This window comes from Bifidobacterium sp. UTBIF-68 (assembly GCF_006408855.1).
Classification (GTDB): Bacteria; Actinomycetota; Actinomycetes; order Actinomycetales; family Bifidobacteriaceae; genus Bifidobacterium; species Bifidobacterium reuteri.
Map to the genome: position 1 here is coordinate 1 of NZ_JFAN01000023.1, position 57671 is coordinate 57671.

A 57671-nucleotide genomic window follows, 5' to 3' on the forward strand; every position below is an offset into this window, starting at 1 on the left:
GGAATTCTCATCATCAGCTGCTCCTTATCACGCACTATCCGAACGGCATCCGCTTCCGTCCATCATCAGCCAAAGCCGATGACCGAACCGATGCCGTCCGATTGCCGCTCACGTCACTCATCGTGATCCATGAGGCCGTATCTCTCGCCAGCCGAACGCATAGATCCACAAGCGATCTACGATCGCTACGGCAGCGACGCATTTCGTGCCGCTGTTCGTCATGTGCAAGGCGGAGGCCAAGGACGGCAAGTACTACTACGCGGGTCACGTCGCAGCATTCGATAATCCGCGCCTGACCACTAAACCCAACGCGGACGGGACCGGCACGGTGAAGGTCACGCTGTCCACGCTGCGGTTGGCGCGGCCGCTTGACCCGGAACTGTACCGTCATCTGGCGGGGTGAGCAGGAACCGATCGACGCGGTTTCCGTGCTGGTTCCCGCATCATCGTCGGTCTCGCGCGTCGTTTCAAAGCAAATGATGCAGAAAACCGCATAGACTCCGGAGACACCGCCACATATAGCATATATGCTATAATCCGATGTATGAAGTCAATTGCCGAGTTGCGCGAGGAGCGCGTGCGCTCACACATCAGCCAGAGCGCTGCAGCACAGTCAATGGGAACCACCCAGTCGGCCCTTTCCCGTGCGGAACGCGAGGGTAATCCGACGCAGGATTTTCTACAACGCTATGAACGCGCATTAGCGGCACTGACCTCTGACAAACCTTCGCATAGCGCAACGAACGCCGACAGCGGCGATGCAGCCGATATCGAAAACCTATCGTCAGCCGGCTCCGGCAGCCCTCTGGAGATTGCGACGCTGAAGCTCATCGTGGCCCAGCTCGTAGAGCGACATCATATCGACGAAATGTATGTATACGGATCGGTGGCGCGAGGAGACGCAAGGCCCGACTCCGACGTGGACCTCATCTATCGCCTCAAACCCGGTGCCTCCTACTCGATAATGGAAAAGCAACAGCTCGTCGACGACTTGGAATCCCTGCTCAGGCGAAAAGTGTCCCTCATCTCCTACGACTCCTTGCTCCGCCACGCTAAACGAAGCCGCTCCAGCAAACGTTTTCTTGACCACATCACCCCCGACCTGATCAAGGTGGCATAATGCCGGCAGCCCACCATCACTATCACCAAGACCAAGCATTCCGCGATCGAAGCACACTGATCCGACTGTTGGAGCATCTCGAGAACGCCGTCACCGACATCAGCGGCATACCGTCACCTGCAGCACTGGACGACAACCGCATACTCTTCAATTCCGTGGCGATGGAAATGACACAAGTGCAGGAGTGCGCCCGCAACCTCTCAGACGGCTTCCGTGACACCATGCCGAGTCTACCTTGGAAAGAACTGCGCGCATTGCGCAATGTTATCGTCCACGATTATGACGAAATCGATGTCGAATCACTGTACGACACCGTAACCAGGGATGCACCACGTCTTGTCACACAATTGCGGCCATTAGTGGACGCAATTGACGACTAATCCATCAATCCAGCGCTGCATCATTTTCTGCATCATTTGTTGCATCACTATAAAGTTTTCTGCATCATTCTGACATGATATGATGCAGAAAATCGGAACATGAGGCAGAAAACACTGCAGTCCAAGGAAGGCGGCATGACACAGCATGAAGCAGTTTGATTACGCCCACACAGCGGAAGCGCTGCTTACGCCACGAACCATCAACCTGCTGACCGCAATCCACGAAGCCAAAGGACGGCAAAGCGTACAAGCGGCGATTCATCCGGAAACACTGGAATCCATGACGGCGATCGCCCGCATTCAAAGCACCAGCGCATCCAACCGCATCGAAGGCATCTCCACCAGTGACCAAAGGCTCAACGCACTGGTTACAGCGAAAACCACCCCGCGCAACCGTGACGAAGAGGAAATCGCAGGATATCGGGATGTACTGTCCACCATTCACGAGAACCACGACTACATCCCGCTCACGCCGAACGTCATTCTCCAACTGCACCGCGACCTGTTCCGGCACACGCCACTTATCTTCGGCGGCCATTTCAAAGACACGAACAACCTCATCGTCGAACGTGACGCCGCAGGCAACAGTTCCGTTCGTTTCACGCCGCCCAACGCTCTCATCACACCGGAACTGGTCGGGCAAGCGTGCGCATCCTATGCCGCCACGATTCAGGACGGACGCACCGACCCTCTGCTCGCCATCGCTTTGTTCGTGTTCGACTTCACGTGCATCCATCCGTTCAACGACGGCAACGGCCGTATGAGTCGATTGCTTACACTGCTGCTCACGTATCGCGCAGGATACAAAATCGGTAAATACATCAGCATCGAACGTCTTATCGAAAGCAGCAAAGAGACATATTACGAAGCGTTGGCCGCCAGCACGCAAGGCTGGACTGCGAACGCCAACGATTACGCGCCGTTCGTCAATTATCTGCTCGGCGTCATCCTGAGGGCATATAAGGAATTCGACGAGCGATTTGGCATACTCGGTTCGATTTCTTCTGATTCCTCAACACCGTCGACAATCCAATCAAAGCCGACCAAGCGGGCAAAACCGACCAAAGAACAACGAATCGCAGCGCTGTTCGATCAGACGCTTTCGCCACTATCGAAAGCAGAGGTCCTCGAACGACTGCCGGACATCAGCGAAACCACGGTAGAGCGGGCTTTGCGAGCGCTGGTAATCTCAGGCGCGATCATCAAAATCGGCACCGGGCGCAGTACGCGCTACATCAAGCAACGGTAACTAATGGCTTGTCTCGTAATTGATTGAGTGCTGCTGGCCTCCTCTGACGGGACGGTGCCGTGAAGCAAACAGCGGTGGTATTCTGGCCCCCTCTGACGAGGGGGCTGTCAGCGTAGCTGACTGGGGGAGAGAAAAAGCTGAATCCTTCAATTATTTACGAGACGGACTACTAGTATCCTGCGTCAGAAATTCGTAGACGAATTGACTACCCCTCAGTCCAGCTTCGCTGACAGCCCGTCCTGCAATCAGGGACGCGCTACGCGCAATAGTCAGCCGGTTCGCCAGCCTCACCGTCCACAGCCGGAATCCAGGCGCCGTAGCCCTCAGCCTCCATCTGCGAGCGCGGCACGAACCGGAGCGCGGCGGAATTCATGCAGTAGCGCAGGCCACCGCGATCGGCAGGGCCGTCCTCGAACACATGGCCCAAATGAATCTGCGTTTCGGATGTGCGCACCTCGATGCGGTCGCGGCCCGGGATGCGATGGTCCTCGTGCTCGGTGAGCAGCGAGGCCTTGAGCGGTTTCGAGAACGCCGGCCAGCCGCAGCCGGAATCGAACTTGTCGCGCGAGGAGAACAGCGGCTCACCGCTGACGATGTCCACGTAGATGCCCGGCTCGAACTCATGGTCGTACTCGTTAACGAACGGGCGTTCGGTGGCCGCGTGCTGCGTGACCGCGAACTGTTCGAGCGTCAGGTCCCAGATCCGCTCCACATACTTCTGCCGGCGCTTCACGTTCGCGATGGCGGCGATAGGCACATGGCAGTAGCCGCCGGGATTGTTGATGAGGTAGTCCTGATGGTAGTCCTCGGCTGGGTAGAAGTTGCGCAGCGGCTCGACCAGGACCGCCGGGCGCTGCGGCTGGCGGTCCACCAGCTGCTCAAGCGCCGCGATGTACACGGCCTTCTGCGCGGCTCTCTGCGCTTCGCCGGCGTCGCCGGCTGCATCGCTCGCATAGAACAATCCAGTGCGATACTGCCGTCCGCGATCCTCGCCCTGCTGATTCACGGAGAACGGGTCGATGACCTCGAGGAACAGCAGCGTCAGCGTGCGCAGGCTCACCCGAGCCGGGTCGAACGTGACCTTCACGGTCTCGGCCGCATCCGTGGCCCCGGAACAAACCTGCTCATACGTGGGGTTCTCGATATTCGACTGCGCGTAGCCGACCGTGGTGTCGATGACGCCGTCGACATTCTGGAAGTAACGTTCGAGACCCCAGAAGCAGCCGCCTGCAAAATATGCAGTCTGGGCGTTCGCATCGTTCGCATTATTCACGTTCTCATCCATATGTCTTACGCTACTACCTTCCGGTGCCCTTCACTCGAATCATGCGAATCCGTTCCGTCACCACGGACAATGGCGCGCGCGAATACCGACAACTGGCATATGCTGAACGTATGACTAAAGCATCGCAAGAACCGAAACCGGCGCGCACCTCATGGCTGAAGGTCTCAGGACGCAAACAGGCATGGGCGACCATCATCGGCACCGTCATCGTGGTGGTGCTGATTGCGCTCGCCCTCGGATTCTTCGTGAGTTGGGGGCTTGCCGCGATCGCGGTGATCATCATGGTGCCAGGAGCGATTTCTTTGGCGATTCTGGCGCGTCACCCGGAATCTACCGGCGGGCGCAGCATGTTCGGCATTTCCGACCCGGCCACGCTGCTTGACCCGTTACGCCGCCCCGGCGAGCGCCGCGGCAAATAACCGTCAGCCGGCCGACTGCATCAGACTTGGCCGCTGGCCCATCACTGTCACTGTATGCCGACGGCTTCGCCATCCCCATCCTCCTCAGACCTGTTTCACGGGAACACCAAGTGGCCGCGGCCGGTCGTGCGGCCTACTTGCGTGCAGTGACCAGATAGTTGAGCACTGAGCCGGCGGCCACCAGCAGTGCACCCACCCAGAACGGCAGCGACAGCGCCAAACCAAGCAACACCGCACTTGCAGCAGTGGACAGCACCGGCGTGGCATACGAGGCGATGGCCAGACGTTCCATCGAGCCGCGCAGGATGCCATAACCCCAGCAGGCATAGCCGCCTGCAATCACCGCCGCACAGACCACCACGAACACCCATGATTCCAAGCTTGGCATCTGCGTCGGCCAGCCCTGGCCGGATGCGAAATGGATAATCCACAATGCCACAGCCACACACGGGAAGAACAACGACGTGCCATCCACACCCTGCGACCATGCCGGTGTGAACACCGCGTACACGGACCATGCCAACGCCCCGAAGAACGCCAGCGCATACGGCAACGGATCCGCCGCAATATGCGTCACCGCCGCATTCCAGTCCAACCCGGAATTACCGCCCACGGCGAGCGCCACACCAGCCGTGGCCACGACCGCGCCCGGCAACACCCTGGCTATCGCGTGACGACGACGCGAAACACCAGCTGCGAGCAGCACCATCATCGTGGGCCATAGGTAATTGACCAGACTCACTTCCACTGCGGACGCATCAGTCGAGGCCAGCCCAAGCGACAAGGAAATCGAGGACTCGTAGAATACGAACAGCAGACCGCCGACGATCAGGTACTTGCGCGGGAATTGCTTCAATGGCGCAGGCCGGCGGAATATCAGCAGCAGCACTCCGCCAACGGTATAGATCAGCGCCGAACCAAGCGTGGCGCCGAAACCGTCGGAGACGATGCGGACCGTGCCTGCCATGAAGCTCCACAGCACAATGGCCATGAGGCCCACCGCTGTGGCACGCGCAGACACCACATGACCGCCGGCGAGGTTGTCGGATTGCTTGTCGAGCGATTTAGGAGTGTTGTCTGGATTGTTCTGCACCACCGCGGACCCTCTCCCCATGTATTGCCGGAAGTACTGCTGGAGTCACTCTACATCATCGGATGTGCACAACCGCGTGCCGCCGTACACAACCGCGCGCGCAGTCGAATTTATCCGGTTCCGGGGCCACTCTACCTGCTCCAAGATACGAAAATGCCGGGCAAGGCATTCGCCTTGTCCGGCATGTCATTGGCTCTGTTTCCCGCCGCCCATCGGCTAGTCAGCGTAGAAAACGTAGGATGGGCAGCGCAGGAAGCAGGTCATCGTTAGTCGCTATTCCATTCCATACACCCAGTCGGATGCTTCCTCGTTCAGGAGGCTGGCCCAACGGATGTATGCCGTTGGGCATCAACTCTCAGCACTGGGCTTCGGAACGAGCTTACGACTCGGAATCGAAGCAGCTAGTGGAGTCAGCCTTCAATCGCGATCTGATGCTTGGTCTCGACTTGCGGCTGAGCCTGCATCTTCGGAACCTGGATGCACAGCATGCCGTTGTTGTAGCTGGCATGAATGTCGGATTCCTTCACATCGTCGCCGACGTAGAAGCTGCGAGAGCAGGTGCCCATGTAGCGTTCGCGACGCAGCCAGCGACCGGATTCGTTCGTGCCGCATGCGCACTGCTCACTGGAATCCTTGGAAGCGGAAGCCGAGGCGTCCGCGGACTCAGGGGCCTTGTCCTCATGCTCGCTGCTGCGCGAGGCGGACACGGTCAGATAGCCGTTGTTGAGCTCGAGCTTGATATCGTCCTTCTTGAAGCCAGGCATGTCGATATCGACGTCGTAGCCCTTGGCGGTCTCACGAACATCCGTGTTCATCATGTTCGCCGGCATGGCCGCAGCCACCTGACTGTCCATGTTGCGCCAGCCCTCGAAGAACGGGTCATCGAACATATCAGAGAACATCGTGTCATTCATCAAAGCCGGAAACATTGCCATAATCGGTACTCCTTGAATAGGAGAGAACCTGCTTGGCTTGCCGCCGCACTCCCCGCGCTGGCGGGGAGGCGACAGCTATCGTGGCCGGTTCCGGAACCCTCCCGGGCTCTCAACCTTTGACCTTCACTTCATCCAATTCCCTGGGCGGGCAATCATTCCACAATTATGCTCACAGAGAAATAACGCTGGAATCCGCGGAATTCCGCCGTTTTGCATCAGCCGGCGTATTCCTGGAGATGCACTCAGTGTCCTGCGTCGGAAACTCGTTGACGAACTACCCCTCAGTCCCGCTTCGCGGGCCAGCTCCCCTGACAAGGGGAGCCGACGATAATCAACGAACTTCTGACGCGACATACTGGGAACGCGCCAGGCTCACATCTGCTGGGCGTTTTCGATCAGGGCGTTCTTGAGGTCGGCCTCGATCTGGCGCATCTTGACCTGTGCGGCCTCGCGGTTGGCCTTGCCTTCCTTCTGGATCTGCACGGTCTCCTTCAGGGTGGCGATGAGCTCGGAGTTGATCTTCTCCAACGTGTCGATCTCCACCACGGAGCGCTGGTTGGCCTTCTCGGCGTCCACCGCGCCCTTGTGCAGGGCGGCCGCGTTCTTCTGCAGCAGCTTGTTGGTCACGTCGTCCGCCTTGTTCTGCAGGTCCAACGCCTTGCGCTGGTTGGACAGACCCAGCGCGATCACCATCTGGCTCTTCCACACCGGGATGGTGGTGGAGATGGTGGTGTCGATCTTGTCCACGATGGTCTGGTCGGCGTTCTGGATGATCTTGATCTGCGGCGCGGTCTGCAGCGTCACCACGGAGATGCGGTCCAGATCGTCGAGTCGCTTCTCGAAACGGTCCAGCTTGGCCTTGAAGTCCTTGAGCAGCTGCGCCTGCATCGGGTCGCCGCTCTTCTGCGCCTCGGCCTCCAGCGCCGGCAGCTGAGTCGCGCGGAAGTCGGCGAGCGCCTTCTTGCCGGCCAGCACGGTGATCTTGAGTTCGCGGTACTGCTGGGCGTTCTGCGCGTACATCGTGTCGTACATGGAGATGTCCGCGACCAGTCGCGCCTGCGCGCGCTCGAGCTTGGTGATGATCTCGTCGATCTGCGAATCGACCTTCTGGTAGCGGCGGCGCAGCTTGTCGATGGAGACGGCCACCTGTCCGATGATCGGAATCTTGCGGAATCCGCCAAGTTCGGCCTCATCGATGGTCACGAGCATGGTGTTGAGCAGCTCGCCGGCCTCGCCGGTGTCCTTGGAGCGGGTTTCGGAGAGGATCTCGTCGGCGAAGGTGGAGGTGGCGCGCTGGGCGTCCTTGCCGTACGACGATTCGATGCCGTCGCGCGTGAAGTCGATCTGCGCGGCGAGCTGGTTGACCGACTGCTGGTCGTCGGCCGGCAGCTTGGCGATCTGCTGGTCCGGGGTCAGCGAGGCGACCGCCTCGGCTTCGGCGGCCGTGGGTACCAGAGCGCCATTCGCAGCGCCGGCGCCGGTGCCGAGCGACGGGTTGGTGACTGCCGCGGTGCCGCCTTTGGCAAGGTCCGCAAGGGTGATTGTGTTGGCCATGATGATTCCTTTCGTAACAGGTGTGACAGATGTGAGAGGTTATGGACGATGGTGTACCGCGATGATTGTCTACTGCTGCGGCTGCACGCCTTGGAGCGCGGTGATGAGCTGCTGCATGGCGTCGTTGTTGGGCAATTCGGAGACGGCCGGGATCTGGTCGAGCGTGCCGGGCACGCCGAACCGCTTGATCGGATCGGTGCCGGCGAAGTTGGCCGCGCGGAAGCCGTGACGCTCCCATGCCAGTTTCTGCACCTTCTGGCTCTTAAGCAGATCCAGAAGCTTCACTCCCTTGTCATCCAGCGCCATCAGCGTATGCGTGCTCCACACGGTCGGCGTCGGGTAGACGATCACCACGTCGTCCTTGATCTGCTTGAACGCGTCCGGCTGGTTCACCGCGAGGTCCAGCAGCTGCGATTCATAGCCGACCATCATCGGCTTCGAGCCGACGCCCAGTGTCAGGAACTGGTTGAACGAATCCTCGGAGGAGGTCTCCATCCAGCCCGACTTGGCGAAAATAGCCTTGATAGTCTCGCCGTCGCGCGCCACTGATTCGGTGGTGGCCGGCTGGCCGCCGTTCAAGACGGTGGCGATCAGCGCCGCGTATTCGTTGCCTGAGTTCGACTGCACCGGGTCGGTGGAGTCGATACGGAACTGTCCGTAGCCGGCCGCATAGCCGACGTCCGCCCAGGTCTTGCTGTTGACCATCGCGTCCACGGCCTTGGCCATGTCCATGTGGTATGCGCCGGAATCGTCTTTGGTGATCAGCCCACCGGAGACCAGCCCCTCGGCGACCGCCTTATGCGTATACAGTACGATTGGCGAGTTGAAGACGATGTCGCTCTGGGTGGCCTTCACACCTTTGGCCTTGCCATATTCCACGGCGGCGCGCGACGAGGGGAACAGGTAATCCATGCCATTGGCATCCGCGTCCATCATGGCCAGAGATCCGGCCTTGCGATAGTCGACGTTGAGCCCCTGCTCCGCTGCGAGTTCCTTGAATTTGGCGTCATCGAACAGGCCAATCTTCTCGCCGCCGAGGTAGCCGGTGACGCTGACTTTCTCGACCGGGGCCGCCGGTTTGGGCTGCGCCTGGCGCCACACGAAGGCGCCTCCCACGATCGCCACCACCGCGAGCAGGGCGATTAGGCCGATGATTTTCGATTTTGATAGGTTCATTGCTGCTTGTGCTGCCCTTCTTGATTCCGCTGATCAGCTGCCATCGGCCGAACCGCGACCGGTTGCGCCTGCTGCTTGCCGACGAGCCCCTGCGGCAATCCTGTAACCCCATGGATTCCCGCAGCGTTCGCGCCGGAAGTCAACGCCGGCGCTGACGCGGCTTCAGACGCCGCCGCAGCCGCTGTCTCAGTGTCGTATCCGTCCATGCGGGCCAGACGCTGGATGGCGTCGGAATCAGCCGCAATACCCAACGTCTTGCTGCTGACCGCACGACTGAGCTCGCCCGCTGCCGTGCGTTCGAGCACCTGCAGCGCCTCGATGGTTTCCGTGCGCGCCTTGGCGATCTGATCGTGGGCGCCGGAGCTTTCCACATCGGTGTAGGAACGCAGCAATTGCTCGGTCTGCTCGCCGTACACGGTGATGTAATGGCGCAGAGTCTGGTAGGCGGAGGTGTCGCGGGTTACGTAGTTCACCAGATCGCGCGTGGCCACGATGAAATCGTTGGCCTCGGCGCGTACATATGGATCGCGCACCTGAGCGGTCAGTGCGGAGATCGACTTCAGCCGGGCATTGGCGGCGTCAATGGTATCGGCCGCCTTCTGACCGTTGGGCAATGCGGAGGCCAGCATCTTGCCGATGCGACGCTCGGGCTCGGTCAGCGTGGACGCGGCCACATAGCCGAGTCCGGCCAACACCACAGCCACGCCGACACCGACCACGCCACCGCCGGCTACCCAGAAGCCAAGCCCCGCGAACGCGAGTCCTACGATGAATCCGCAAATCACCTGAAGCATCAGTTGAACCCCTTGACCTGACGGAACACGGACGCCAAGTCGCCGGAGCGGCCATCGAACACCTTGGCGTTGCTCAGCGTGGCGAGAGACTTCAGCTGGCTGGGGTCGGCATCGCCGAACATGATGGAGAAGACCGGCACATCGCGGCCCGAGGACTTGTAATCGCGCTCAAAGTTGGATTGATTGTCGGTCGTGGAGCGGCCGTCCGTCATCAGTACGATGGCCACCGTGTACTTGGACGCCTCGGATTCGGTCGGCAGCTGGCCGAGTGCGGATTCAAGGCCCTGATAGATGTCGGTGCCGCCGCTGGCTTCAGTGCTCTGGGCCTGGCTCAGCAGGGTGCCAGTATTGGTGCCGTTTGCCACGATGGGCGCATGCGCCTCGGATTCAAAGGGGATGAGGATGTTCACATCCTCGTCGCCGGGTTCGATGTAGGAGGCTTTGGCTTCATCCGGGCTGAGAGCGGCATTGAGTCCCTTGACCACGCCATCCTTGCCTTCTCCCGACATGGAGCCGGAGTAGTCAACCACCCAAATGGTCCAACTCGGCTTGCGCAACGCGGTCTGGTAGACGTTGAGCGCGCTGTTGATCACCGATGCGGCGGGCAGCGGGATGGTCTTCAGCGTGGAGGCATCGGTGTTGACGCCCCATTCGGAGCGGAAGGATTCCTTCACCTGACTGTCTGACGCATAGGCGAGGGCGCCGCCCAGGCCCGTACGGCGTCCAGCGCGCTCGAATTCGGTCTTCGTCTCCTTGGCGCTCAGGGCCTTGGCGAAGCTATCGAACGCGTCCTTAAGGTTCTGCCCGCGATCCACGTAGCCGAGCGGCGAATCGGAAACGGCGATGCCGTCGGACGGGTACACGGTAAGTAGCGGGTCGTGGCCGTTCTTGGTCAGGGTCTTATCGGCCTGGATGACCAGCGATTCGTAGTTGACCATCGAGTCGAATCGATCCGGATTGGCCACCACCATGTCCTTGAGCCAATCCGAGGAGCCGGAGGAGCGGTCCACGCCGGACAGCAGCTTGGCCACGGACTCCTTGAGCTGGGCGTTGTCGAGATCCTGCTCGCTCAGCGGCTGGTCGCCGCCGCGCAGGGCTGTCATGAAGGCCAGATAGGCGGATGCGCCCGAGTTCGACTGGGTGGCGGAGGTCATCGAGAACTTGAGATTGCCGTCGCTGACCGCCTTGAGAATGTCCGCGGTGGAGACCGGCTTGGTCTTGCCGGAATCGTCGGCCCATCCCAAGGAGATGGCCTTGGATTTCGCGATGCCGAACACGATTGGAGTGGTGGAGGTGCTGGCGGCGTCCTTGACGACGTGCTTGGTGTCGCCCATCGAAATCCACATGGAGGAGGCCGGCCAGACGGCGTCGTAATTCTCGCCGCCCTTCTTGAGCGCGTTCATGATGTCCAACGAGCCCATGTAATGCATGGTGATGGTCACATTGGATTGGTCGGCGGCCTTTTGGATGGCGGCGGCTACCTCTTTGTTCTCCGAACCGGACGCGATGCTCAGCGTGGCGGTGGATTTGCCGCCCGACGGCGTGAACGTCTGCGTATTGGAGTCGGAGGTCCCCGAATCGCCGTTATTTACCTTGAAGCTCGCCGAGCAGCCGGCCAGCACGAGCGCGCTGGCGCACACGATTGCCGCTACCGCTGCGGCGCGGCGACGAAGAGAAGACATTATGCCCATAATTTCATTGTTCTCCTACCGGATAAAATCGGGTGGAGATGAAGATGACACCAGAGTGAACTCTAGATGAACAGCAACATTCGGCTACGTAGTCAATGGGATAATGCCAAACTCTGGTCAGAGCCCAGCGCCAGCGCACGACACCGGATCAGTACGAGGCGCTGGCGATCATCGGATCGTCGTAGAAGCTGAGGATCTTCTCCAGATACGGCTTGTACACTGCATTCGGCATCGAGAAGATCTCATGGCGGGATTCGTTGAATCGCACCAATGTGGCTTCGTCGCCGCCGTCCTTGATCAGTTGGATGAAACGGTTCTGGGGCTTGTTGAGCACCCAGATGTCGCGCCCGGACTGGAACAGCAGCACCGGAGCCTCCACTTCGGCGCAGGCCGCAGGGCTCAGAATGGCCCTGCTGAGTTTGAGCGCCTGACGCACCCACTCAAAAGACGCGCAATAGGTCTGATATTCCGGATGCTCGCAGCGCAGCTTGAAATACCAGCGTTCGCGCGCTTCGGAAGCCCCCTCGTTGCCCTGCATCGAGAATTCGGGGGTGAAGTCGCTCTGGCCGAACACGCGCTTCTTCCCGAAGCCCAGACCGCAGATCGCCCCCACCAGTATGCGCGTCAATGGCAGCGGCATGCCGGTGGCGGGAGCGATCATCGGCGCGGACAGCACGGCCTTGTCGAACAAGGACGGGTATTGCTCAAGCACAGCCGCTCCGATGCCGCCGCCCATCGAGTGGCAGAACAGGTTGATCGGCATGCCGGCCGCGTACCGCTGGCCGATGGTCTGGGCGAACCCGGCGAGATCGGCCACATAGCGCTTCCAGTCGTCGATCCATACCATGCAGTGGTTGTCCACGTCGCGCGAGGATTTGCCGTGGCCGCGATGCTCGAGCACGCACACCGAGTAGCCGGCGAGCAGGAAGTACCAGACCAGTTCGTCGTACTTTTCGGCGAACTCGGTGAAACCGTGGCTGATGACGATGGCGCCACGGAATGTGGCCGTGGCGCCCTCCTCGCGGATGGCGTCGAACTTGCCGGCGTCATAGCACACATAGTGCAGCTGCCCGGATCGGCCGCCGGTGTCCATCAGACCTGGCAATGGCTCGAGGCCCGCCGACCGTTCGGCGGCGGACGGGTCGAACCATCCTTCTTCGCGGCATTGACGGAGCGCCGGCACCACCGTGCGCTCCATCGTCTCGGCGTATGTGCTCTCGTCGATCATCGTCACCTGCATGCCACCCATCTTAGGGCAACTGCGGCTCAGGCCAGCGCGTCCTTGAGGAAGTCGCGCTGGAGCGTGAGCAGATTCTCGGCCACGGTCTCGTCGTTGGTCATATGGGTGATGCCGGTCAACGGCAGGTATGTGTGCGGTCGGCCGGCCGCCATCAGCGCCTGGGACAGCTTGAGACTGTGGGCGATGGTGACGTTGTCGTCCGCGAATCCGTGGATGAGCATCAGCGGACGCTCCAGCTTGGGCGCGTCCTGGATGATGCCGTTGCGGTAGTAGACATCCGGGTCGAGGCCAAGGTAGCGCTCGGTATAGTGGGTGTCGTACAGCGTCCACTCGGTGGGCGGGGCGCCGGCGCAGGCTGCCTTGAACACGTTCGGGGCGTCCAGCACGGCGAGCGCGGAAAGGAATCCGCCGTACGACCAGCCGATCATGCACACCTTGTCGAGGTCGGGCGCGGGAATCGAGGCGTTCAGGCCGGCCATCGCCGCGGGCAAGGCGTTGACGGCCTCTATCTGGTCGGCGAGGGTGATGTCCTTCATGTTCTCGAAAATCGCGCGGTCCCACGCCGGTCCGCGGCCGGTGGTGCCGCGGCCGTCGGCGGTGACCACCAGGAAGCCCTGGTCGGCCCACCACTGGCCCTCCCAGTAGAAGGACTGCGCATCCACGACTTGCTGGAAGCCGGGACCGCCGTACGGCTTCATCAGTACCGACAGCTTCTCGGCATTGGCATACGGGCTTTCGGGGCTCGGCGCGACGATCGCCGTGTAGAGGCGATGCTCGCCGAGGCGCACGAAATGCAGATTCGGTGTGAAACCGGGCTCGGCGGCGTAGCTGGCGATGGCGGCGGAACCGGGCCGACCCTCAGTCGGCTGTGCCGACAGCTCCCCTCCCAGAGGGGCGCCGGCGGTTACCGCCTCGAACAGCTCATCCACGGAGTCGAACTGCGGTGCCACGACATGGGTCATCTGGACGCCGGCGTGAGCGAGGTCGCGGCCGGAGATCACACCGCCGCGCTCACCCCAGGATGCGGTCCAGACACCGGGCGTGGTAGTGATCGGAACAGGCAGGGAGGCTCCCGCAGCTCCCGCAGCATCAGCAGCACCGAAATCGAACAGCACGACGTCGAAGCTGCGGGCGTCATGCTCGCCGCCCTGCGCCTTCCATACGGCCGGAGCATCGGGCGCGAGGTCGGGCTCACGCTGCACCACCGCCACGACGCCGTCATCACTGACGTGCAGCACTTCGCGCACATTCCAACCTGCGGGCGTGAACGGGCGACCGTCCACGGTCAGACGATTGGTATCCGCCGCCATATCGTTGAGCGAGCACACCAGATGACCGTCCGGCGTGTAGGCGGGGGTGCCAGGCACCAGATCGATCCACTGGTCGTTGGCATGTTCCTCGAGCACACGGGTCGAGCCGAACGCCGGCCATGTCAGATGCGGCTCGGCGGCGGCATCATCCGCAGCGGCTGCGGCGGCACTGTCGACGTCGTCAACATCGCCAGCAAGCCCACCCTCGATTTCGGCGAAGTCCGCAGATTCCTCGGCGGCAGACACCGCCACTTCCAGCACCTGATCGGCGCTTTGACGACGGTTCTGCACCAATACCAGCGGGTCATGCTCGCCGGTCCAGCTCACGGCGGCGACATATTCATAGGCCTTGCGATCCCAGTCCACATCGGCGTTGGCGGTGATGCCGAGGTAGCGTCCATCATCGTCGAACGCCAGCGTGATCGCCGTCAGGTAGACGTCGGCGTTCTGGGTCAGCGCACGCGGATAGCGGCGGCCTTCAGCCGGATGCTCCGGGTTGGCCGGATCGCTGATGTACCACACCGGCTCATTGGCGGTATCAAAGGACTCGAACAGCACATGGCGGGAGTCGGGCGACCACCAGAAGCCGTCATACCTGTTCATCTCCTCGCCGGCCACGAATTCGGCCAGACCTATCTTCCACGTGTTCTCAGCGGGATTGCCGTCCTCGTCCTCCACGCTCACGCCATAGATGGCGGTAATGCGGTCGGCAAGCGGCTCCTCGTCCTCGAATTCGTCAGCGTCGGCGTCAGCGTCTGCGTCGCCATACAGCCCCTCGCTCAGCGCCTCCTCCACGGCGTCGGACTCCACATCGACCCCATCGGACAATTCGCCGGCCGGTTCCTCGTGCAGCACGTCCGCAGCTCCCCCGGCAACGCCCGCATCGAGCTCGGGCCAATCGCCGATATCCACCAGCATCAGATGCGTGCCCGTGGTGTACAACACATGGTTGCCGTCCGGGGAGATACGCGGGTTGAGCACCGGCGTATAGGCGGCCGGATCGCCGTCCAGCCATTCGCCGGCGAGCTCGCGGGTGTGCGCGACCGGGACATAGCCGGACGCCGATTCGACATCCTCAGCATCCGCGGTATCCGCAATGCCCTCGTCATCCTCGCCGGATGCCGCGATCCAGTCGATTTCAGTCAGATACAGGCGTCCGTTGATGGTGAACACCACGCAATCGCCGGCCTCATCCACCGAATAGCTCACGATGCCGGCACCGCCTTCGCGCGCACGTTCGCGGCGGGCGCGCTCCTCGGCCGGCACATCCTCACTGTCCGCGGCGGCACCGAGCAGTTCGCGCGGATCGGCGAGTTTCGTCTCATGATGTTCGCCGGCAGCATCGAACCAGCTCAGCCACAGCGCCGTCACCAGATCTTCGGGCCCGTCCGAGCGCAGGAACAACGCCTGCGAACCGTCGCCCACGACTTTCGCCGAGCGCGGGGCGCCACCGTTGAATCGCAGGGTACGTGCGCGCAAACGGGGAAATACCTTGATTGCTTCGTTGACATCAATGTTTTCGCTCATGCCTCTAACCTACGCCCCCATCCAGCCAGCGCAGACCCAGCCAGCACCCATCCAGCCAGCGCGGCGCACCCGCACAACACACCCCGCACAACACACCCAGTGGGGCTCCGTACCTATTTTTCCTCTGAATTTTTGGAAATTCTGCACTCATCGACGGTCAAATGGCACCTTTTTGCACTGTATTCCCCACTGCCGCGTAGGATAGGTGACGATTAGAAAGGGAGGACTATGAGCGTTCTCGACCGTTTTGAAAAAAGCGTGGAGGGTGCAGTCAACGGAGTGTTCGCCAAGTTCGGCTCCAAGGATCTGCAGCCTGTTGATCTTTCCAGCGCCCTGGAGCGCGAGATCGACGCCGAAGCCATGCCGGTGGGCCGCGACCGCACGGTGGCCCCGAATGAATACCGTTTCAAGCTCAGCACCCCGGACTTCGACCGCATCGAGGCATGGGGCAGCGAGACCCTCGCCAACGAGCTCGCCGACAACCTCACCGAATACGCCAAGAGCCAGCACTACGCCTTCGTCGGCCCAGTGGTGGTGATCTTCGAGGAGGATCTGAACCTCACCAAGGGCAATTTCAACCTCACTTCCGAATCCGTGCAGGGCAATGCGGTGCCGGTCACCACGGATGCCCAAGCCGAAGACAGCCCGGTCCTCGAGGTCAATGGCAACCAGTACCTGCTCACCAAGGAGAAGACCGTGATTGGCCGCGGCTCCGGCTGCGACATCGTGATCGATGATCCGGGCATCTCCCGCAAGCATCTGGAAATCGACATCACGCCGAACGGTGTCATCGCCCGCGACTTGGGATCGACCAACGGCACGTACGTGGAGGGCCATCAGGTGCCCGCCGCCACGCTGCTTGACGGCAATACGATCACCATCGGCCGCACGCGCATCCTGTTCTGGGCCTCCGCCCAGGCGCAGGAGTAGCCAAGGCGTCGCCACGCGCAAAGGTCCCGCGTCATGACCGAATTAACTTTTGCCCTGCTGAAGTATGGTTTTCTGGCCCTACTGTGGGTGTTCATATGGCTGGCGATACGTTCGCTGCGCCAGGACATCGAGACGTTCAGCCCACGTCCCTCGCGTTCCCGCCGCAAGCGCGAGCGTGAAGCACATAAAGTGAAGTCCGAGACTCCACAGACGCCGGCCGTGCGCAGCGCCGGCACGTCCAATGCGGCCGCGTCCGGCGGCCGCCATGCCCAGCAGCCCACGCTGCTGGTGATCATCGACGGCCCCTTGGCCGGCAGCTCGGTCCCGCTGGCCGAGTCCGAGATCACACTGGGCCGCTCGGCTTCCAACACCGTAGTGCTTGACGACGAGTTCGTCTCCTCCCATCACGCCCGCGTCTACCTCGACGCAGCCTCCGGCCAATGGGCCATCGAGGACCTTCATTCCACCAACGGAACCGTGGTGAATCAGCAGCGCATCAACCGCCCGACGATTCTGCCCGCCCGTATTCCCGTGCGCATCGGCGCCACAACCTTTGAATTGAGGTAGCCGTATGCCCAATTCCGCCGCTTCACAACCGCTGTACCTGTACTCCACCACCGTGTCCGACGTGGGCACGGTGCGCGCGAACAATCAGGATTCATCGTTCGCCGGCGAGCATCTGATCGCCATCTGCGACGGTATGGGCGGTCATGCAGGCGGCGACACGGCATCCACCATCGCCATCCGGTCCCTCGCCCACATCGAGCAGGACGATACCGGCGGCGACATCCAGGCCATCTCCAAGATGATGGAGACATCGGTGATGGCCGCGCACGACGCCATCGTGGGCAAGGCCAAGCGCGAACGCAAGCTGGCGGGCATGGGCACCACAGTCACCGCCGTGGCTCTGGTCGCCGGGTACTGGGTGCTCACGCACATCGGCGATTCGCGCGCCTATCTGCTGCGCGACGGCCACCTGAGCCGCATCACCACCGATCACAGCTATGTGCAACACCTCATCGACACCGGACGCATCACACCTGCCGAGGCGAAGAACCATCCGCAGCGCAATGTGGTGATGCGCGTGCTCGGCGACTTCGACATCGACCCGCATCCGGACATCTCCATCCGCCGTGCGCACCCGGCCGACCGCTGGCTGCTATGCTCGGACGGCCTATGCGGTGTGCTCGAGGATTCCACCATCGAAGAGACGATGATGGCGCTCTCCGATCAGGGCGAGTGCGCGCAGAATCTGGTGCAGATGGCGTTGCGCGCGGGCAGCACCGACAACGTGACCGCCGTCATCGCGGACGCCACACTGGCCTTGGACGCCAACGCGTTCGATCTGCCGCACCAGACGCCGCTGGTCGGCGGCGCGGCGAGCAACAGCCTGGAGACCATCGCCGACATCGTCAACGCGCCCGTGGCCGCCGCGCCTGCACTGCGCGCCGACAATTCCCCGGCTCAACGCGCGGCAGCGCTGATACAGCCGGCCAGCGCGCATGAGCCTGCTCCGGAATCGGACGCCACTGCGCAGCCGTCCGGAGCACGGGTCGCGCAGCCTTCCGTCGTGCGCGAGGAGACCGGCGAGCGCGCCAATCCCGATACCGGCGAGATTCCGATTGTGCAGCGTCCGGACGGCCGTATTTCCGCCGATCCTAACGATCCGGTCGTGCAGCAGGCCATCCGCGACGAGCATGTGCAGCAGACCAAGGCCACACGGGTGAGGAAGCGCAGGATTCGCTATGCACTGATTCTCACGGTGATCATCGTGGTCGCAGCGCTGTTCGGCATCGGCGGCGGCACATATCTGTGGAGCCAGTCCCGCTACTATGTCGGCAACAGCAACGGCAATGTGGCGATCTATCAGGGCGTGCCCACGAACATCTTCGGCATGGAACTCTCACATGAGGTCAGCAGCACCACGATTTCACTCGACGAGCTGCCGCAGACATGGCGCGATCAGATCAATCAGGGCATCGCCGTCGACTCGTTGGACGAGGCGCAGTCCCATGTGGGCATCATCCGCTCGGAGATGAACAAGTTCCTGGAGCAGCAGAAGAAGGACGCCGCCAAGAAGTCCGATTCCTCCAGCAACAGCTCCAACAGCAACTCGGACACCAGTTCCAACGCCGGCAATACCGACAACGCCAACGGCTCGGACGCCTCTGCCGACCAGCCGAGCATCGGCGCCGCGAACGACGCAACATCGGGAGGCACTCAATGATCGCCACCCGTCTGCGCCAGATCGGCCTGTTGCTCGTCGCCCTCGCGATCAGCGCCCTTGCGATCGTCCAGATGTTCGAGCGCACGACGAACTCCATGCCGCAGGACTATACGATGCTGTTCGGCATCGTCGCAGCACTGTTTCTGGTGCTGTGGGGGCTGACCGCGCGATTCCAGCAGTACGCGAGCCAGTCGATCATGCCTTGCGTACTGCTGCTGACGGCCATCGGCATCACGATGATCGCCCGCATCGACCAGAGCATGGACACGACGGTGGCCAAACGCCAGCTGATGTGGCTGTGTCTGGCACTGGTTCTCAGCGGTCTGATCATCGTGTTTCTGCGGGATTACCGCGTATTGCGGCGGTTCTCGTATGTGTCGATGGTCGTGGGTCTGGCGCTGCTGCTCTCCCCGATGCTGCCGGTGATCGGCCAGGAGGTGAACGGCGCGCGCATCTGGGTGAGGATTCCCGGGCTCGGACAGTTCCAGCCTGGCGAATTCGCCAAACTGTTTCTGGCGTTCTTCTTTGCCTCGTATCTGTTCGACCATCGCGATCAGCTGGCCGTGGGCGGCAAGAAGGTGCTGGGCCTGCAACTGCCGCGCATCAAGGATCTGGGACCGATCATCGTGGTGTGGGTCGCCTCGATGGGCGTGTTGGTGATGCAGCATGACCTGGGTACCTCGCTGATGTTCTTCGCCATGTTCGTGGCGATGCTGTACACGGCCACCGGACGCACCAGCTGGATCGTCATCGGTCTGATCGCGTTCGCCGTAGGCGCGGTGGCCGCCGCCAGTGTCTTCAGCCATGTGGGGCAGCGCGTGGACGCCTGGCTGCAGCCGTTCAGCAATGAGCAGTACAACAAGGAATACGGCGGCTCGTGGCAGCTGGTCACCGGCATCTTCGGCCTGGCTTCAGGCGGCATGCTGGGTACCGGGCTCGGCCAGGGGCATCCGGCGCTGACCACGTTCGCCAATTCCGATTTCATCTACACCGCGCTTGGCGAGGAACTGGGTCTCACCGGCGTGCTGGCCATTCTGATGCTGTATCTGATCATCATCGCCTCGGGATTCGTGGCCGCGATGAAGATCAAGGACGGCTTCGGCAAACTGCTGGCATCCGGTCTGGTGTTCACGATGGCGTTCCAGGTGTTCACCGTGGTGGGAGGCGTGACGCTGGTGATTCCGCTGACCGGTCTGACCCTGCCGTATATGGCGGCCGGCGGCTCAAGCCTCATCGCCAATTACATTCTTGCGGCGCTGCTCATCGTCATTTCCGGCGCCGCCAACCGGCCTGAGCCGGAGCTCACCTCCGATTCCTTCCAATATGAGGCGCTTGCGGCCCTGCGCAACAAGGAGCTGGAGGAGCGCGCCCGTGCTACGGAGCCGGTTTCCCGTCCGCGCACGGCATCAGCCCGCGTCTATGATCTCGACGACCCGGATGGCGAGATTGTGGACACCACCAAGCGCGCTCCAGTGAACGAAGTCACTGCGAACGATGGCGTTGCCGGCGACGGCATCGACTTCGACGGCGACGGCACCACCACGGGCTTCGCGGAATACACCGCGCCCACCGGCTCGCTGCCGCCGGTGCCATCCTCTGCAGCACCATCCCCCGCAATGCCACCGGCACCACAAATCCCGCCGTTCCCGGCAATCCCGGCTCCCCCGATCCCGCCGGCAGGCGGCAGCCATCAATCCCCAGCCCATCACGGACCCCGACATGGAGGTGCGCGCGCATGAACAAATATCTGCGTCAGCTGTTCACCGCAGTCGTATGCCTGTTCGTGATACTCGGGCTGTCGTCGACCATCCTTATGGCGGTGCGCGCCAATTCGCTGAACAGCGATTCGCGCAACGCCCGCTCCCTCTACCATCAGCTGGGCGCGTATCGTGGCGCGATTCTCGCTTCGGACGGCACGGTGATGGCCCAATCCGAGCCGGTCAACGACGCGTTCAAATACCAGCGCACCTATTCGAACGGCCCGCTGTATGCTCCCATCACCGGATTCTTCGCCATCAACCAGAACGCGGACCGCGGTCTTGAAGCCTCCCGCAGCATGCTGCTCAACGGCGAAGCCAACTCGCTGATCTGGCAGCGCGCCAAATCGATGCTCACCGGCAGCACCAACAAGGGCGCCTCCATCGAGACCTCCATCGACCCGAAACTGCAGCAGGTGGCCTACGACCAGATGAGCTCGCGTGATGGCGCCGCCGTGGCCATCGAGGTCAAAACCGGCCGTATCCTCGCCATGGTGAGCACGCCAAGCTACGATCCGAACCAGTTGGCCACCCACGACACCAAGGCCGCGGCCAAGGCGTACAACGATCTGGCCGCCGGAGAAAACAGCCCGCTCATCAACCGCGCCACCTCGCAGCTGTATCCGCCAGGCTCCACGTTCAAGACGATCGTGGCTTCCGCCGCCTTGGAAACCGGCGACTACCAGGCCGATACGCAGATTCCCGCAGGAGCGAGCTACACTCTGCCCGGCACAGCCACGCAGCTGCCGAACGCAGTCTGGCAGGCCAACGGCACCGACGGTAAAATCACCCTGCAGAATGCCATCGCGTATTCCTCCAACACCGCGTTCGCCCAGCTCGGCGTGGCCCTTGGCGAGGACAAAGTCAAGGAAATGGCCACCAAATACGGGTTCGGCAATACGATCACCATCGATGGCACCAGTGCCACCGGCACCCCGATGACCGCCACAGCCTCCACATTCCCGTCCGCCACCACGCCGGACAAGCTCGCGCTGGCCTCAATAGGCCAAGGCGACACCAAGGCCACGCCTCTGCAGATGGCTATGGTGGCGCAGGCCATCGCGAACGATGGCAAGATGATGCGCCCGACACTGGTCGACCGCGTGCGCGCCTCGGACCTGTCCGTCATCAGCCAGACGACGCCGGAGACCTTGGGCAAGGTCATGAGCAAGGATTCCGCCGACAAACTCACCGCCATGATGGAGCACGTCATCACCGACGCCAACCCGTCGCTGGCCATCAACGGCGTCACGATCGCCGCCAAAACCGGTACCGCGCAGATCGGCGTGGACAACACCAGCATCGATGGTTGGATCATCGGATTCGCCCCCGCCGAGGATCCGCAGATTGCAGTAGCGGTCCTGGTGCACAATACTGATTTGCTTGGTTCGCTTGCCGCGGGCCCGATTATGCGCGCGATGATTCAGGAGGCTCTGCAGCAATGAAACTGATCGAAGGACAACTCATTCACCGCCGCTACCGCCTCGACGCGCGACTGGCGCAAGGCGGCATGGGCGAGGTCTGGAAGGGCTATGACATCCAGCTTGGACGCCCAGTGGCCATCAAGGCACTGCGCTCGGATGCCACGAACGCGGAGGCCAAACTGCGTCGCCTTCGTGCCGAAGCGCATAATTCCGCGAATCTGGCGCATCCGAATATCGCGGCATTGTTCGAGTATTACGAGCATGACGGCATCGGCTTCCTCATCATGGAATACGTGCCATCGAAATCGTTGGCGGACCTGTATCACGAACAGGGCGCGATGGACCCCATCGACCTGCTGCCGATCCTCATCCAGACCGCGCGCGGCCTGTTTGTCGCCCACTCGCACGGGGTGATTCATCGCGATGTGAAGCCCGCCAATATCATGGTTTCCGATACCGGCGAGGTGAAGATCACCGACTTCGGCGTCAGCTATTCCACCGGACAGGGGCAGATCACCCAGGACGGCATGGTGGTCGGCACCGCCCAGTACATCTCCCCCGAACAGGCGCAGGGCAAGCAGGCCACGCCGCAATCGGACATCTATTCGTTGGGCGTGGTGGCCTATGAGGGCCTGTCCGGGCACCGCCCGTTCACCGGTGCCACGCCGGTCGACATCGCCGCCGCCCACGTGAACGATCCCGTGCCTCCACTGCCGGACACCGTGGACGTTCAGCTTCGTGAATTCGTCATGTCCATGCTGTCCAAGGACCCGCTCGACCGACCCAAGGATGCACTGGTGGTATCGCGCACCTTGGCGCGCATCGAACGGAGGCTTCTGGACCAGCAGACCGAACAGGCAGATCAGACCATGGTCACATCCAGCGTCCGGCCATTGCGCCGAGTCATGAGCACACCTCGTATCGTATTGGACGCTCCTGCCTCGAAATTGGGAGGGAATAAGCAATGAGCAACATGCCTAATGCACTGGCCGGTGGCCGATATCAGCTGGGCCAGCTCATCGGTCGAGGCGGTATGGCCGAGGTGCGCATCGCCCTCGATACCCGATTGGGCCGCACGGTCGCCGTGAAGATCATGCGCGCGGAGCTCGCCAACGACGATATATTCCTGGCGCGTTTCCGCCGCGAGGCCCGTTCCGTGGCCCAGATGAACAACCCGAACATCGTGAACATCTACGATTCTGGCGAGGAGACCATCACCACCGACGCCGGTGACACCGAGCGCCTGCCCTACATCGTGATGGAATACGTGAAGGGCCAGACCCTGCGCGACATCATCAAGGTGAACGGCGCATTGAGCCAGCGCGACTGCGAGCAGGTGATGCTCGGCGTGCTAAGCGCCCTCGACTATTCGCATCGCATGGGCATCATCCACCGCGACATCAAGCCCGGCAACATCATGATCTCCGAGCAGGGCGTGGTCAAGGTCATGGACTTCGGCATCGCCCGCGCTCTGGACGATTCCGCCGCCACCATGACCCAGTCCCAGGGTGTGGTGGGCACCGCACAGTACCTCTCCCCCGAGCAGGCCCGCGGCGAGACTGTGGACATGCGCTCCGACCTGTATTCCGCAGGTTGCGTGCTCTATGAGATGCTGACCGGCCGTCCGCCGTTCACCGGTGATTCCGCGGTGGCCATCGCCTACCAGCACGTGTCCGAAGTGGCCACTCCGCCGAGCGCCATCGTGCCCGGCCTGCCGAAGATGTGGGATTCCATCGTGGCGAAGGCCATGGCGAAGGACCGTCAGAACCGGTATGCCACGGCCGCGGAGTTCAAGAACGACATCCTGACCTATATGAACGGCGGCGTGCCGGTGGCGGCAGCGTTCAACCCGCTGACCGATCTGTCCGGCGTGAAGGCGCGCAAAGAGGCCGAACGCGACCAGCCGACCGTGCCGATGGGTGCCGGTCAGCCCACGCAGGCGTTCAACCCGGCCACCGGCCAGTTCGAGCAGATTCCGCCGGCGAACGCAGCCATGCAGAATGCGCTGAAGAGCCGTGCCGAACAGCGTGCGGCGGCGGCCAAGGCGAAACGGAAGAAGCAGATCATCATCGGCTCGGTGCTGGGCGTCATCGCGGTGATCGCCATCGTGGTGGGCGTGGTGTTCGGCATGGATGCAGCGAAGAAGAACGTCGTGGAAATGGTCACCGTGCCGGAGTGCACCTCCACGACGTCCAAGGACGGCTTGGAAGCCAAGCTCCAGGCGCTGGGTCTGGAGATGGTGGAGAAGCAGGATACCGATTCCACCAAGGCCGCCGGCACCTGCACCAAGATGAGCCCGGAAGCGGGTTCCAAGGTGGCCAAGGGCTCCAAGGTGACCGTGTGGTTCTCCGCAGGCCCCCAGTCCATCGCGGTGCCGGACGTCAAGGGCATGACCCAGGAGGCAGCCCGTACCAAGCTTGAGGACGCCGGTTTCGAGGTCAGCTCCACGGTGAAGACCGAGGACAGCGCCGACATCGACAAGGATGAGGTGACCCGCACCGATCCCGCCGCCGGCACGTCGACGCCCAAGGGCTCGACCATCACAATCTACGTGTCTTCGGGCATGACCGCGATGCCGAATCTGGTGGGGCAGTCCAAGGATGCGGTGTTGAGCCAATACAACGGCATGTTCAATTTCGTGGTGGAGAGCGAATCCTCCGACACCGTGGAAGCGGGCTCGATCACCCGCACCGACCCGGCCGCAGGCACCTCCATCGAACAGGGCGCGTCCATCACGATCTGGGTGTCCACCGGCAAGGAGAAGGTCACGGTGCCGTCCATCAACTCCGGCACCGACTTCGCCACCGCCAAGCTGCAGCTTGAGGCCGTGGGGCTCGTCGCGGCCGCCAACGGCCCTTCGGACAGCACCGCCGTGGTGGTGAGCATCGATCCCGCCGCCGGTACCGAGGTGGACAAGGGCTCGACCGTCACCATCACCACCAAGGCCGGCACGTCCTCAGGCACTGACACCGGCGATTCGGACAACACGGGCACCGGCGGTACCGGCGGCAACACCAGCACCGGCAACAGCAACGGACGAGCCGGCGAGTAGCCGTTCAAAGTCATCTGGTTCCGGCTCTCGCTAGTGGTCTGTCTCGTGCTGAGGGGCGTTGGCCCCCTCTGACGGGACGTTGCCGTGAAGCAAACAGCGGAGCTGTTTTGTAGGCAACGTGCGAGCCGACAGGCGAGCCAGTAGGATGCCGCGCGGAGCGCGTCCATACTTGCAGGACGGGCTGTCAGCGAAGCTGACTGGGGGAGAGACTCTAATCCAGGACTACTTGGTGACCTTCGGTTGCAAGCCTGCGGACTTGGCCACGGCGTTCGCCTGTCCGCACACGGCCAGCCAATTGGCCAGCAGACGATAACCATCCTGAGTCATCACCGATTCGGGATGGAACTGCACGGCGTACATCTTCTTGCCCTTGACCTTCAGCCCCTGCACGATGTGGTCGCCCTGCGTCCACGCGGTCACTTCCAGCGTATCAGGCACCGAATCCGGCTCGACCGCGAGCGAATGATAGCGGGTGGCGGTCATCGGATTGGCCACGCCGGCGAAGATCTCGTCATCGATATGCTCCACCTGGCTCGTCTTGCCGTGCATGATGGTGGGCGCATGGTCCACCGTGCAGCCGAACACCTCAGCGAGCGCCTGCAGTCCCAGGCATACGCCGAACATCGGCACCCCGGTCGACGCGCATAGGCGAATCATATCCTCGCTGGCACCGGACTGGGCGGGAGCGCCGGGACCGGGGGAGATCAGTACGCCGTCATAGCCGTCCAGCACACCGGGGGCGGCAGGATCGATGGCATCGTTGCGCACCACGTCCACCGTGGCACCCAGCGTCTTCAAATACCCGACGATGGTGTATACGAACGAGTCGTAGTTGTCCACCACCAGAATGCGCGCGGAATCAGTCATACTGCCTCTCCTTGGACGGGCTTGCGGGCATGCCCCGGCCCTTCGCGAACCTCACATGTACATGTATGTGAGCCATACTACTTCAGCTCAGCGGCCTTTACTCCGGTACGGCCACGAAGTTCGACATCTGCCGCAGGAACGGGATGTTCGTGGCTGCCCAGGGGAAGGTCCACTGGAACAGCGCGGCGGCGGCGGCGAACAGCAGCAGAAGCAGAAGCAGCCATCGAATGGGTAGCGCGCCCGGCTGCAGTCGCACCAACAGGCCATAGATGCTGGCGTCCGGGCGACGACGTTCGCCCAGGCGGATGGCGCGCAGTACCGGCCAGCGCCAGGCGATGGCGGCGGCGATGAACATGATCAGCCAGGCGACAAGCGCACCGTACACCACCTTGTCAAGCGAGCCGATACGCGATGCCACGGACGGGGTTTCGGAGATCGCAAACTTCACCGAGCCGGACGAGTCGGTGGTGGCCAGTTCCTGGGGCACACCGTCCGACACCTTGGCCCAGTAGGAGAGCTCGCCGTAGCTGATCCAGCGATGGGTGGGAGTGGAGTACTTCGGCTCGCAGGTGGTCAGTGTAATCATGCGTTTGGTGGGATCGACGCCGGAGTTCTCCGGGTTGGGTGCGATGACCCAGATGTCGGTGGGCAGCACGATCTGATAGCGCGTGTAATGGTAGACGTACCAGTAATCCTGCGTACGGATGATGATTGGGTCGCCTTCCTGGAGCTTGTCCACGTCACCGAGCGGCTGACCGTAGCCGTTGCGGTGACCAGCGACGGCGAAGTTGCCGATCTGGCCCGGCAACTGGGATGACTGGTAGTGGCCCAGACCGTGACGGTTGATCTGTTCAAGGGTGGTGCCCTCCACCACGTTGCGATGCCATTGACTGCCGAAGCGCGGAATATAGATCTGTGCGATCAGGTCGCCGTATTTGGGACCCTGGGGCTGCACGGGCGGATCGCCTTCCTGGGCTTTCGCGACCTTCACGTCGCCGCCATTGCCTGCCGGGTCGGACCAGTTCATGGATTTGGTGGTCTCGTTCTGGGTCTGTTCGGCCTCCACGCCGGTCCACCACATCTGCCAGACGATATACAGCGCGCAGATCGCGGCTGCGGTCAGCAACAGTTCGGCGAGGATGCCCAATGCCTGCCACAACGGGCCACGGCGTTCGGCTGCGGCGGCAGCGCGGCGGGCGCGACGGGACTGGGGCTGGGCGGCCGTTGCCGTGAAGGCTGCAGCACCGCCGTTCCCGTTGCCGTTCCCGCCGAACGGCGTGAATTGTGCGGTGCTTTCGGGGTCCGCGAAATCATTCAGATCGGTCGAAGTCTGCACATTCGCAGCACTGTGTCTGTTGTGTCTCATGACTGCCTCTACTCCTCGTCCTTGGTCTTCGGCGTATCGACGGTGGCATATTTGAACTGCTGCAGCAAAGCCGTGGTGGCCTCGAACTGAAGATTGTCTTTGTTTTCCACCTTGTAACCTATGCCGAATGCGCTGACGTATTGCTTCAGAATGGTGATGGCCTTGGAATCGTTCAGCGCCTTGCGCATCGCATCCTGGTCACCAATGGCGGAAATGGTGAACGGTGGCGCGTACTTCTTGCCGTGGATGGAGAGCACATTGCCCGAGCAGATCACCGCCGAATTGAACAGTACCCTCTGATCCATGATTTTCATGGCTTCGGCGCCACCCGCCCATAGCGCATTCACCACGGATTCCACGTCCTGCTGGTGAATCACATAATCATTGATATTCGCAGTGGTACCGTTGTCGTTCACCGCACTCTCCCACAGCGGCGAATCATCCAGCGTCACTGTGACGCCTGCGCCGGATAGTTCCGGGAGCATCAGGCTTGCATCGCCACCGTTATTGGCGGCGTCGGTATTGGTATCAGTACTGGCATTGGAATCATCGGAACTCGACGAACTGCCGGAGCCCAGCGCCTCGGTAAGGTTGTTCACCTGCTTCTGCAGATCGTTGACATCGGTCTGCAGCTGGGAGACCTCGGCCACGCTGTTCTCCACGAGGTCGGCGGTATCGGTGTTCACCGTAGCGGTGCGATTGACACGGACGTTGGTGCTCAGCAGAAAGCCGGTCAGCGCGACCACCACAACCGCAGCGATCCCGCTGGGCACGGAGCGACGTGCGCTATGCCTTCCCTGATGTCTGGCCATACCAATCCCGTCTTTGTCACCGGTGTGTTCACCTTTTCACACGGCGTGTTCACCAGTTTCGAGTGTAGCCACTATTATGACTTCTAGCCTATTGAATGGAGAATACGCTGATGGCTGACGAAGAGCTGCACGAAAACGACTCGAAGGACCAGAAGGACTGGCCGGACGAGGGCGTGAATGACGACAAGTCCGCGGACACCGCCGCCGACACCGCCACTGACAAGGTCGCCGACGAAGACGAGACCTATGGTGTCGATATGGATCAGGTGCAGGCGGTGCTGAACGCCACTGCCGACAAGGCCACGCTGACCCCTCAGATGCAGCGCATGATGAACCGTCAGGCCGAGAACACGAAGCGTGTCGAGGAGACCATCAAGGGCACCAAGTCGAACCCGCGCTGGTTCGTGCCGGTGTTCTGCGCGTTCATGATCATCGGTCTGATCTGGTGCGTGGTGTATTACCTCTCCCCGTCCGGCGCTTGGCCGATTCCGAACATCGGCGCATGGAATCTGGCGATCGGCTTCGCGCTGATCATGATCGGATTCCTGATGACGATGGGTTGGCGCTGAACCTTAGTTCCCCTGTGAGCCGCTGGCGCTTTTCTGCGACAGCGGCTCGCTGTGTATTATCAGTGGTTATCAGTGGCTCACCTGACAGCGAAGCCGAGATTCTCGATTATCACTGAGACGAACCACTGGCATGCCGTGTCAATACTGCGTTATCGGCATGACTGCCCTCAGGCGGGCTTCTCAGGCGGGCTTCTCAGGCGGGCTTGCCTGTAATTCGCATCCCCATGCACAACATATGGCGCTACAGTTCCAAACGCGCAAAACGTGACAACCGCGTTATCACAGTTGAGAAAAACGTGACATAAAGCATGCTATTGTGCGCGGCCTCGATGGGCAACGTCCAGTTCGCGCTCCTACAGGGCGAGCTCGATGTCAATCTCGGATTAATCGCGGAGAACGTGGTGGCCCAGGAACTAACCGCGCATGGATACGCCGCGCATTACTTCGACGCCAAGAAATACGGCGAAGTCGACTTCGTCGTTCAGTCGGGCACCCGGGTCACGCCGGTAGAGGTGAAATCCGGCAACGATTGGACCAAGCACAAGGCATTGGACAACGTGCTCGCCGTGGACGAATGGGACATCGACCATGCCTGGGTGCTATGCAGGGGAAACGTAAGCCAGGATGGAGCCATCACCTATCTGCCGCTGTACATGACCATGTTCCTCGAGCCCGAACGGCTGCCCGCCTCGATGCCATTCACGGTGGATCTGAGCGCGCTGGATACGACGGGCGAGCCAGCTGAATACCGCGCGTAGCGCGACCGTGCGATACCGACTGGCCATTGACTGGCCGTCTGACTTCGCTGGGAGGCTACGTGCGATGCAGGCTGGCCAGTATATGGCCCTCTGGCGTCGCTGGGGTGTTGTGTGCGACGTCAGCCGGCCAGCATGTGGCCGTCTGACGTCACTGTCGGACGCTCAGTGAAGTCAGACGGCCAGTTCTCGTCCAGCGACTTCGCTGAGGGCCTGCTCAGTGAAGCCACCATGACATGTACTGGCCTTCCCCCATCGCTCGAGCCGCTCAGTGAAGTCGGTTGGGCACTTGGTGGCCGTTTGGCTTCGCTGCATGTCGCCGAGCGAAGCCATCAGGGCACGATGCGGCCGTTCCGCTTCGCCGAGGGCGAGCAAGGTGTGGTGCGGATGCTTGTCGCGTGTCACGGCGCTGCAATCGCGTGCCACGCCGCTGTAATATCGCCCGTATTGCACTGGCGTGGCACACGGGCGGTCCCACGCGCGTCCTGCGCCACGCCAGCGTCCTGCGCGGAATCATCGGAGATTGCCAGCACGAGGACGCACCCGGTTCTCGAACACGACCCGGGACAGATAGGACCATCGACGACGCGGACGTCCCGATGACCATGCCTTTCACGTTGAGAAGACGCCTGAACAAGCTGCCCATCAGGAGCTTTTCGGCCGTTGTTCTTCGTGGTTGATGAACATCCAACCCAAAAACGCTTCTCTCTCTTACCGGCTCAACGGCCCAACCACGAACCGCCGTCCACGAAAACAGCAACAGCGCCAGTCGGGAAGGCAATCCACAGGGGTTATACCCAGCTATCCACATGTTATCCACTAGTTATCCACATGGTTATCCACACGATGTGGATGAATTACATATCTGTAGTTTTCCACCGAATGTGGAAAACTCTGTGGATAAGTAGTGGATAAGTAGTGGATAAGTAGTGGATAAGCACCATTCGACGGTGCATAACACGTGGATAACTGCGAAATACCTCGAATACAACCGCTGTGGATATGTCCGCGGCCGAAGTCTCCCATGAGTTATCCACATTTGTTGTTGATGGACTTGTACACATCCCCACATCACAGGAGCTCCCCTCCTCACATCACGGAAGCTCCCTCAGACACATATCCACAAGTTATCCACCGTCTTATCCACAATTGTGCACAACTATCCACTGTTAACCTAACCATTACCTGCCAGTCACCATCCCCAGCACATAACGCTGCGCCAATCGCCGGGGAACCGGAACGCCAACGACGAAATACCCACGCGACAGCCCTAGCGGTATGCCTCGTAATTGGTTGAGTGGTGCTGGCTCCCTCTGATGGACGTTGCCGTGAAGCAAACAGCGGAGCTGTTTGTAGGCAACGTGCGAGCCGACAGGCGAGCCAACAGAACACGCGCACAGCGCGTCCATAATTGCAGGACCGTTGCCGTGAAGCAAACAGCGGAGCTGTTTGTAGGCAACGTGCGAGCCGACAGGCGAGCTGGCAAACCGCGCGCAGAGCGCGTCCCTGATTGCAGGACGGGCTGTCAGCGAAGCTGACTGAGGGAGAGAAAAGCTGAATCCCTCAATTATTTACGAGACAGGACACTAGTAGGAATATGGGTTTGCGAGGGCGCATAGCACTATTACGACGACCACCAGCGCCGTCACCGGCCACCCGTAGACCTGCATACGCCATGCCAGGCTTTTGCCGCGCCAGGCAGGCACGCCGCTGGTCAGCAGCCATGTCAGGGCGCCACCAATCAGGAATCCGCCCACATGCGCCTGCCATGCCACGCCGCCGACTACGAACGGCAACGCGAAGTTGATTGCCATCCACACCATCATCGAGCGCATATCCGCACCGATACGCCGATACACCACCAGAATCGCCGCGAACAGCCCGAAAATCGCGCCTGAGGCACCATACGCGGCCATGCGCCACCCCTGACCATCGGGAGCGAACACACCCCACAGCATCAGCCCCATGGCGCCGCCAAGACCGGAAATCATATACAAACCGAGGAAGCGCCAGTGACCCATCAGACGCTCCAGCACAGCGCCCACCGAATACAGCGCGATCATGTTGAACAGAATGTGCATTATCGTATTGGGCGCGTGAAGGAACATCGACGTCACCACAGTCCACGGGCGTTGCATCACGGAGGCGGGCGAGAACATGCCCCCGAGGAGGAGCAGCGACTGCAGGTACGGCGAAAGGAACCCCGCTATCACCTCAATCATCCAGATCACGGTGCAGATGGCGATCAACGCCCATGTGACGACCGGACCGCCACGTTCCCATTGCTGACGTATTTCCTGTTTGGTAGGCATATGCATGGGGCCAACTGTATCCGATGTATCAGAGCTTGGGAGCGAATTCCCTTGCCGGAGAAGCTGTCCGGAAAAGCTGCCCGGCAAAGCTGATCATTATCCTGCCCCAGCAATCCGCAGACGACATAACTACCCCGCTGTCGGCTTCGCCGGCCGCGGCGGCTAATCTCCCGGCGATTCAATCCACCCAATCGTCACAATCATCGGCCTAGAATAGGGAGCAGAGTCGGTCTTGGATGGACATGCCGACCAGACGATCCCTGAAGGAAAGGAGCCGTCATGGAGAACAACTCTTCTTCTAACGGTTGGAAGTTCTTCGCGCTGCTGTTTGGCGCAGCGCTGGCCGCGCTTGTTGGCCTGTACATCTACAAGCAGCAGAACCCGGATTACGATCCGTGGGAGGAGCCGTGGGAGAACAGCTCTTCGCCGGTCGATCTGGGCCTGAACAAGGCCGAGGACAAGGGCGACGAGGCTGAGGGTGAAGCCGCAACAGCCCCTGCCGAGGCCTGATTCGGCAGCGTTAACGCAGGAAGCCCCGCAACCATTCGATGTGGTTGCGGGGCTTCTTTCGTGTGATTATTGCCGGTGATTCACAACCGATCGGGGAGGGGCGGGGAGTGCATCTCGACACACTCCCCGCCCCTCCATTTCCGATTTCAGCTGTCAATCATTCGACAGTCGTGAGGCAGGAACCCGCGCGCAGCTGGCGCGCCGGTTCCTAGCCGTCAGGCCAGAGGACCGGTGTGCCAGATACGCTCGAGGTAATCCTCCATCGAGCGATCGGAGCTGAAGTAACCGGAGTTGGCGACGTTGAGCAGGGCCTTGCGGTTCCACTCGAGCGGGTCGCGGTAGAGCTTCTCGATCTGGGCCTGGATGTCGGCGTAGGAGGAGAAGTCGGCGAGGGCCATGAACCAGTCCTTGGTCAGCCAGTCTGCGACCAGCGGGGCGTAGGTGTTACGGTCACCGTTGGAGAAGGTGCCGTTGGCGACGAGGTCGATGGCGTGCTTCAGACGAGGATCGGCTTCGTAGTACTTGGCCGGATCGTAATCCTCAGCGTAGAGCTTCTCGACCTCATCAACGGTCATGCCGAAGAGGAAGAAGTTCTCAGCGCCGACCTTCTCACGGATCTCGACGTTGGCGCCATCGAGGGTGCCGACGGTGAGCGCGCCGTTGAGGGCGAACTTCATGTTACCGGTGCCGGAAGCTTCCTTGCCGGCCTGGGAGATCTGCTCGTCGAGCTCGGTGGCCGGGATGAGGTTCTGGGCCATCTCGATGTTGTAGTTCGGGAGCATGTGGACGGCGAGCTTGCCCTTGACGTCCGGGTCGTTGTTGATGACCTTGGAGACGTTGTTGATCAGCTCGATGGTCAGCTTGGCCAGGTAGTAGCCCGGAGCGGCCTTGGCGCCGAAGAACACGGTGCGCGGCAGGATCTCCTCGGCGGAGACCTCACCCTTCTTGAGGGCGGCGTACTGGGAGATGACCAGCAGGATCTTCAGGCTCTGGCGCTTGTACTCGTGCAGACGCTTGACCATGGTGTTGAACAGGGTGTTCTCGTCCACGTCGATGCCGTAGTGCTGCTTGGCGAAGCCCACGAAGGCGTGCTTGTTGGCCTGCTTGACGGCGGCGAACTTCTTGACGAACTCGTCGTCCTGGGCCAGCGGGACCAGACCCTGGAGCAGGTCGAGGTCGGACAGCCACTTGTCGGTGCCCAGACCCTCGGTGATGAGGTCGGACAGGCCGGGGTTGGCGAGCTTGATGAAGCGACGAGGAGTGACGCCGTTGGTCACGTTGGTGAACTTGTCCGGGTAGGCGTCGGAGAAGTTCTTCAGGGTGACGTCCTTGAGCAGCTGGGAGTGAAGCTCGGCCACGCCGTTGACGTGGGAGCCGCCGTAGGTGGCGAGGTAGGCCATGCGGACGGCGTCACCGGTGTAGATGCGCATGTCTTCGATGGTCTTGTCGTCGATGCCATTGTCCTTGAGCTCGTCCTCGAACTGCTCGTTGATCTTCTCGATGATCTCGAGGTGACGCGGCAGCAGCTCGCCGATCAGGCTGGCCGGCCAGACCTCGAGGGCCTCCGGCAGCAGGGTGTGGCAGGTGTAGTTGAAGGTCTTCTGGGTGATGCCCCAGGCGGTGTCCCAGTCGTAGTCGTACTCATCGATGAGGATGCGCATGAGCTCCGGGATACCGATCACCGGGTGGGTGTCGTTGAGCTGGAAGGTGATCTTGTTCGGGAAGGTGGTCAGATCCGGCTTGTCCTGGCCCGGGTAGAAGACGCGGATGGCGTCATGCAGGGAGGCGGACACGAAGAAGTACTGCTGCTCAAGACGCAGCTCCTTGCCAACCTTGGTGGAGTCTTCCGGGTACAGGATCTTGGAGATGTTCTCGGCCTTGACCTGCGGCTTAACGGCGTCGAGGTACTCGCTCTTGTTGAAGGCGAGCAGGTCGAACTCGTCGTAGGACTTGGCGGTCCACAGGCGCAGGGTGTTCACACGGCCGGAGGCGTAACCGGGGACCAGGTAATCCACCGGCACAGCGCGGACGGACCAGGCCGGCTTCCAGACCTTCTTGCCGTTCTCTTCGACGACTTCGCCGCCGAAGGAGACCTTCTGGTCGCGGTTGTAGTCGACGTGACCCCACGGCTCTTCGTTGGTCAGCCAGTAATCAGGGGTTTCGACCTGCTTGCCGTTCTCGTCGAAGGTCTGCTTGAAGATGCCGTACTTGTACTGGATGCCGTAGCCGAACGCCGGCACGCCCAGGGAGGCGAGGGAGTCGATGAAGCAGGCGGCGAGACGGCCGAGGCCGCCGTTGCCGAGACCCGGCTCGTATTCGGCGTCGACGATGTCCTTCGGCTGGAAGCCCAGCGCTTCGACGGCGGCGTCGAACTGCTCGGTCAGACCGGCGTTGAGCAGCGCGTTCTCCAGCTGCTTGCCCATGAGGAACTCAGCGGAAAGGTAGCCAACAGCCTTGGTGTTGCCGTTGACGGTGTCGGCCTGGGTCTTGAACCAGGAATCGGCGAGGTGGTTGCGCACGGCCTTGGCAGCGGCAACGTAGACGTCAGCGGCAGTTGCCTGCTCGGGGGTGACGTTCTGGGTGTACTTGAGTTGTTCACGAATCTCGTCGGCGAACTGCTCTGCCGTGACGGGAGACTTGGGTGCGGTGATTTCGGTCATTATGACTTTCCTTCCGGGATAATTGCCCGTATTCATTATGCCGCGCAATAGGTAGCGCGATATGAACGTACGTATGAACTCTCCGTAACGGCATCGGCAAAGATCGTTATGCATACGTTCGCATAACAGAGCCTAGCATGACTACGTAGTTTGTGCATCTTTCATGCCTGTCATCGTTTGCAGACACAGGACAAACCATGCCTCGGCAACGCCACCTCGCCAAGGCCACCATGCCGCGACACGGCCGAGCGCCGTCCCGTGCGAAGATGGACGCATGGCTGTCATTTTGGAAAAAGACCTGAAACGAGGGGCCGAGGCGCTGCACCAGTGGAGCGACGCAGCCCATGAAGCCTCACTCGCCGCAGGCGCGACCAGCGTCGCGGACCGTCTCGCCATCGCCCCCACGCTGCCGCGACCGGCATGGGCCATGGCCGTGCGATACTCCTTATTCCTTTTGGAGCGCAAGGTGCCCGGCCCCGGCGTGGAAGTACGCGTGGCGCCGTGGGGTGCAGTCAAGATACTGGACGGCCCGGCATCGGATCCGCATAATCTCACACCGCCCGATGTCATCGAACTCGAACCGGACGTATGGCTGCGTCTGGCCTGCGGCATCACGACATGGGCGGAGGAAAAGGACGCCGGCCACATCAGCGCGGTCGGCGAACGCGACGACCTGAGCGACCTGCTGCCGCTGGCTCGCTGATTCTATTCCGGCTCTCCTTGTCAGGACAGCACCGTAAAGCAAACAGCGGAGCTGTTTGTAGGTGCTGTGCGAGCCGACAGGCGAGCTGGCAAACCGCGCGCGAAGCGCGTCCACAATTGCAGGACCAGCACCGTAAAGCAAACAGCGGAGCTGTTTGTAGGTGCTGTGCGAGCCGACAGGCGAGCTGGCAAACCGCGCGCGAAGCGCGTCCATAATTGCGGGACCAGCACCACTCAACCAATTACAACCGAATCAATGGCTCTTCAGTCATACTTAACAATCCACAAACAAACCCGAATGAATAAAGGCACCCACTACCGGGTGCCTTTATTCGTTACTGCGCTTTCGATACTGGATTCTCAGTACCGACTACCGTCACTGCTTCGGCTTGAGCGCGCTCGGAATCGGGCGCGGCTTCGGCATCGGAATCGGCTTGTGAGGAGCTACCGGCTTGGCGGCCGTCGTCTTCGGGAATTCACCGCTGGTGGCCTTGGCCGCAGCCTCAGCCGCCCACTTGGCGTACTCGTCCAAATCATCGTCCGCAACGGGAGCGGCATGCTTGCTGTTGGCGGAATCATCGGATTTCACATCGGTGTCCGCATATTGGTCTTCAACGTCGGCGAACGGGTCAACAGAACCTGTTCCCGGCTCTTGCTCACTCAGCTCTTTTGCCAGCTCATCGTAATCGGTGTCGGTAGTCAGATACTTCAGCTTACGGGCTATTTTCTGCTGTTTTGCCTTCTGACGTCCGCGGCCCATCTGACCCCCTGAAATTACTATGCTGTTCGATTCATCAACTTAAGAGAGTACCACCTAAAATGTCCATGTTCGTTGTCGGCTCACACTTTTACCATAAAAGCGTTTATTTCCAAGGCACTTTCAAAGGAATCCGCATGACCGACGAGCAGCAACTGACAGCGGCAGGCAATGAAATGAGCGCGAGCTTCCTCGCAGCGAAGAAGCGTTCCGACGAGACGCTTGCCAAGCTCGAGGCCGAGCCCGGCAAGTTCACGATGCTCACCGGCGACCGCCCCACCGGGCGTCTGCACCTGGGCCACTACTTCGGCTCCATCAAGGAGCGCGTGGCCATGCAGAACAAGGGCGTGCATTCGAACATCATCATCGCGGACTACCAGGTGATCACCGACCGCGACACCACCGAGCACATCCAGGAGAACGTGCTCAACTTGGTGCTTGACTACATGGCCGCCGGCATCGACCCGAAGAAGACCATGATCTACGCGCACTCCGCCGTGCCGGCCGAGAACCAGCTGCTGCTGCCGTTCCTCTCCCTGGTCACCGAGGCTGAGCTGCACCGCAACCCCACCGTGAAGTCCGAGATGGAGGCGTCCGGCCACGCGCTGACCGGCCTGCTGCTCACCTATCCGGTGCATCAGGCATGCGACATCCTCTTCTGCAAGGCCAACGTGGTGCCGATCGGCAAGGACAACCTGCCGCACATCGAGATCACCCGCACCATCGCCCGTCGTTTCAACGAACGCTACGCCAAGAAGCACCCGGTGTTCCCGGAGCCGGCCGCCATCCTGTCCGACGCGCCTGAAATCCCGGGCCTCGACGGCCGCAAGATGAGCAAGTCGTACGGCAACTCCATCATGCTGGGCGCCACGGCCGAGGAGACCGCCAAGCTCATCAAGAAGAGCCCCACCGACTCCGAGCGCCGCATCACCTTCGACCCGATCGCCCGCCCGCAGGTCTCGGCGCTGCTGACCACCGCTGGCCTGGTGACCGGCCGCGACCCGAAGGACATCGCCGAGGAGATCGGTGACGCCGGCGCAGGCGCGCTCAAGGCGTATGTGATCGAATCCGTGAACAGCTTCCTGGCCCCGCACCGCGAGCGCCGGGCGGAGCTCGCCAAGGACATGGACTACATCCGCGACGTGCTCGAAGACGGCAACAAGCGCGCCAACGCCATCGCCGAGGAGACCCTCGACCAGGTGCGCGAGGCCATGGGCATGAAGTACTGACCGGCTCCGACCGGTTCGGGGCCTCCGCCAAATCCATCATCCGAATCCCGCTCATTGCAATGACTACGGTCGTGCAATGAGCGGGATTTGCTGTATCTCATCGGCAACACGCCGCGATGCGTTTCAAACTGTCGCAAAAAGCAGGTGCAGCAACGGGCGCGCGCAATAAGACAGCCGCGAAAATCGACATCACCGGATTAAATCATGCTGATCATGCCTCGGCAACATGCCTCGGCAACAGCTATCTGCTTTCAATGAGGTACTTTTACGACTTTGCGGAAAGCTATCTGCCTTCAATGAGGTATCGAAAACAGGAAACCGAGAGTATGTCTGGCGTTATTGCAGTGCTTGTACTCGCAATATCCCGTTATAGGCACCACACTGAAGGCAGATAGCTTTCCGCAAAGCCCCGGATGTACCTCATTGAACGGAGATACAAGAAAATAGAGGAGCGCACGTCCACATCTCCGAGGCATGGCGCAGTATTCCACGGAAACCCTTGTCCACAACAACGTCATTCCCGACGAAGCAACACCATCATGGGACTCATCATGGCCCGTCACCTCGATGAAACACGTACCACCCACATCACGTACCTCAGAACCCATGGATGAGCAGCAATCAGAGACGTTCCCCACTCACAGTAGTGATACGCGAGCAACATACGACGTATCTATGCGACGGCATCTAACTCATCCGAGGCAGCACCAAAAACAGCACCATCACCATTGCCGGCATGCAACAATGGCGTGAAATGGAGCTTCTCATGCATCGGCTTGCGACGCAAACCCCGACCATCGCAAACCTGCAATATGGTCTTGCGAGCAGTCAGCTCGACATGCTGCCCGACTACCTCCTCTATCCTCCTCGCCACCCTTCTCGCCAAGGCTTCTTCGCTCTCATCGTCTCCGAGGTCGAGTTTGGTGACCTGCACGTATTGCCATCCTTCATCTTCAATCGCCTGCCGTCTTCTCGTGTCATTCAGCCATTGTCCGGCATGATGAGAACCATCGTATTCAATGCAGACCTTGAATTCCGGATACGCCAAATCAAGGTACACGGGCTTGCGATTCCTTCCTGCGACAATCGGGTAATTCACCTGCGGGCAGTCCAAACCATATTTCAGCATCACCAACCGCGTTCGACTCTCCATCGAAGAGTCCGTGCCGCTTCTCGCCAACAGCAATGCCCGTTTGCAATTCTCATAACCCGGGAACAGTCTGGCCCGCTTTCCTTCGCCTTGCATGGTTCGAACCTGCGATTCCGCCGCATGCACATATGCGGCGAGTTCGTCCAATGTCGTTCGGCACAACCTCCCGTTCCTGCGCATCATCGAATCGGCCAGCACTATGAGTTCCTCCAAATCCAGATAGGCTGCGAACATCGCCCATGTGCAAGCTGGGGACGTGCACGGGAATTGACGTTCGACCATGACCTCGTCCAAAGGAAACGACCAGACGACCGGCGTGACACCATAAATACGGTATCGTTGGCTCGCATGCGAGACGGCGACTACGGCAGTGTTCTTCAGCCGTCGGCATTTACTGGACAGTCGGGGCAGCTCAATCGCCTGAAGCTCCAAAGCGGTCATCAGGGCATAAGGAGGACGCCACCCGCTACGCTGCTGAATCTCTGCGCACGCTTTCATGCGCTGGTACTTGAGTTCCGTCAGTTCCGACAATGTGTCCGCCCCGCCCATGATGATCACTCCTTTGTGACATACAGCACGGGTATTGGGAACCCGCATAATCGCAAGTCTAAAGACCGACGCCACCGCTTGTCCATCGTCCTGTTTTTCTGGTGGATAAATGTGGATAACACGGTGGATAACCCGGTGGATAACTCCGCATATGGCACAGGGTAGCCCGAGTTGTTCCCGGAACCGCAGCCAGCATTCACACAGGCGTGGCATGATGTCGGTATGAGCAGCTTGGTGCATATCGTCAATGCAGGTATTCCCGGAACGCGGGGACACGTGGACGTGGTGCTTCGCAATGGGAGCGTCGCGTCCGTCAGCCCGACCCCGACAGCGGAGAACGGTGGCGCTATGACGCGCAGCGGAGGCTCGCCGTCCGGCGAATCCACAACCGATGGGGGCGCAACCACAACCACCATCGACGCTGATGGGCTGTGGGTCATTCCCGGTCTGTGGGACTGCCACACGCATTTCACGCAATGGGCCAAGACACTGGGGCGTCTCGATCTCATCAATGCGCATTCGGCGGCCGAGGCGATGGATATGCTGCGCGCGCATCTGGATGAACGACGCGCGGCCGGGACCCTCAACCCTGATGCGTTCGTAGTGGGCATGCGTTTCCGTCATTCGCTGTGGGCCGACGACGAGCAGCCCACGCTGGCTGCCATCGACGCCGCGTCCGGCGAGCAGCCGGTGGCGCTTTCCAGTGCGGACATGCACTGTGGTTGGGTCAATTCCGCGGCGGCGCGCCGGCTCGGGGTCCACGTGGACGGCAAGACCGGCCTCGTGGGCGAGCTCGAGTGGTTCAACGCGTACACGCAATTCGATTCGGTTCCGGGAGCCGCCGAGGAGACCGACCGGTTGTTGCGCGAGGCGGAGAAGGACGCTGCCGGCAAGGGCATCGTCGGCATCCGAGACTACGAAATGGCCGAGAACATCAACACATGGATCGCTCGTTTCTCGGCCGGCATCAACGGCCTGCGGGTGGATACCGGCGTCTATCCCGAACGTCTGCGGGAGGCTATCGACGCAGGCTGGCATACCGGCGACCCGTTGCCCGGCAGCCATGGCCTGGGGCGCGTCGGCGCCATGAAGCTCATCGCGGACGGCTCGCTCAACACACGTTCCGCGTATTGCTCCACGCCGTATTCCGGCATCGAACCCCCAACCTACGGCACCCTGAGCTACACGCCGCAGCAGATTGAGGATTACATGCGTCTGGCCACCGAACATGGCTTCGACATCGCCTGCCACGCCATTGGAGATGAGGCAAACACCATTGTTCTGAACGCGGCGGAGGCCACCCATGCCCACGGCTCGATCGAGCATGCCCAGATGCTCAAGCCCCGGGATATTCCACGCCTGGCGGCGTTGGGCCTTGATGCGAGCATCCAGCCCCAGCATGCGATGGACGACCGAGACGTCATAGCTCGATTCTGGGCCCATCCCGCCGGCATCCCCTACCCGTTCCGCGCTCTCGCCGATACCATGGCTGTGGCTGCCGAAGATGCGCGCACGCGCGGAATCACGGGCATTCCCGGCAGCGGCCGATACGGACAAGCGCGGTTGCGCATGGGGTCCGACGCGCCGGTTGCGCCGCTCGATCCATGGTTGGCCATTTCCGCCGCCGTGTTCGAGACCGAAAGCTCGGATCGCGAGCCATTCCAGCCGGAGCAGCGTTTGAGCATTCGCACCGCATTGTCCGCGTCGACGGCCTTGGGACGCGAGTCCGTTCAACCAGGAGACCCGGCTGACCTCGCGCTACTTGACGTTGACCCATACTCCATTGACACGCCTGAGGACATGCGTGCTTTGTCCACGCACGTGGCGATGACATTCCTAGACGGCATGCGCACGCATTAGCGTCATGGTCCCGCGAATAATGTTTTCTTCATCCGCATACACGGTTAGCCTGATCATGCCTCGGCAACAGCTATCTGCCTTCAATGAGGTACTTTTACGACTTTGCGGAAAGCTATCTGCCTTCAATGAGGTATCGAAAACAGGAAACCGAGAGTATGTCTGGCGTTATTGCAGTGCTTGTACTCGCAATATCCCGTTATAGGCACCACACTGAAGGCAGATAGCTTTCCGCAAAGCCCCGGATGTACCTCATTGAAGGCAGATAGCCGTTCACACGCCGCGGACCTCGGACTCCATGACCTTCATCGGCTCATCCACCAACACGGAACCGTTGGGCAGGGTGCCGGGCAACGGGTCGTCCATGTAGTGGTCGAATTCATAGAGCATCTGGTCGCTCGGCGCCTTGGTCACGAGCGACACCACCACAATGAACAACAGCGAGACGATGAATGCCGGCAACAGCTCGTAGATGGCGAACACCCCGCCCATCGGCTTGATGAGGTTATGCCAGATCAGCACGGTCGCGGTGCCGGAAAGCATGCCGGCCACCGCCCCGGCCCGGTTGGTGCGCCTCCAATACAGCGCGCACAGCATCAGCGGCCCGAACGAGGCGCCCAGACCTGCCCACGCATAGGAAACCACCTGGAAGATCGAGGAATTCTGGTCGAACGCCACGAGAACACCGAACAGGAACATCACGACAAGCGTCAATCGGGCCACGATCATGACCTGCCTGTCGGTGGCCTTCTTGTGGAACAGCCCACGGAAGATGTTCTCGCCCATGGCGGAGGCGCCGATAATCATGTACGACGAGCTGGAGCTCATGGAAGCCGCGAAAATGCCGGACACCACCACGCCACACACAAAGCTCGGCAGTAGGGCCTGCGCCAACACGATGAAAATGGTTTCAGCGGATGCCGCAGTGAGCAGGTGGGTGGGCATCATCGCGCGTCCCACAAGTCCGATGCACACGGCGCTGGCCAATGACAGCACGCACCATCCCGTCGCGATGATTCGGGACTTGCGCACTTCCTCGACGCTGCGAATCGACAGGAACCTCACCAGCACCTGCGGCATGCCGAAGTACCCGAGGCCCCACGCCAGCATCGAAACAATGGTGATGACGCCGTAGTCGGTCGGCGCGCCGAAGAGCGCACGCCCCGCTTCGACGATCTGCTCCCCGCTCACCGGGTCAAGCTGAGGAGCCGCTACTTGGGTGCCGGAAAGGAATCCGGGGATGGACTGCAGAAACGCCACGGTATTGCCGATGCCGCCCGCAGACGCCACTGTGCCGATGAACACCACAGCGAGCGCGAAGAACATTAGCAGGCCTTGGATGAAGTCGGTCATCACGACCGAAAGATAACCGCCGACGATGGTGTAGACGAACACCACTGCCGCGCCGACGATCATCATCACGTGGTAGTCAAAGCCGAAGAGCGCGTGGAACAGCTTGCCGACCGTGACGAAGCAGCTGCCCACATACACGCAGAAGAACACCAGAATGATGACGGCGGCGATCGTGGAGATCACGCCACGACGGTCGTGGAAGCGCTTGGCGAAGAAATCCGGGATGGTGATGGCGTCGCCGGCCACCACCGAGTAGCGGCGCAGGCGCCGAGCCACGAGCTTCCAGTTGAGATAAGTGCCGAGCGCCAGTCCGATGGAGGTCCACATCGGGTCGGCCGCACCGGTGAAGTAGGCCAGGCCCGGCAGGCCCATGAGCAGCCAGCCGGACATGTCGGAGGCCTCGGCGCTCAGCGCGGTGAGCCATGGCCCCACGCCACGCCCGCCCGCGAAGTATTCCTTGGAGGAGGAGTTGGACCGTTTGGAGTAGATGAATCCGATGGACAGCATGGCTGCGAAATACAGCACCATGGCCAGCAAAATCCAGAAATCGTTTGCCAACTGCGTTCCTCTCTATGCCCTATTGGCCTTATTGGCTCTCTTGCGCGCTGTACTTTTCGATTGAGCGATGCCGGCGCTTGCCGCTATCCGCCCGATAGTAGCGGATAGCGGCTCCCCATGCCCAGTCATCGTCGAGATGCTGAGACTCGGGTGCCGGCTAGTAGTCCGTCCCGTAATCGGTTGAGCGCTGACTGGGGAAGAGAAAAGGCTGAATCCCTAATTATTTATGAGACGAACCACTAGATGTCGTATCGCCAGGATTTGTCGGTGATGACGCGGGCCATCGCCAGGCCGATCGGCAGGCAGATGATCACCATGAACGCGCGGAACGCCCAATCCAGCGCATTCAACGTGTCGAAACTGCCGAGGTACCACATGGCACGGTACATGTACAGACCCGGAACCATGATCACGATCGACGGCACGGTCAGGCAGATACGCGGATAACCGAGGTGCGGGGGCAGCCAGCCCTTGCGCACCGACGAACGCCATGCGGAGGCGAGCAGGCCAGCCAGCAGCGCGCCGATGAACGCGCCGGCTTCGGGCGGCACGTTCAGCAGCTCGACGATCTCCAGCCGCAACGTGTCGGTGATGGCGCCAATCAGCGCGGCGACCAGGCACATGCGTTGCGGCGAATTGAACATGATGGAGAAGCCCCACACCCCGAGGAACGCGAACACAAAGCGCAGCGCGCCATTCACCCAGACATTGAGTCCCAACGGCTCGAATCCGGTGGGGTTCAGATGCACGATGGTGGCGACCATCCAGCCTGCGAGCGTGGCCATCAGCACGATGCACAGGAAGTACATCAGGCGCTGGATGCCTGACGGGAAGTCGATTTTGGCCATGTCGAGACCGCTGGTGATCAGCGGGAATCCGGGGATGACGAACAGCATGGCACCGATGTATGCGGTGTCGTGCTGCAACGCAACCGGGTCGAACAAGCCGATGAGTCGCAGGGTACCGGTGCAGGCGAGCGCCGCGACGGCCACGCATACGAACGTGACGAAGAACTGGTTGAGATGGTGCTTGAACAGTCGGCGCCGCAGCCAGTGGCCAAGGCCGGCGCCGACGAACGCGCCGATCATGTCGTAGGGGCCGCCGCCGAGCAGGAACACGAAGGATGCGCAGGCGATGGCCGAGGCGAGCCCCGCGAAGGCCGGCGAGTACAACGGCTTGCGACGCTCGATCATGTCGAGGCGCTGGTGTGCCTGCCGCACGGTGATGCCAGGGCGCCCCTTCACCGGCTGCTGGCCGACATGGTCGAAGTGGGCGGCGTACTCGCCCTTCGGCGGTTTGCGCGGATTCCCATGCCGATCGGTCGTCGCGGCGGAGACGAAGCCGTCGTCCGGCGCGGCACCGTGGCGGCCTGCATGGCCTTGCCCGCCGTGCACGTCGTGGACATGGTGCATTTGATCACGCAGGTCACGGAATTCCTGGGCCTCATCATGGGCTTCATGGCTCGCGTCTGCGGCAGCGCCAGCGACACCGGCAGCGTCAGCATTACCCACAGTGCCATCATTACCCACAGCGCCATCTTCTGCGGCCGGCGATTTCGCCGCACCGGCTGCATCGGCCGCCGCACCAGCCGCACTCGTCGCACCGGCGGAATCACTCATATTGTCGACGAATTCCGCGAACTCGACGCCCATCACTTCGGCATCCGCCTGCCCGTCCTCATCGCCATTACGGTGGCGATGGGCAAGGCGCCGGCGTTCCTCCTGCTCGGCGACGGCCGCCCTCGCAGCCAGCGATTCGGTCATCGCGGACTGCGACCAGTCCGTCTCGTGCACGTTGAGCTGTTCGGCCAGCGGCTGGCCCGGATCGGTGTGTCGGCTGGCCTCCTCGAGCGCGTCGAGCACGGCGTCCTGACCTTCCCGCGCATCCGCGCCGACCTGCTCATGCTGCACTTCGGCTTCCTGAGCCTCCGCCTGACGCTCCTTCTTCTCCTCGCGAATCCGCTTGGAAAGATCCGCCGATATCTGCGAGGCGTCCTTCTCGTCGAGATGCTGCATCAGCCCGGAAGACACCTCGGAGGTCTTGTGATACATCGACTCCTCGCCAAGGTTCACGCTGAACCAGTCGGCGAAATGCTCGAGCAGCCAGATGCGCTCGGTATTGACGCCGGTAGTAGGCAGATCGATGACTTCGGTGATGCGGTCCTTGCCGTCCGTGCAGGCGGCTTCGATGTCCGTGAGGTTGACGTCGGCGCGCACGTGCACGCCGAGCGGGTAGGCGATGCGGTGCATCATCTCGCGCACACGGAACGATCCGGTGCCGGCTGAGAGGTCGAGCAGGCCCACGCGCACGATCACGCTGGCTTTGGCTGCGATGCCGGCTTCGGTGATCGGCTTGTCCCAGTCGCGCTCGATGTCCTCCATGTCCAAAGGAATGGAGTGGGTGTGGAAATGCTGCACGGCGATGGCACCGTGTTCGTCGGGTTTGCGGTGTTCCTGATGCGTCTGCGGGTGCTCGATGTGATTCGTCTGCTGCTGCATGCGATTCCCCACTTCCCTAACTTATTCTCTCGACTCTCGACTGTTGTGTCAGTGTTCCCGCTGCGTTCCTGCTGCATTACCGCTTCCGCGGCGGATTGCACAGTGTCTGCACTGCCGCGAATGGCTGGACGTATCACCGGGATGGATTCGCGGCCAGTGTCTGCCGAGTGGCGTCACGCGCGGGTTTACCGATGCATCCGCAGATGCGTCTCGTCCTAGAACACTCACGGCCCACCAGCAACTCAACGTACCCCGCGCCCTTCCCCGTGCGCACAGTCCCCCAGCTTGCGGTTTCATTTTTTGGACGTTTTCTATTCGATATGTGGAATCAAGAGAAGTGACACCACAGGAAGCGCCATTGCCGTCGCGCACACCGGGGCAGCGAATCCGGCATATGGTACCCACACAGTGGACTTCGTAACGTAAATGGCGATTATGCGGCGATACACTGTTGCCCACACGACAACCACGTTGAATACGGGCTGTGGGCTCGCAACGACTGGCCTCAACAACCGCGGAGGAGCCGCGGACGACCAGCAGACCGAGCAACCTGATATTCGGCAAAGGAGGTTAATTTGGCATCAGAAGAAGAACAGATCACTCCCGCTGACGCCGCCATCGTCACCACCGGAACCGGCAAAAAGGGTCCGGAGGAGCATGATCTTCCCGAAAACCTGAAGTACGACATGGATCTGTGCCTGCGGATTCTGCGCGACGTACTGGGCGAATACAATCCCGAACTGCTCTCCACCTTCGACACCGTGCGCAATTACGCGGTCGAAGCCAGCGCCGAGCACTTCGGCGGCTTGGTAGACCCGAACCCCGGCCACGATGGCTTGAAGGCCGCCGTCGAGGTCATCGACAACATGACCCTGCACGACGCCCAGCTGCTCGCACGCGCGTTCGCCACCTACTTCCATCTTGCCAACCTTTCCGAGGAGAACTACCGCGTCTCCGTGCTGCGCCAGCGCGAGAACGACGTCACCGACGACCAGGCCTATGACCCGGTCAACGAGATGACGTCCGCCTACCACCAGCTCATCAACGAGATGGGCCCGGCCAAGGCCAAGGAGCTGCTCGACCGTCTGGAGTTCCACCCGGTCTTCACCGCGCACCCCACCGAGGCCCGCCGCAAGGCCGTGGAAGGCAAGATCCGCCGTATCTCCGAGCTGCTCGAGGAGCACAAGGTCCTTGGCGGGTCGGACAAGAAGGAGAACCTGCGCCGCCTCTACAACGAGATCGACGCTCTGTTCCGCACCTCCCCGATCGCGCTGAAGAAGCCGACCCCAGTCGAGGAAGCGGACACGATTCTCGACATCTTCGACAATACGCTGTTCCACACCATTCCCAAGGTCTACCGCCGCTTCGACGACTGGGTCCTGGGTTCCAAGGCCGGCCTCGTGCCGCCGGTGTGCCCCGCGTTCTTCCACCCGGGCAGCTGGATCGGCTCCGACCGCGACGGCAACCCGAACGTCACCGCCAAGGTCAGCCGTCAGGTGGCCCGCAAGTTCTCCGACCACGTGCTCGCCGCCCTCGAGGAGGCCACACGCACTGTGGGCAAGAACCTCACGATGGAGGCCGAGACCACGCCGCCGAGCTCCGCTCTGCGTATCCTGTGGAGCCACCAGAAGGAGATGAGCGAGCGTCTGACCGACAAGGCCGCCCTGATCTCCACCAAGGAGCTGCACCGCGCCGTGATGCTGGTGATCGCCGATCGCCTGCATTACACCATCGAGCGCGACGCCGACCTCATGTACCACACCTGCGATGACTTCATCGCCGACCTCAAGACCGTCCAGCAGTCGCTGGCCGACGCGGGTGCCAAGCGCTCCGCCTACGGCCCGCTGCAGGACCTCATCTGGCAGGCCGAAACCTTCGGCTTCCACATGGTCGAAATGGAGTTCCGTCAGCATTCCGTGGTGCATTCACGCGCCCTCGCGGACATCCGCGAGCACGGCCTGCACGGCGAACGCGGCGAACTGCAGCCGATGACCCACGAGGTGCTCGACACCTTCCGCGCCCTCGGCTCCATCCAGAAGCGCAACGGTCTGAAAGCCGCACGCCGCTACATCATCTCCTTCACCAAGAGTGCCCAGAACATCAAGGATGTCTACGAGCTCAACCGTCTGGCGTTCGCACACCCCGAGGATGTGCCGACCATCGACGTGATCCCGCTGTTCGAACAGCTTGAGGATCTGCAGAACTCGGTGGACGTGCTCGAGGAAATGATCAAGATCCCCGAGGTGCAGGCTCGTCTGAAGGCCACCGGCAACAAGCTCGAGGTCATGCTCGGCTACTCCGATTCCTCGAAGGACGCCGGCCCGACCTCCGCCACACTGGCCCTGCACTCCGCCCAGGAGCGCATCGCCAAGTGGGCCGAATCGCATGACATCGACCTGACCCTGTTCCATGGCCGCGGCGGCGCCGTCGGTCGTGGCGGCGGCCCGGCCAACCGTGCGGTGCTCGCCCAGCCGGTCGGCTCCGTGAAGTGCCGCTTCAAGCTCACCGAGCAGGGCGAGGTCATCTTCGCCCGCTACGGCAACCCGGTGCTGGCCATCCGCCACGTCGAATCCGTGGCCGCGGCGACCCTGCTGCAGTCCGCCCCGAGCGTGGAGAAGCGCAACACCGACATGACCGAGAAGTATGCCGACATGGCCGCTCAGCTCGACGAGGCCGCGCACAACCGCTTCCTCGACCTGTTGAACACCGACGGCTTTGCCCCGTGGTTCTCGATCGTTACGCCGCTGACCGAAATCGGCCTGCTGCCGATCGGCTCCCGCCCGGCCAAGCGTGGCCTCGGCGCCAAGTCGCTCGACGACCTGCGCACGATTCCGTGGATCTTCTCCTGGGCTCAGGCCCGCATCAACCTGGCCGCCTGGTACGGTCTCGGCACCGCATGCGAGAAGTTCGGCGATCTGGAGACCATGCGTCAGGCTTACGAGGAATGGCCGCTGTTCTCCACCTTCATCGACAACATCGAGATGTCCATCGCCAAGACGGATGAGCGCATCGCCAGGATGTACCTTGCCCTCGGCGACCGCGAGGACCTCAATGAGAAGGTGCTCAACGAGATGGAGCTCACCCGCAAGTGGGTTCTGGCCATCGTGGGCGACAAGTGGCCGCTGCAGCACCGCCACGTGCTCGGCCAGGCCATCCGCATCCGCTCCCCGTACGTGGACGCGCTGTCCGTCACCCAGGTGCTCGCCCTCAGGTCGCTGCGCAAGAAGGTGGACAAGGAAGAGCTCTCGCAAAGCCAGCAGGCAGGATTCATCTACCTCATCCTGTGCACCGTCTCCGGCGTCGCTGCCGGCCTGCAGAACACGGGCTGATTTTCTGCATCGACACCTATCATCGGGAAGCCCCGCTCTGGTGAGCGGGGCTTCCCTGTTTTTGAGGTTATGAATCCGATGATCAAGGCGCGCGGCAGGCGCAATGTGCAGGCGCAATGTGCAAGAGGATGTTCCCAAAACAGCACTCTGGCCCCTTGTCCACTTGCCGGTTTTATATCTTTTTATAATATTTTATAATCTTTTATAATGTTTTATAATCTTTATATTTTCTGCCTTGTGACACAATACAGTGGAGGTATCCATGACTAGGCAACGGCACAGTAACCCTTTCAAACCCACAGCTGGCCGTATGCCGCCACTACTCATCGGTCGCGACAACATCATCAATGACTTCGAGGAAGGACTTGATGACGGGCCCGGTGCACCTGGACGCCTGATGCGTGTAACCGGAGCGCGAGGAGTCGGCAAAACCGTGATACTAACGGAATTTGGCCGCATAGCCAAAAACCGAAAATGGGAAGTAATCGACGAAACGGCCTCCAATGGTCTTGCGCAGCGGCTGCTCGACCGCTTGTCCCCATCCAACACGGCATTCAATGTCTCGCTTAAGCCATCACTATCGGTCACCGGGATGGGCAGTCTGAACCTTGGCGAAGCCAATATCTCGTCACAGCAGATGCCGCTAACGCTTCGGGAGGCACTGAGCCGCAAATTGGACTCGCTTGAGCGCAAGCATGCTGGGCTCCTTGTCACCATTGACGAAGCTCAAGCTGCAGAGCGTGCTGACATGGTCGCCATAGCCACCGCTGTACAGCATCTGATTCGCGAGGAACGTGACGTTGCGTTCATCTTCGCCGGTTTGCCCACCATCGCGTCCAAATGGCTCAACGACGAAGTATTGACGTTCCTGCGCCGCGCCCAAGCGGAACAGTTGGGCGATATTCCATTGCAGGATGTCAAAGACGCCTTTGAAGACACGTTCCACGATTCCGGCATCACCATTGATGGGGAAGCCCTCGACATGGCAGCGGACGCTACTGAAGGCTATCCGTTTATGATTCAATTGGTCGGCTATCATATTTGGCGCATAACCTATCGGCGGCACCAGAACGAAGATCGCACAAGCGACAGCGGCATTATCGTCTCCGAGAAGGACGCCGCCCAAGGTATCGCCAATGCTTTAAACCGGCTCGGCGACGCTGTGCATGGTCCCGAACTGGACGGCCTGTCTCCCATCGACAAGACTTATCTGCTGGCCATGGCCCAAGATAATGGCCCCTCATCGACTTCGGTGGTCGCCGAGCGTATGGGCAAAGACGTCAACTATGCCAACATCTACCGGACAAGATTGATTGATGCTCAAGTCATCAGGGACGCCGGTTACGGAAAGGTGGATTTCGCAATCCCCTATCTCAGGCAATACTTGAGAGAACATGCAGCCTATATCCGCATGAGCAGCGCTCGGTAACGTGCGGCTCCTCAACCAGCAACGATTCTGCCATGGCCGGCTTGGGCTGGCGCTATTACGCCAATCCCGCCCTGGCCATGGCAGAATCGTTGCTGCTGAAGTTATGGATCCGTCAAGCACCGACGAGCTCGAGCATCTGGGGGATGCTCTTCTTGCCGAACTCGACTTTCTGCTCGACCGTCTGCTCGGTCTCGCCACCTTCGCCCTCAGCGCCGGCACCGGAGCCGCGGTTGATGACGATGCAGGGCACGCTCATCGCACCGTACTGGTCCTTGAGCTCCGGGAAGTGCGAGACGTCGTAGGCTTCGGCACGCACCAGCGGGTTCAGGGAGGCGATGCGCTGGGCGGACAGTACGGTCTCTGGGCACATCGTGCAGGTCAGCGACACGAGGATCATGATGTCGGTCGGCTCCGTGATCTCTGCCGCACGGGCCTTGAGATCGTCGCCGAGCGGCTGGCCGGGGCCGGCCGCATTGTACAGGCCCAGCACGAACGAGTTGAACTCATGGCCGGACGGCACACCGTGGAAGGCGAGGCCGGTGAAGGTCAGACGATTCGACGTTTCCGCATCGGCGACGCACAGACGCACGGCCGGGCGGGCCAGCGGCAGCACGCCGGCCGGGTCGAACGTGGCGCGGCCGGAGTCGTCCAATGAACCGTACAGCGGCAGCGACGCAGTGGCGCTACCATCGCCGGCGCCCGCTGCAGAGCCAGCACCCGTCTCAGAGTCGGCACCCGGCAGCACGACCTCCAACGGTTCGCCGACCACCAGACCGGCCGGCGCCGATGCGCCATCCACCGCAGTAATAAGCCCCGCGGCATCCACAGACACCGAGTTCAGCTTATCGCCGGACAAAGCCACCATCTCCCCCACGAATCCTTGCAATTCCGAGGAAAGCGGAGTGTCATCCAGCTCAAGGACCAGCGTGACCGGGCGGGTCATACGCCCGAAGACCACGCCCAGCTGCTGCTTGATGGCGGCGGAGAACAGCTCGCCGGGCTTCTTCGCCGTCTGCGCGGCGGCGGCAGCGGCATCAGCACTGCGCTTGGCGGGCGCAGGGGCCGGCGAGGTGCCGGGGGCCGCTGCAGCACCGGACGCGGCGGCCGAGGCTTCGGCCTGCTCGTATGCGGAGGCGGTGGGGCGCGGCGGCACCAGGCCGGTCTTCTCGCTCATGGACTTGGCGTATCGCTCCAGCTCGACGGCCGCGATCGCGCCATCGGCGGTGGCGGTGACCACCTGACGCAGGTTCTTGACGCGCAGGTCGCCGGCCGCGTACACGCCCGGCACGGAGGTCTCCAGATAGTCATGGGTGACTACGTAGCCGTGGTCGTCGAGCTCGACCACGCCGCGCACAAGCTGGGTAGCGGGCACGTATCCGGCGAACACGAACACGCCGAACGTACCGCCATCGGCGGGCTTCCAGGTCTCGGTTTCGCCCGTGGCGCGGTCAAGAATGGTCGCCTCGCGCAGACCGCCCTGACCTGCGGTGACACCCTTGAGCTCCACGTTGTAGCGCACGTCGATCTTCGGATTGTTCTTGGCTTCGGCGGCAACAGCGGCGTCGCAGGTGAAGTCGGGTTCGCGAACGAGCACGGTGACCTTGGACGCGTACTTGGTGAGGAACACGGATTCCTCGGCAGCCGCGAATCCGCCGCCGACCACGAGCACCTCCTTGCCGGTGAAGAACTCGCCGTCGCAGGTGGCGCAGTAGGCCACGCCGCGGCCGGCGTACTCCGCCTCGCCCTCGAAGCCGAGCTTGCGCGGGGAGGCTCCGGTGGCGATGAGGATGCCGAAGGTCTTCAGGTCGCCGCGCGACGTGTGCACGGTCTTGATATCGCCGTCGACGTCCAGTCCGGTGGCCTCGGCGGAGAGGAATTCCGCTCCGAAGTCCTGCGCCTGCTGGCGCATGGTCTGGGTGAGCGCGCGGCCGGTGGTGCGGCCGACGCCCGGATAGTTCACGACTTCGTTGGTAATGGTGATCTGCCCGCCGAAATCGTCCTTTTCGAGGATGAGCACACGGTAGCGGGCGCGGGCGAGGTACAGGCCCGCAGTCAGGCCGGCCGGGCCGCCACCGATGACGACGACGTCATAGAGATTGTCCTGGGTTTCGGTCATGAAAAGCTCCTTATATGATAGGCCCCTCTGACGAGACGTTGCCGTGAAGCAAACAGCAGAGCTGTTTGTAGGCAACGTGCGAGCCGACAGGCGAGCCAGCAGGCTGCGCGCGTAGCGCGTCCGCGATCGCGCAGCGGACTGGGGGAGAGACAGCCGGAAAGATTCACGTCCTGTTTCTCTCCCCCACCCGGCTCCGCCGGGAGCCCCCTCGTCAGAGGGGGCCGAGATTGCGGCTGTTTGCGTTCCCTGCGACGCTCGCAACGCTACCGCTGCTCGCTGCTACAAACAGCCCACAGGGCTGTTTGTCACAGCTGGCCGACGAGGTCGAGGCTGGGCTCGATGGTCTCTTCGCCCGGGGTCCAGTTGGCGGGGCAGACCTGGTCGCCGTGCGCGTAGACGAACTGGGAGGCCTGCACGCGGCGCAGCAGCTCTTCGGCGTTGCGGCCGACGTTGGAGGAGATGACCTCATAGGCCACGACCTTGCCCTCAGGGTTCACGATGAAGTCGCCACGCTCGGCCATGCCGTCGGCCTCGTTGTAGGTGTCGAGGTCCTTGGCCAGCACGGCGGTCGGGTCGGCGAGCATCGGGTACTGGATCTTGGCGATCTTCTCGTTGGCGTCATGCCAGGCCTTGTGTACGAAGTGGGTGTCGGTGGACACGGAGTACACCTCGCAGCCGATCTCCTTGAACTTGTCGTAGTTCGCGGCGAGGTCCTCGAGCTCGGTCGGGCACACGAAGGTGAAGTCGGCGGGGTAGAAGAAGAACAGGGACCAGTGGCCCAGCACATCTTCCTTGGTCACCTCGTGGAATTCGTTGTTCTGGAAGGCGTTCACCTTGAAGTCAGTGAGTTCATGCTGCAGCAGCGTCATTACAGGTCCTTTCGACTGTGGCATTGCCATTCGCCTTGCACCAGGCAAGTCGGACGGCGGATGGCGCCGACGGAACAATCCGCCGCCGCAATCGCCTTTCCGCCCCGGCCATACGGCCGGAACCTGCGCAAAGCATTACCGATTCCATCGTAATGTGCCGCGGCGGCACACGCTCGAATAATCCTTATGAGCATTCTCACAGCCGAACATGTCCATATCCGTCATCCATATCCATCCATGCACACCCCTGCGTCACCGGACAGCCGCCAACCGACCACGACACGACGGACAGGCAGCCGCCAACCGAACCACAGACAGACAGGCACTCGCCCACCAGAACGGCCCTTGCCAACCAGACCGCCAACGAGCCCTCCCCCGCTTCACCGGCCAGCCCGGCACAACCTCGTCACCTTTTCTGCCGATATCGCCAACTATGATGAAGCTAACAGCAAGCCCAAGCATGGAGGTTTCATGGCATCAATGTCGGCAGCAGACTTCGGGCAGTTCGCTCAAGGATCTCAGGAATCATCAGAAGAATCACAGACTTCACCCTCCCCCTTCCCCAGCAGCATGCACGAGTCCACCGCGAACGCCACCTGGAGCCGCATGCTCCAAGGCAATAAGCGTTTCGCTGAGGGCAAGGCCGAGCACCCGTGGCAGGACAAGGAAACGCGCAACATGCTCACCGACGGCCAGAAGCCGGACGCCGCCGTGCTCGCCTGCGCGGATTCGCGCGTACCCCCGGAGATCATCTTCGACCAAGGCCTCGGCGACCTGTTCACCGTGCGCACCGCCGGTCAGATGATCGACGACGCGGTCATCGCATCCCTCGAATACGCGGTCAAAAAGCTCCATGTGAGCCTGCTGTGCGTGCTCGGCCACGGCCGTTGCGGCGCATTGCAGATGGCGGAGCGCGAACTGAACGACCTGATCCACGCCATCACCGCCGAGGCGGATGATTCGCTGGAGACCGCTGATCTGATGGACAGTCTGGACGAGCGACTGGCCCAGTCCGATTCCATCGTGCTGCGTCAGGCCGGCATCTCCGTGTGGCAGGCGCGTCAGGCCGAGGCGGATTGCCTGGACGACATCGAGCGCGTGCATGTGGCCCACACCATCGAGATGCTGGTGGAGCGCTCCGAGATTATCCGGCAGGCGTTGGCCTCCGAACAGCTCATGATCGTGGGCGCGCGCTACCAGCTCGACACCGGCCGCGTCGAGGTGCTGAGCTTCTGAGGCTCTTAGAGCTAACTTGGGGAACGGTTCGGCCTACCCGGCTTCGTCCGTCACATACCAAACTGCCGGCTCGGCTCGGTAAGCCGAGCCGGCTCCCTGTATTCATGTGGAGCTACAACGACTGCAAATACTGCCCCAAATGCGGCACCGCAAATTCCAGCTGCCCATGACCCGCCGGGCGAATAAGTTTGTCCTTGATGAGAATCGCTCGGTATTTGCTCACCCAGCTGCGGCTTCTGCGCGTACGATCCGTGATATCGCCGACCTGCGTGGTGTTTGGCGAATCTTTGGCCATCGCCATAAGGAACAGCCGCTCCGCGCCAGTGATGCCGTCCAGCGCCGGAGCGCACACGGCATCATCGAAGGCGAGCAACGCATCGGAAACACCGGTCGACACGTCGTCCGCGGTAATGACATTCGAGCCTCGACGCTGCGCGGATTGCCACATGTAATAGCCGATGAGCTGCACCATATACGGATATCCTTCGGACCGGCGAGCGGCCTCCAGCGCGTCTTCCTCGCTGATGGTCTTACCAGAATCCGCAACCGTCTCCAAGAACGCATTCTTGACGTCTGGAAGCGGCACATTATCCAACTCGCGGCGTAGCGCACGGCGCAAAAAAGTGGTTACCTCGTTATCCAGCAAATCATTGATCATATACGGCAAGCCGGCGAATACGATGGCGACGCCCTTCTTATCCGCATCAGGGGTATCGCTTTCATCTGCATCCGTAATGACGTGCTGCACTGCGGTGGCAATAGCGACCAGATCATCATGCGAGGCCGCTTGCGTCTCATCGATGGTGATGAGAATACCCTTCCCCTTACCGAGCTTCTTACTGCCCAACTGCTTATTCAACGCGTTGCGCAACGTCAGTGGATTGGATTCCGCAGAAAAGTGCGCTTGCCCGAGACTTGCCGTGGCAATGCCGGAAATTCCAATGGAAGGACTGATGTTGGCCTGATCCAGGCGCAATCCCGAAGGCGATAATGCCGCTATGAGTCTCGTGACCAGCCCCGCGGACGCCGTCTCTCCAATGACTTCCCAATGCTGCGCTTTGGCGATACGCCGAAATTCGGTGAGCATAACCGTCTTTCCAAAGCCGCGCTGCCCGGTGACCAGCATAATGCGCCCAGGAGCCCCTACTCCGTTGGTCAACGCCTCGGAAAAATCCTCGATAATGGACTGCCTGCCAATAAGAATCGGCGGCATTTTACCGGCGGTTGGTTTGAAGGGATTGATTGCCACGACCATACTCCTGCCCACAACACGTACCATCTGCCACGATTGCGTACCGTATTACATGATTACGCACTAAATTACATGAAATTATACCATGTAACACGATTGCGTACCATCTCACACCGTCACACACGCCAACGCGCATCACGCCTCACATAGACAGCGCAGCCAGCAAACCCCGCGCAGCCAGCAAACCCTGCCGAGCCGGCAAACCCCGTATTTGACTCCCCGCTCCCCTAGAGTTGGGCGTATGTCACTTGGTTTGAATGTGCTCCTGATCTTTATCTTCCTGCTCCTCGGCTCGGTGTTCTCCGGCACCGAGCTTGCGCTGGTCTCGCTGCGCGGTTCGCAGATCGAGCAGATGGAGCAGGAGGATGCGCGCGGCGCGAAAGTCGCGAAAATCGCGCGCGATCCGAATACCTTCCTCTCCACAGTGCAGATCGGCGTGACGCTGTGCGGCTTCCTGTCCGCCTCGTTCGGCGCCTCCTCGATATCCCCATATCTGATTCCCGTGGTGGAAGGCTGGGGTGTGCCGACCGGCATCGCCGGCGGTTTGGTGAACATCGTGCTCACGCTGATCATCTCCTACTGCTCCATCGTGATTTCGGAGATGGTGCCCAAGCGCATCGCGATGCAGCGCACCGAGCAGATTGCGCGCGCCGTGGTACCCGCCATCGACGCGTTCGCCACAATCTGCCGTCCGATCATCTGGCTCATCGGCAAGAACACGAACGGTATCGTGCGCGTGCTCGGTTTCGACCCTCAGCAGACCGAATCCGAGGTGTCCGACGACGAGCTGCGCGTGCTGGTCAGCTCCAATACGAACCTCTCCAAGGACGAACGCACGATTCTCGACGATGTGTTCGATGCGTCCGAAACCATCGTGGCCGAGGTGATGCGCCCGCGCGCCGACGTGGTGTTCATCGAGGCCGACCAGCCGCTCGCCGACGCGGCCGCGTTCGTGCGCGACCAGCCGTACTCCCGCTATCCGGTGACCGGCAAGGATTTCGACGATGTGATCGGCTTCGTACATGTGCGCGATCTGCTGGACGTGCGCGACCCGAAGGCGAAGACCGTGCGCGATGTGGTGCGCGAGGGCATTTCGCTGCCCGGCACCTCCAAACTGCTGCCGTCGCTGGAACTGCTGCGCAAACGCGGCATCCATCTGGCTGTGGTTATCGATGAGTACGGCGGCACTGATGGCATCGTGACGCTGGAGGATATGACCGAGGAATTGGTGGGCGATATCCGCGACGAGTACGATCTGCCCACCGAAAAGGGCGGCGAGCGCACGACCCGCACGGCGTTCGTCAACGGCGTGGCCACCATCGAGGCCAGCATGACGATCGAGGACTTCGCCGACCTGACCGGCATCGAGCTGGAGGATGGCCCGTACGAGACCGTGGCCGGCTACTTCCTCGCACACACCGGCAAGATGGGTACCGTGGGTGATGTGCTGCATTCCGACGATGGCGGGTACGACATGGTGGTCACCAAGGTGGACGGCCGCCGTATCGAGACCATCGAGGTCCGCAAGGCCGGCGCCGCCGATGCGTCCCCGCAGTCGGATGCCGCGACGGGTTCCGGCGCCACCGCCGCCTAGGCTTCTTCCCAGTATCCCGCGTCATTAATTCGTTGATTACGGCTCCCTGACAGGACGTTGCCGTGAAGCAAACAGCGGAGCTGTTTGTAGACAACGTGCGAGCCGACAGGCGAGCCAACAGGATGCCACGCGTAGCGCGTCCATAATTGCAGGACGAGCCGGCCAGCGAGTGTTCCCAA

General features: G+C 61.5%; 43 protein-coding genes and 3 pseudogenes. 23 read left to right on the forward strand and 23 right to left on the reverse strand.

What is annotated here, in order from left to right; translation table 11 throughout:
* Positions 1-196: 196 nt before the first annotated feature.
* From BW14_RS07220 to BW14_RS07235, 4 genes and pseudogenes are all read left to right on the forward strand, one after another.
* Positions 197-403 (forward strand): annotated as a pseudogene (locus BW14_RS07220) (DUF3427 domain-containing protein); the annotation flags it as partial.
* A gap of 141 nt (positions 404-544) precedes the next feature.
* On the forward strand, positions 545-1120 hold the full coding sequence (locus tag BW14_RS07225; protein WP_140489880.1) for a nucleotidyltransferase domain-containing protein: 576 nt from the start codon (positions 545-547) through the stop codon (positions 1118-1120).
* Positions 1120-1500 (forward strand): DUF86 domain-containing protein, encoded by a 381-nt coding sequence (locus tag BW14_RS07230; protein ID WP_140489882.1) that lies wholly within the window; start codon positions 1120-1122, stop codon positions 1498-1500. Before BW14_RS07225 ends, BW14_RS07230 begins: the two co-directional genes overlap by 1 nt.
* A gap of 145 nt (positions 1501-1645) precedes the next feature.
* A complete protein-coding gene (locus BW14_RS07235; RefSeq protein ID WP_140489884.1) occupies positions 1646-2749 on the forward strand; it encodes a Fic family protein in 1104 nt (367 codons plus the stop codon).
* A gap of 256 nt (positions 2750-3005) precedes the next feature.
* Here BW14_RS07235 and msrB read toward each other — a convergent pair whose 3' ends face one another.
* Positions 3006-4034, reverse strand: coding sequence for a peptide-methionine (R)-S-oxide reductase MsrB (msrB, locus tag BW14_RS07240; protein ID WP_140489886.1), 1029 nt, complete (start codon positions 4032-4034; stop codon positions 3006-3008).
* A 110-nt stretch (positions 4035-4144) separates the two neighbouring features.
* Between msrB and BW14_RS07245 the strand changes: the two genes are divergently transcribed.
* Positions 4145-4453, forward strand: coding sequence for a hypothetical protein (locus BW14_RS07245; RefSeq protein ID WP_258186084.1), 309 nt, complete (start codon positions 4145-4147; stop codon positions 4451-4453).
* Positions 4454-4586: 133 nt separating this feature from the next.
* Here the strand turns inward: BW14_RS07245 and yddG are convergent, their stop codons facing one another.
* The 9 genes and pseudogenes from yddG to BW14_RS07290 form a co-directional block, all read right to left on the reverse strand.
* A complete protein-coding gene (gene yddG, locus BW14_RS07250) occupies positions 4587-5567 on the reverse strand; it encodes an aromatic amino acid DMT transporter YddG (protein WP_140489888.1) in 981 nt (326 codons plus the stop codon).
* A 389-nt stretch (positions 5568-5956) separates the two neighbouring features.
* The gene (locus tag BW14_RS07255) at positions 5957-6481 is read right to left on the reverse strand and encodes an Hsp20/alpha crystallin family protein (RefSeq protein WP_140489890.1); all 525 of its coding nucleotides are present in this window, start codon (positions 6479-6481) and stop codon (positions 5957-5959) included.
* A gap of 372 nt (positions 6482-6853) precedes the next feature.
* Positions 6854-8035: a toxic anion resistance protein gene (locus tag BW14_RS07260; protein WP_238566980.1), complete on the reverse strand. Its 1182-nt coding sequence runs from the start codon at positions 8033-8035 to the stop codon at positions 6854-6856.
* 69 nt (positions 8036-8104) lie between these two features.
* Positions 8105-9211 (reverse strand): substrate-binding domain-containing protein, encoded by a 1107-nt coding sequence (locus tag BW14_RS11985; RefSeq protein WP_044089506.1) that lies wholly within the window; start codon positions 9209-9211, stop codon positions 8105-8107.
* Positions 9208-10005 (reverse strand): hypothetical protein, encoded by a 798-nt coding sequence (locus BW14_RS07275; RefSeq protein ID WP_258186085.1) that lies wholly within the window; start codon positions 10003-10005, stop codon positions 9208-9210. The genes BW14_RS11985 and BW14_RS07275 overlap by 4 nt, the downstream gene beginning before the upstream one ends.
* A pseudogene (locus BW14_RS12420) lies at positions 10005-10604 on the reverse strand (VWA domain-containing protein); the annotation flags it as partial. The pseudogene BW14_RS12420 and the gene BW14_RS07275, both read right to left, overlap by 1 nt.
* 132 nt (positions 10605-10736) lie before the next feature.
* Positions 10737-11696: pseudogene (locus BW14_RS12425) on the reverse strand (substrate-binding domain-containing protein); the annotation flags it as partial.
* Between the two features lie 148 nt (positions 11697-11844).
* The gene (locus tag BW14_RS07285) at positions 11845-12936 is read right to left on the reverse strand and encodes an alpha/beta fold hydrolase (protein ID WP_140489894.1); all 1092 of its coding nucleotides are present in this window, start codon (positions 12934-12936) and stop codon (positions 11845-11847) included.
* Between the two features lie 26 nt (positions 12937-12962).
* A complete protein-coding gene (locus tag BW14_RS07290; RefSeq protein ID WP_140489896.1) occupies positions 12963-15773 on the reverse strand; it encodes a prolyl oligopeptidase family serine peptidase in 2811 nt (936 codons plus the stop codon).
* 228 nt (positions 15774-16001) lie between these two features.
* On the opposite strand from BW14_RS07290, the gene BW14_RS07295 reads away from it, so the two are divergent.
* The 7 genes from BW14_RS07295 to pknB are packed head-to-tail and all read left to right on the forward strand — an operon-like array spanning position 16002 to position 25163.
* Positions 16002-16703, forward strand: a complete 702-nt coding sequence (locus BW14_RS07295) for a DUF3662 and FHA domain-containing protein (RefSeq protein WP_100493218.1) — start codon at positions 16002-16004, stop codon at positions 16701-16703.
* A gap of 33 nt (positions 16704-16736) precedes the next feature.
* Positions 16737-17270: an FHA domain-containing protein gene (locus tag BW14_RS07300; protein WP_140463406.1), complete on the forward strand. Its 534-nt coding sequence runs from the start codon at positions 16737-16739 to the stop codon at positions 17268-17270.
* 4 nt (positions 17271-17274) lie between these two features.
* Positions 17275-18930, forward strand: a complete 1656-nt coding sequence (locus BW14_RS07305) for a PP2C family serine/threonine-protein phosphatase (protein WP_140489898.1) — start codon at positions 17275-17277, stop codon at positions 18928-18930.
* Positions 18927-20669 (forward strand): FtsW/RodA/SpoVE family cell cycle protein, encoded by a 1743-nt coding sequence (locus tag BW14_RS07310; protein ID WP_258186087.1) that lies wholly within the window; start codon positions 18927-18929, stop codon positions 20667-20669. Before BW14_RS07305 ends, BW14_RS07310 begins: the two co-directional genes overlap by 4 nt.
* Positions 20666-22132, forward strand: coding sequence for a penicillin-binding protein 2 (locus tag BW14_RS07315; protein ID WP_140489900.1), 1467 nt, complete (start codon positions 20666-20668; stop codon positions 22130-22132). Before BW14_RS07310 ends, BW14_RS07315 begins: the two co-directional genes overlap by 4 nt.
* Entirely contained in the window at positions 22129-23079 is a 951-nt protein-coding gene (locus BW14_RS07320; RefSeq protein WP_140489902.1) for a serine/threonine-protein kinase, read from the forward strand. Before BW14_RS07315 ends, BW14_RS07320 begins: the two co-directional genes overlap by 4 nt.
* Positions 23080-23084: 5 nt before the next feature.
* Positions 23085-25163, forward strand: coding sequence for a Stk1 family PASTA domain-containing Ser/Thr kinase (gene pknB, locus BW14_RS07325; RefSeq protein ID WP_140489943.1), 2079 nt, complete (start codon positions 23085-23087; stop codon positions 25161-25163).
* A 222-nt stretch (positions 25164-25385) separates the two neighbouring features.
* Here the strand turns inward: pknB and BW14_RS07330 are convergent, their stop codons facing one another.
* The 3 genes from BW14_RS07330 to BW14_RS07340 form a co-directional block, all read right to left on the reverse strand.
* Entirely contained in the window at positions 25386-26030 is a 645-nt protein-coding gene (locus tag BW14_RS07330; protein ID WP_140489904.1) for an aminodeoxychorismate/anthranilate synthase component II, read from the reverse strand.
* Between the two features lie 97 nt (positions 26031-26127).
* Positions 26128-27396 (reverse strand): class E sortase, encoded by a 1269-nt coding sequence (locus tag BW14_RS07335; protein WP_140463398.1) that lies wholly within the window; start codon positions 27394-27396, stop codon positions 26128-26130.
* Positions 27397-27404: 8 nt separating this feature from the next.
* Positions 27405-28208, reverse strand: a complete 804-nt coding sequence (locus BW14_RS07340; protein WP_140463396.1) for a DUF881 domain-containing protein — start codon at positions 28206-28208, stop codon at positions 27405-27407.
* 110 nt (positions 28209-28318) lie between these two features.
* On the opposite strand from BW14_RS07340, the gene crgA reads away from it, so the two are divergent.
* Together crgA and BW14_RS07350 are read left to right on the forward strand one after the other, a co-directional pair.
* Positions 28319-28777: a cell division protein CrgA gene (gene crgA, locus BW14_RS07345; protein WP_140463394.1), complete on the forward strand. Its 459-nt coding sequence runs from the start codon at positions 28319-28321 to the stop codon at positions 28775-28777.
* 308 nt (positions 28778-29085) lie between these two features.
* On the forward strand, positions 29086-29535 hold the full coding sequence (locus BW14_RS07350) for a DUF4143 domain-containing protein (RefSeq protein ID WP_258184981.1): 450 nt from the start codon (positions 29086-29088) through the stop codon (positions 29533-29535).
* Positions 29536-29706: 171 nt separating this feature from the next.
* Here the strand turns inward: BW14_RS07350 and BW14_RS11990 are convergent, their stop codons facing one another.
* Positions 29707-29958, reverse strand: coding sequence for a hypothetical protein (locus BW14_RS11990; RefSeq protein WP_181162330.1), 252 nt, complete (start codon positions 29956-29958; stop codon positions 29707-29709).
* 1160 nt (positions 29959-31118) lie between these two features.
* Entirely contained in the window at positions 31119-31850 is a 732-nt protein-coding gene (locus tag BW14_RS07360) for a rhomboid family intramembrane serine protease (protein WP_140463392.1), read from the reverse strand.
* 273 nt (positions 31851-32123) lie between these two features.
* Here BW14_RS07360 and BW14_RS07365 point away from each other — a divergent pair, with 273 nt between their 5' ends.
* Positions 32124-32354 (forward strand): hypothetical protein, encoded by a 231-nt coding sequence (locus BW14_RS07365; protein ID WP_044089519.1) that lies wholly within the window; start codon positions 32124-32126, stop codon positions 32352-32354.
* A 215-nt stretch (positions 32355-32569) separates the two neighbouring features.
* Here BW14_RS07365 and BW14_RS07370 read toward each other — a convergent pair whose 3' ends face one another.
* Complete coding sequence (locus BW14_RS07370; RefSeq protein ID WP_044089520.1) at positions 32570-35014, reverse strand: glycogen/starch/alpha-glucan phosphorylase; 2445 nt, start codon at positions 35012-35014, stop codon at positions 32570-32572.
* Positions 35015-35288: 274 nt separating this feature from the next.
* Here BW14_RS07370 and BW14_RS07375 point away from each other — a divergent pair, with 274 nt between their 5' ends.
* Complete coding sequence (locus tag BW14_RS07375) at positions 35289-35717, forward strand: sterol carrier family protein (RefSeq protein ID WP_140464755.1); 429 nt, start codon at positions 35289-35291, stop codon at positions 35715-35717.
* 375 nt (positions 35718-36092) lie between these two features.
* Here BW14_RS07375 and BW14_RS07380 read toward each other — a convergent pair whose 3' ends face one another.
* Positions 36093-36476, reverse strand: coding sequence for a DUF3073 domain-containing protein (locus BW14_RS07380; protein WP_044089522.1), 384 nt, complete (start codon positions 36474-36476; stop codon positions 36093-36095).
* Positions 36477-36610: 134 nt separating this feature from the next.
* On the opposite strand from BW14_RS07380, the gene trpS reads away from it, so the two are divergent.
* Together trpS and BW14_RS11995 are read left to right on the forward strand one after the other, a co-directional pair.
* Positions 36611-37702: a tryptophan--tRNA ligase gene (trpS, locus tag BW14_RS07385; RefSeq protein WP_140464753.1), complete on the forward strand. Its 1092-nt coding sequence runs from the start codon at positions 36611-36613 to the stop codon at positions 37700-37702.
* 116 nt (positions 37703-37818) lie between these two features.
* Positions 37819-38097 carry a hypothetical protein gene (locus BW14_RS11995; protein ID WP_140463385.1) on the forward strand — a complete coding sequence of 93 codons (279 nt, stop codon included), beginning with the start codon at positions 37819-37821 and terminating at the stop codon, positions 38095-38097.
* A 278-nt stretch (positions 38098-38375) separates the two neighbouring features.
* Here the strand turns inward: BW14_RS11995 and BW14_RS07390 are convergent, their stop codons facing one another.
* The gene (locus BW14_RS07390; protein WP_044090684.1) at positions 38376-39401 is read right to left on the reverse strand and encodes a hypothetical protein; all 1026 of its coding nucleotides are present in this window, start codon (positions 39399-39401) and stop codon (positions 38376-38378) included.
* A 222-nt stretch (positions 39402-39623) separates the two neighbouring features.
* Here BW14_RS07390 and BW14_RS07395 point away from each other — a divergent pair, with 222 nt between their 5' ends.
* Positions 39624-41261 (forward strand): amidohydrolase, encoded by a 1638-nt coding sequence (locus tag BW14_RS07395; protein WP_044090683.1) that lies wholly within the window; start codon positions 39624-39626, stop codon positions 41259-41261.
* Positions 41262-41531: 270 nt separating this feature from the next.
* Here the strand turns inward: BW14_RS07395 and BW14_RS07400 are convergent, their stop codons facing one another.
* Together BW14_RS07400 and BW14_RS07405 are read right to left on the reverse strand one after the other, a co-directional pair.
* Positions 41532-43169, reverse strand: coding sequence for a sodium/proline symporter (locus BW14_RS07400; RefSeq protein WP_140464751.1), 1638 nt, complete (start codon positions 43167-43169; stop codon positions 41532-41534).
* Positions 43170-43408: 239 nt separating this feature from the next.
* Positions 43409-45667, reverse strand: a complete 2259-nt coding sequence (locus tag BW14_RS07405) for a threonine/serine exporter family protein (RefSeq protein ID WP_140489908.1) — start codon at positions 45665-45667, stop codon at positions 43409-43411.
* A gap of 575 nt (positions 45668-46242) precedes the next feature.
* On the opposite strand from BW14_RS07405, the gene BW14_RS07410 reads away from it, so the two are divergent.
* A complete protein-coding gene (locus BW14_RS07410; protein ID WP_140489910.1) occupies positions 46243-48996 on the forward strand; it encodes a phosphoenolpyruvate carboxylase in 2754 nt (917 codons plus the stop codon).
* Between the two features lie 310 nt (positions 48997-49306).
* Positions 49307-50425, forward strand: coding sequence for an ATP-binding protein (locus tag BW14_RS07415; RefSeq protein ID WP_241451189.1), 1119 nt, complete (start codon positions 49307-49309; stop codon positions 50423-50425).
* Positions 50426-50537: 112 nt separating this feature from the next.
* Here the strand turns inward: BW14_RS07415 and BW14_RS07420 are convergent, their stop codons facing one another.
* Both BW14_RS07420 and ahpC read right to left on the reverse strand, forming a co-directional pair.
* On the reverse strand, positions 50538-52541 hold the full coding sequence (locus BW14_RS07420; RefSeq protein WP_044089210.1) for an FAD-dependent oxidoreductase: 2004 nt from the start codon (positions 52539-52541) through the stop codon (positions 50538-50540).
* Positions 52542-52846: 305 nt separating this feature from the next.
* A complete protein-coding gene (ahpC, locus tag BW14_RS07425) occupies positions 52847-53410 on the reverse strand; it encodes an alkyl hydroperoxide reductase subunit C (protein WP_044089211.1) in 564 nt (187 codons plus the stop codon).
* 570 nt (positions 53411-53980) lie between these two features.
* Between ahpC and BW14_RS07430 the strand changes: the two genes are divergently transcribed.
* Positions 53981-54646 (forward strand): carbonic anhydrase, encoded by a 666-nt coding sequence (locus BW14_RS07430; RefSeq protein ID WP_044089212.1) that lies wholly within the window; start codon positions 53981-53983, stop codon positions 54644-54646.
* Positions 54647-54758: 112 nt separating this feature from the next.
* Here the strand turns inward: BW14_RS07430 and BW14_RS07435 are convergent, their stop codons facing one another.
* Positions 54759-55895, reverse strand: coding sequence for an ATP-binding protein (locus BW14_RS07435; protein WP_140489912.1), 1137 nt, complete (start codon positions 55893-55895; stop codon positions 54759-54761).
* 244 nt (positions 55896-56139) lie between these two features.
* On the opposite strand from BW14_RS07435, the gene BW14_RS07440 reads away from it, so the two are divergent.
* Positions 56140-57492 carry a hemolysin family protein gene (locus BW14_RS07440; protein WP_140489914.1) on the forward strand — a complete coding sequence of 451 codons (1353 nt, stop codon included), beginning with the start codon at positions 56140-56142 and terminating at the stop codon, positions 57490-57492.
* Positions 57493-57671 lie beyond the last annotated feature (179 nt).

Bases quoted from the DNA above. Each gene is read 5' to 3' on its own strand.
- BW14_RS07320 (WP_140489902.1), top strand. From the start codon at position 22,129: ATGAAACTGATCGAAGGACAACTCATTCACCGCCGCTACCGCCTCGAC.
- ahpC (WP_044089211.1), bottom strand. From the start codon at position 53,410: ATGACGCTGCTGCAGCATGAACTCACTGACTTCAAGGTGAACGCCTTC.
- BW14_RS07310 (WP_258186087.1), top strand. From the start codon at position 18,927: ATGATCGCCACCCGTCTGCGCCAGATCGGCCTGTTGCTCGTCGCCCTC.
- BW14_RS07290 (WP_140489896.1), bottom strand. From the start codon at position 15,773: ATGAGCGAAAACATTGATGTCAACGAAGCAATCAAGGTATTTCCCCGT.
- BW14_RS07415 (WP_241451189.1), top strand. From the start codon at position 49,307: ATGCCGCCACTACTCATCGGTCGCGACAACATCATCAATGACTTCGAG.
- BW14_RS07335 (WP_140463398.1), bottom strand. From the start codon at position 27,396: ATGAGACACAACAGACACAGTGCTGCGAATGTGCAGACTTCGACCGAT.
- BW14_RS07420 (WP_044089210.1), bottom strand. From the start codon at position 52,541: ATGACCGAAACCCAGGACAATCTCTATGACGTCGTCGTCATCGGTGGC.
- BW14_RS07225 (WP_140489880.1), top strand. From the start codon at position 545: ATGAAGTCAATTGCCGAGTTGCGCGAGGAGCGCGTGCGCTCACACATC.
- BW14_RS07245 (WP_258186084.1), top strand. From the start codon at position 4,145: ATGACTAAAGCATCGCAAGAACCGAAACCGGCGCGCACCTCATGGCTG.
- BW14_RS07380 (WP_044089522.1), bottom strand. From the start codon at position 36,476: ATGGGCCGCGGACGTCAGAAGGCAAAACAGCAGAAAATAGCCCGTAAG.
- yddG (WP_140489888.1), bottom strand. From the start codon at position 5,567: ATGGGGAGAGGGTCCGCGGTGGTGCAGAACAATCCAGACAACACTCCT.
- pknB (WP_140489943.1), top strand. From the start codon at position 23,085: ATGCCTAATGCACTGGCCGGTGGCCGATATCAGCTGGGCCAGCTCATC.
- BW14_RS11995 (WP_140463385.1), top strand. From the start codon at position 37,819: ATGCGTTTCAAACTGTCGCAAAAAGCAGGTGCAGCAACGGGCGCGCGC.
- BW14_RS07305 (WP_140489898.1), top strand. From the start codon at position 17,275: ATGCCCAATTCCGCCGCTTCACAACCGCTGTACCTGTACTCCACCACC.
- BW14_RS07395 (WP_044090683.1), top strand. From the start codon at position 39,624: ATGAGCAGCTTGGTGCATATCGTCAATGCAGGTATTCCCGGAACGCGG.
- BW14_RS07340 (WP_140463396.1), bottom strand. From the start codon at position 28,208: ATGGCCAGACATCAGGGAAGGCATAGCGCACGTCGCTCCGTGCCCAGC.
- BW14_RS07365 (WP_044089519.1), top strand. From the start codon at position 32,124: ATGGAGAACAACTCTTCTTCTAACGGTTGGAAGTTCTTCGCGCTGCTG.
- BW14_RS11985 (WP_044089506.1), bottom strand. From the start codon at position 9,211: ATGAACCTATCAAAATCGAAAATCATCGGCCTAATCGCCCTGCTCGCG.
- BW14_RS07375 (WP_140464755.1), top strand. From the start codon at position 35,289: ATGGCTGTCATTTTGGAAAAAGACCTGAAACGAGGGGCCGAGGCGCTG.
- BW14_RS07235 (WP_140489884.1), top strand. From the start codon at position 1,646: ATGAAGCAGTTTGATTACGCCCACACAGCGGAAGCGCTGCTTACGCCA.
- BW14_RS07230 (WP_140489882.1), top strand. From the start codon at position 1,120: ATGCCGGCAGCCCACCATCACTATCACCAAGACCAAGCATTCCGCGAT.
- BW14_RS07360 (WP_140463392.1), bottom strand. From the start codon at position 31,850: ATGCATATGCCTACCAAACAGGAAATACGTCAGCAATGGGAACGTGGC.
- BW14_RS07440 (WP_140489914.1), top strand. From the start codon at position 56,140: ATGTCACTTGGTTTGAATGTGCTCCTGATCTTTATCTTCCTGCTCCTC.
- BW14_RS07285 (WP_140489894.1), bottom strand. From the start codon at position 12,936: ATGCAGGTGACGATGATCGACGAGAGCACATACGCCGAGACGATGGAG.
- trpS (WP_140464753.1), top strand. From the start codon at position 36,611: ATGACCGACGAGCAGCAACTGACAGCGGCAGGCAATGAAATGAGCGCG.
- BW14_RS07350 (WP_258184981.1), top strand. From the start codon at position 29,086: ATGCTATTGTGCGCGGCCTCGATGGGCAACGTCCAGTTCGCGCTCCTA.
- BW14_RS07405 (WP_140489908.1), bottom strand. From the start codon at position 45,667: ATGCAGCAGCAGACGAATCACATCGAGCACCCGCAGACGCATCAGGAA.
- crgA (WP_140463394.1), top strand. From the start codon at position 28,319: ATGGCTGACGAAGAGCTGCACGAAAACGACTCGAAGGACCAGAAGGAC.
- BW14_RS07330 (WP_140489904.1), bottom strand. From the start codon at position 26,030: ATGACTGATTCCGCGCGCATTCTGGTGGTGGACAACTACGACTCGTTC.
- BW14_RS07295 (WP_100493218.1), top strand. From the start codon at position 16,002: ATGAGCGTTCTCGACCGTTTTGAAAAAAGCGTGGAGGGTGCAGTCAAC.
- BW14_RS07255 (WP_140489890.1), bottom strand. From the start codon at position 6,481: ATGGCAATGTTTCCGGCTTTGATGAATGACACGATGTTCTCTGATATG.
- msrB (WP_140489886.1), bottom strand. From the start codon at position 4,034: ATGGATGAGAACGTGAATAATGCGAACGATGCGAACGCCCAGACTGCA.
- BW14_RS07390 (WP_044090684.1), bottom strand. From the start codon at position 39,401: ATGGGCGGGGCGGACACATTGTCGGAACTGACGGAACTCAAGTACCAG.
- BW14_RS07315 (WP_140489900.1), top strand. From the start codon at position 20,666: ATGAACAAATATCTGCGTCAGCTGTTCACCGCAGTCGTATGCCTGTTC.
- BW14_RS07300 (WP_140463406.1), top strand. From the start codon at position 16,737: ATGACCGAATTAACTTTTGCCCTGCTGAAGTATGGTTTTCTGGCCCTA.
- BW14_RS07370 (WP_044089520.1), bottom strand. From the start codon at position 35,014: ATGACCGAAATCACCGCACCCAAGTCTCCCGTCACGGCAGAGCAGTTC.
- BW14_RS07260 (WP_238566980.1), bottom strand. From the start codon at position 8,035: ATGGCCAACACAATCACCCTTGCGGACCTTGCCAAAGGCGGCACCGCG.
- BW14_RS07275 (WP_258186085.1), bottom strand. From the start codon at position 10,005: ATGCTTCAGGTGATTTGCGGATTCATCGTAGGACTCGCGTTCGCGGGG.
- BW14_RS07430 (WP_044089212.1), top strand. From the start codon at position 53,981: ATGCACGAGTCCACCGCGAACGCCACCTGGAGCCGCATGCTCCAAGGC.